The sequence below is a fragment of the Thermostichus sp. OS-CIW-31 genome (assembly GCF_054060305.1).
On sequence record NZ_JBSSDA010000016.1, the window covers coordinates 1 to 55,671 of the forward strand.

The 55,671-nt window shown below is 58.3% G+C and carries 51 protein-coding genes, 1 tRNA gene, 2 pseudogenes and 1 riboswitch (1 of these 55 only partly in view); of the genes and pseudogenes, 27 read left to right on the top strand and 27 right to left on the bottom strand.

What is annotated here, in order from left to right; translation table 11 throughout:
- From ACVWY9_RS10000 to ACVWY9_RS10010, 3 genes and pseudogenes are all read left to right on the top strand, one after another.
- Positions 1 to 173 (top strand): annotated as a pseudogene (locus ACVWY9_RS10000) (RNA-guided endonuclease TnpB family protein); the annotation flags it as partial.
- Positions 174 to 179: 6 nt separating this feature from the next.
- A pseudogene (locus tag ACVWY9_RS10005) lies at positions 180 to 341 on the top strand (XdhC family protein); the annotation flags it as partial.
- A gap of 13 nt (positions 342 to 354) precedes the next feature.
- Positions 355 to 428: transfer RNA gene (locus tag ACVWY9_RS10010), tRNA-Met, on the top strand.
- An 18-nt stretch (positions 429 to 446) separates the two neighbouring features.
- Here ACVWY9_RS10010 and leuC read toward each other — a convergent pair.
- The 3 genes from leuC to ACVWY9_RS10025 form a co-directional block, all read right to left on the bottom strand.
- Positions 447 to 1,850 (bottom strand): 3-isopropylmalate dehydratase large subunit, encoded by a 1,404-nt coding sequence (gene leuC / locus ACVWY9_RS10015; protein WP_011431994.1) that lies wholly within the window; start codon positions 1,848 to 1,850, stop codon positions 447 to 449.
- A gap of 189 nt (positions 1,851 to 2,039) precedes the next feature.
- Positions 2,040 to 3,131 (bottom strand): polysaccharide deacetylase family protein, encoded by a 1,092-nt coding sequence (locus ACVWY9_RS10020; RefSeq protein WP_457388245.1) that lies wholly within the window; start codon positions 3,129 to 3,131, stop codon positions 2,040 to 2,042.
- A 71-nt stretch (positions 3,132 to 3,202) separates the two neighbouring features.
- Positions 3,203 to 4,225 carry an NAD(P)/FAD-dependent oxidoreductase gene (locus ACVWY9_RS10025; RefSeq protein ID WP_414349648.1) on the bottom strand — a complete coding sequence of 341 codons (1,023 nt, stop codon included), beginning with the start codon at positions 4,223 to 4,225 and terminating at the stop codon, positions 3,203 to 3,205.
- A gap of 217 nt (positions 4,226 to 4,442) precedes the next feature.
- Here ACVWY9_RS10025 and ACVWY9_RS10030 point away from each other — a divergent pair, with 217 nt between their 5' ends.
- The 5 genes from ACVWY9_RS10030 (at position 4,443) to ACVWY9_RS10050 (ending at position 9,315) form a co-directional block, all read left to right on the top strand.
- The gene (locus ACVWY9_RS10030; RefSeq protein WP_457388246.1) at positions 4,443 to 5,408 is read left to right on the top strand and encodes an SPFH domain-containing protein; all 966 of its coding nucleotides are present in this window, start codon (positions 4,443 to 4,445) and stop codon (positions 5,406 to 5,408) included.
- A 12-nt stretch (positions 5,409 to 5,420) separates the two neighbouring features.
- Positions 5,421 to 5,960: a ribosome maturation factor RimM gene (gene rimM, locus ACVWY9_RS10035; RefSeq protein WP_011431990.1), complete on the top strand. Its 540-nt coding sequence runs from the start codon at positions 5,421 to 5,423 to the stop codon at positions 5,958 to 5,960.
- Positions 5,961 to 6,161: 201 nt separating this feature from the next.
- Positions 6,162 to 8,090 carry a DNA topoisomerase (ATP-hydrolyzing) subunit B gene (gene gyrB, locus ACVWY9_RS10040; RefSeq protein ID WP_457388247.1) on the top strand — a complete coding sequence of 643 codons (1,929 nt, stop codon included), beginning with the start codon at positions 6,162 to 6,164 and terminating at the stop codon, positions 8,088 to 8,090.
- Between the two features lie 202 nt (positions 8,091 to 8,292).
- The gene (gene plsY, locus ACVWY9_RS10045) at positions 8,293 to 8,904 is read left to right on the top strand and encodes a glycerol-3-phosphate 1-O-acyltransferase PlsY (protein WP_457388248.1); all 612 of its coding nucleotides are present in this window, start codon (positions 8,293 to 8,295) and stop codon (positions 8,902 to 8,904) included.
- A 42-nt stretch (positions 8,905 to 8,946) separates the two neighbouring features.
- Complete coding sequence (locus tag ACVWY9_RS10050; protein WP_414329655.1) at positions 8,947 to 9,315, top strand: gamma-glutamylcyclotransferase family protein; 369 nt, start codon at positions 8,947 to 8,949, stop codon at positions 9,313 to 9,315.
- Here the strand turns inward: ACVWY9_RS10050 and ACVWY9_RS10055 are convergent.
- The 5 genes from ACVWY9_RS10055 to ACVWY9_RS10075 all read right to left on the bottom strand — a co-directional run bounded on the left by ACVWY9_RS10055 (position 9,293) and on the right by ACVWY9_RS10075 (position 14,511).
- Positions 9,293 to 11,641: a cation:proton antiporter domain-containing protein gene (locus ACVWY9_RS10055; RefSeq protein WP_457388249.1), complete on the bottom strand. Its 2,349-nt coding sequence runs from the start codon at positions 11,639 to 11,641 to the stop codon at positions 9,293 to 9,295. The two genes, ACVWY9_RS10050 and ACVWY9_RS10055, sit on opposite strands and share 23 nt — an antisense overlap.
- A gap of 397 nt (positions 11,642 to 12,038) precedes the next feature.
- Entirely contained in the window at positions 12,039 to 12,341 is a 303-nt protein-coding gene (gene minE, locus ACVWY9_RS10060; RefSeq protein WP_011431985.1) for a cell division topological specificity factor MinE, read from the bottom strand.
- 82 nt (positions 12,342 to 12,423) lie between these two features.
- Positions 12,424 to 13,230, bottom strand: a complete 807-nt coding sequence (minD, locus tag ACVWY9_RS10065; RefSeq protein ID WP_457388250.1) for a septum site-determining protein MinD — start codon at positions 13,228 to 13,230, stop codon at positions 12,424 to 12,426.
- On the bottom strand, positions 13,227 to 13,961 hold the full coding sequence (minC, locus tag ACVWY9_RS10070; RefSeq protein WP_457388251.1) for a septum site-determining protein MinC: 735 nt from the start codon (positions 13,959 to 13,961) through the stop codon (positions 13,227 to 13,229). Before minC ends, minD begins: the two co-directional genes overlap by 4 nt.
- Positions 13,962 to 14,364: 403 nt before the next feature.
- The gene (locus ACVWY9_RS10075; RefSeq protein ID WP_414424419.1) at positions 14,365 to 14,511 is read right to left on the bottom strand and encodes a hypothetical protein; all 147 of its coding nucleotides are present in this window, start codon (positions 14,509 to 14,511) and stop codon (positions 14,365 to 14,367) included.
- 299 nt (positions 14,512 to 14,810) lie between these two features.
- On the opposite strand from ACVWY9_RS10075, the gene ACVWY9_RS10080 reads away from it, so the two are divergent.
- From ACVWY9_RS10080 to cobN, 10 genes are all read left to right on the top strand, one after another.
- On the top strand, positions 14,811 to 15,224 hold the full coding sequence (locus ACVWY9_RS10080) for a hypothetical protein (RefSeq protein WP_457388252.1): 414 nt from the start codon (positions 14,811 to 14,813) through the stop codon (positions 15,222 to 15,224).
- A gap of 68 nt (positions 15,225 to 15,292) precedes the next feature.
- Positions 15,293 to 16,120 carry an LmeA family phospholipid-binding protein gene (locus tag ACVWY9_RS10085; protein WP_414416603.1) on the top strand — a complete coding sequence of 276 codons (828 nt, stop codon included), beginning with the start codon at positions 15,293 to 15,295 and terminating at the stop codon, positions 16,118 to 16,120.
- A gap of 103 nt (positions 16,121 to 16,223) precedes the next feature.
- Entirely contained in the window at positions 16,224 to 17,732 is a 1,509-nt protein-coding gene (gene ftsY, locus ACVWY9_RS10090) for a signal recognition particle-docking protein FtsY (RefSeq protein WP_457388253.1), read from the top strand.
- Positions 17,733 to 17,759: 27 nt separating this feature from the next.
- Positions 17,760 to 19,535: a DUF2254 family protein gene (locus ACVWY9_RS10095; protein ID WP_457388254.1), complete on the top strand. Its 1,776-nt coding sequence runs from the start codon at positions 17,760 to 17,762 to the stop codon at positions 19,533 to 19,535.
- Between the two features lie 76 nt (positions 19,536 to 19,611).
- Positions 19,612 to 21,366 carry an ArnT family glycosyltransferase gene (locus ACVWY9_RS10100; protein ID WP_457388255.1) on the top strand — a complete coding sequence of 585 codons (1,755 nt, stop codon included), beginning with the start codon at positions 19,612 to 19,614 and terminating at the stop codon, positions 21,364 to 21,366.
- Between the two features lie 43 nt (positions 21,367 to 21,409).
- Positions 21,410 to 22,474, top strand: coding sequence for an ABC transporter permease (locus tag ACVWY9_RS10105; RefSeq protein WP_011431976.1), 1,065 nt, complete (start codon positions 21,410 to 21,412; stop codon positions 22,472 to 22,474).
- A 167-nt stretch (positions 22,475 to 22,641) separates the two neighbouring features.
- Positions 22,642 to 23,538 carry a gamma-glutamyl-gamma-aminobutyrate hydrolase family protein gene (locus ACVWY9_RS10110; RefSeq protein WP_457388256.1) on the top strand — a complete coding sequence of 299 codons (897 nt, stop codon included), beginning with the start codon at positions 22,642 to 22,644 and terminating at the stop codon, positions 23,536 to 23,538.
- Positions 23,539 to 24,171: 633 nt separating this feature from the next.
- Positions 24,172 to 24,456 (top strand): hypothetical protein, encoded by a 285-nt coding sequence (locus ACVWY9_RS10115; RefSeq protein ID WP_457388257.1) that lies wholly within the window; start codon positions 24,172 to 24,174, stop codon positions 24,454 to 24,456.
- A 33-nt stretch (positions 24,457 to 24,489) separates the two neighbouring features.
- Positions 24,490 to 25,266 carry an RNA-guided endonuclease InsQ/TnpB family protein gene (locus ACVWY9_RS10120; protein ID WP_457388284.1) on the top strand — a complete coding sequence of 259 codons (777 nt, stop codon included), beginning with the start codon at positions 24,490 to 24,492 and terminating at the stop codon, positions 25,264 to 25,266.
- A 578-nt stretch (positions 25,267 to 25,844) separates the two neighbouring features.
- Positions 25,845 to 28,061, top strand: coding sequence for a cobaltochelatase subunit CobN (cobN, locus tag ACVWY9_RS10125; RefSeq protein ID WP_457388258.1), 2,217 nt, complete (start codon positions 25,845 to 25,847; stop codon positions 28,059 to 28,061).
- Positions 28,062 to 28,266: 205 nt separating this feature from the next.
- On the opposite strand, the gene ACVWY9_RS10130 is transcribed toward cobN, so the two are convergent.
- Positions 28,267 to 28,590: an RNA recognition motif domain-containing protein gene (locus ACVWY9_RS10130; RefSeq protein ID WP_011431969.1), complete on the bottom strand. Its 324-nt coding sequence runs from the start codon at positions 28,588 to 28,590 to the stop codon at positions 28,267 to 28,269.
- A gap of 224 nt (positions 28,591 to 28,814) precedes the next feature.
- On the bottom strand, positions 28,815 to 31,553 hold the full coding sequence (locus ACVWY9_RS10135; RefSeq protein WP_457388259.1) for a valine--tRNA ligase: 2,739 nt from the start codon (positions 31,551 to 31,553) through the stop codon (positions 28,815 to 28,817).
- A gap of 166 nt (positions 31,554 to 31,719) precedes the next feature.
- On the opposite strand from ACVWY9_RS10135, the gene ACVWY9_RS10140 reads away from it, so the two are divergent.
- Positions 31,720 to 32,370, top strand: a complete 651-nt coding sequence (locus ACVWY9_RS10140) for a hypothetical protein (RefSeq protein WP_457388260.1) — start codon at positions 31,720 to 31,722, stop codon at positions 32,368 to 32,370.
- Positions 32,371 to 32,431: 61 nt separating this feature from the next.
- Here the strand turns inward: ACVWY9_RS10140 and ACVWY9_RS10145 are convergent, their stop codons facing one another.
- Positions 32,432 to 33,244: a phosphatidate cytidylyltransferase gene (locus ACVWY9_RS10145; RefSeq protein ID WP_457388261.1), complete on the bottom strand. Its 813-nt coding sequence runs from the start codon at positions 33,242 to 33,244 to the stop codon at positions 32,432 to 32,434.
- Positions 33,245 to 33,569: 325 nt separating this feature from the next.
- Between ACVWY9_RS10145 and pdhA the strand changes: the two genes are divergently transcribed.
- Together pdhA and ACVWY9_RS10155 are read left to right on the top strand one after the other, a co-directional pair.
- A complete protein-coding gene (gene pdhA, locus ACVWY9_RS10150) occupies positions 33,570 to 34,571 on the top strand; it encodes a pyruvate dehydrogenase (acetyl-transferring) E1 component subunit alpha (RefSeq protein WP_457388262.1) in 1,002 nt (333 codons plus the stop codon).
- Between the two features lie 256 nt (positions 34,572 to 34,827).
- Positions 34,828 to 36,414, top strand: coding sequence for an NAD(P)H-quinone oxidoreductase subunit 4 (locus ACVWY9_RS10155; protein ID WP_457388263.1), 1,587 nt, complete (start codon positions 34,828 to 34,830; stop codon positions 36,412 to 36,414).
- Between the two features lie 191 nt (positions 36,415 to 36,605).
- On the opposite strand, the gene ACVWY9_RS10160 is transcribed toward ACVWY9_RS10155, so the two are convergent.
- Entirely contained in the window at positions 36,606 to 36,785 is a 180-nt protein-coding gene (locus ACVWY9_RS10160) for a hypothetical protein (protein WP_011431964.1), read from the bottom strand.
- 346 nt (positions 36,786 to 37,131) lie between these two features.
- Here ACVWY9_RS10160 and ACVWY9_RS10165 point away from each other — a divergent pair, with 346 nt between their 5' ends.
- The gene (locus ACVWY9_RS10165) at positions 37,132 to 37,755 is read left to right on the top strand and encodes a hypothetical protein (RefSeq protein ID WP_457388264.1); all 624 of its coding nucleotides are present in this window, start codon (positions 37,132 to 37,134) and stop codon (positions 37,753 to 37,755) included.
- 457 nt (positions 37,756 to 38,212) lie between these two features.
- On the opposite strand, the gene ACVWY9_RS10170 is transcribed toward ACVWY9_RS10165, so the two are convergent.
- The 4 genes from ACVWY9_RS10170 to argC all read right to left on the bottom strand — a co-directional run bounded on the left by ACVWY9_RS10170 (position 38,213) and on the right by argC (position 43,602).
- A complete protein-coding gene (locus ACVWY9_RS10170; protein WP_457388265.1) occupies positions 38,213 to 39,337 on the bottom strand; it encodes an FtsW/RodA/SpoVE family cell cycle protein in 1,125 nt (374 codons plus the stop codon).
- Entirely contained in the window at positions 39,282 to 40,724 is a 1,443-nt protein-coding gene (gene murD / locus ACVWY9_RS10175) for a UDP-N-acetylmuramoyl-L-alanine--D-glutamate ligase (RefSeq protein ID WP_457388266.1), read from the bottom strand. The genes ACVWY9_RS10170 and murD overlap by 56 nt, the downstream gene beginning before the upstream one ends.
- Before the next feature lie 299 nt (positions 40,725 to 41,023).
- Complete coding sequence (locus tag ACVWY9_RS10180) at positions 41,024 to 42,457, bottom strand: hypothetical protein (protein ID WP_457388267.1); 1,434 nt, start codon at positions 42,455 to 42,457, stop codon at positions 41,024 to 41,026.
- A 38-nt stretch (positions 42,458 to 42,495) separates the two neighbouring features.
- A complete protein-coding gene (gene argC, locus ACVWY9_RS10185) occupies positions 42,496 to 43,602 on the bottom strand; it encodes an N-acetyl-gamma-glutamyl-phosphate reductase (protein WP_457388268.1) in 1,107 nt (368 codons plus the stop codon).
- Between the two features lie 228 nt (positions 43,603 to 43,830).
- Here argC and ACVWY9_RS10190 point away from each other — a divergent pair, with 228 nt between their 5' ends.
- A complete protein-coding gene (locus tag ACVWY9_RS10190) occupies positions 43,831 to 44,115 on the top strand; it encodes a hypothetical protein (protein WP_011431955.1) in 285 nt (94 codons plus the stop codon).
- A gap of 136 nt (positions 44,116 to 44,251) precedes the next feature.
- On the opposite strand, the gene ACVWY9_RS10195 is transcribed toward ACVWY9_RS10190, so the two are convergent.
- Both ACVWY9_RS10195 and ACVWY9_RS10200 read right to left on the bottom strand, forming a co-directional pair.
- Positions 44,252 to 44,980, bottom strand: a complete 729-nt coding sequence (locus tag ACVWY9_RS10195; RefSeq protein WP_011431954.1) for a 2-phosphosulfolactate phosphatase family protein — start codon at positions 44,978 to 44,980, stop codon at positions 44,252 to 44,254.
- A gap of 16 nt (positions 44,981 to 44,996) precedes the next feature.
- A complete protein-coding gene (locus ACVWY9_RS10200; protein ID WP_414330211.1) occupies positions 44,997 to 45,770 on the bottom strand; it encodes an ABC transporter permease in 774 nt (257 codons plus the stop codon).
- A gap of 62 nt (positions 45,771 to 45,832) precedes the next feature.
- Between ACVWY9_RS10200 and purS the strand changes: the two genes are divergently transcribed.
- On the top strand, positions 45,833 to 46,090 hold the full coding sequence (gene purS / locus ACVWY9_RS10205) for a phosphoribosylformylglycinamidine synthase subunit PurS (RefSeq protein WP_011431952.1): 258 nt from the start codon (positions 45,833 to 45,835) through the stop codon (positions 46,088 to 46,090).
- A gap of 115 nt (positions 46,091 to 46,205) precedes the next feature.
- Entirely contained in the window at positions 46,206 to 46,883 is a 678-nt protein-coding gene (gene purQ, locus ACVWY9_RS10210) for a phosphoribosylformylglycinamidine synthase subunit PurQ (protein ID WP_457388269.1), read from the top strand.
- Between the two features lie 17 nt (positions 46,884 to 46,900).
- Here the strand turns inward: purQ and ACVWY9_RS10215 are convergent, their stop codons facing one another.
- The 3 genes from ACVWY9_RS10215 to psbB form a co-directional block, all read right to left on the bottom strand.
- Complete coding sequence (locus tag ACVWY9_RS10215) at positions 46,901 to 47,311, bottom strand: response regulator (protein ID WP_457388270.1); 411 nt, start codon at positions 47,309 to 47,311, stop codon at positions 46,901 to 46,903.
- 386 nt (positions 47,312 to 47,697) lie between these two features.
- On the bottom strand, positions 47,698 to 47,796 hold the full coding sequence (locus ACVWY9_RS10220; protein ID WP_011431949.1) for a photosystem II reaction center protein T: 99 nt from the start codon (positions 47,794 to 47,796) through the stop codon (positions 47,698 to 47,700).
- 125 nt (positions 47,797 to 47,921) lie between these two features.
- On the bottom strand, positions 47,922 to 49,454 hold the full coding sequence (psbB, locus tag ACVWY9_RS10225) for a photosystem II chlorophyll-binding protein CP47 (RefSeq protein WP_011431948.1): 1,533 nt from the start codon (positions 49,452 to 49,454) through the stop codon (positions 47,922 to 47,924).
- 362 nt (positions 49,455 to 49,816) lie between these two features.
- On the opposite strand from psbB, the gene ACVWY9_RS10230 reads away from it, so the two are divergent.
- Entirely contained in the window at positions 49,817 to 50,113 is a 297-nt protein-coding gene (locus ACVWY9_RS10230) for a 2Fe-2S iron-sulfur cluster-binding protein (protein WP_011431947.1), read from the top strand.
- 85 nt (positions 50,114 to 50,198) lie between these two features.
- Positions 50,199 to 50,306, top strand: coding sequence for a photosystem II reaction center protein PsbM (gene psbM / locus ACVWY9_RS10235; RefSeq protein ID WP_071818137.1), 108 nt, complete (start codon positions 50,199 to 50,201; stop codon positions 50,304 to 50,306).
- A 139-nt stretch (positions 50,307 to 50,445) separates the two neighbouring features.
- Here the strand turns inward: psbM and ACVWY9_RS10240 are convergent, their stop codons facing one another.
- The 6 genes from ACVWY9_RS10240 to ACVWY9_RS10265 all read right to left on the bottom strand — a co-directional run.
- Positions 50,446 to 50,832: a VOC family protein gene (locus ACVWY9_RS10240; protein ID WP_457388271.1), complete on the bottom strand. Its 387-nt coding sequence runs from the start codon at positions 50,830 to 50,832 to the stop codon at positions 50,446 to 50,448.
- A 210-nt stretch (positions 50,833 to 51,042) separates the two neighbouring features.
- Positions 51,043 to 52,410 (bottom strand): phosphomethylpyrimidine synthase ThiC, encoded by a 1,368-nt coding sequence (thiC, locus tag ACVWY9_RS10245; protein WP_414330011.1) that lies wholly within the window; start codon positions 52,408 to 52,410, stop codon positions 51,043 to 51,045.
- Between the two features lie 5 nt (positions 52,411 to 52,415).
- Positions 52,416 to 52,517: riboswitch (TPP riboswitch) on the bottom strand.
- Between the two features lie 112 nt (positions 52,518 to 52,629).
- On the bottom strand, positions 52,630 to 53,379 hold the full coding sequence (locus ACVWY9_RS10250; RefSeq protein WP_457388272.1) for a DUF1995 family protein: 750 nt from the start codon (positions 53,377 to 53,379) through the stop codon (positions 52,630 to 52,632).
- 28 nt (positions 53,380 to 53,407) lie between these two features.
- Positions 53,408 to 53,872, bottom strand: a complete 465-nt coding sequence (locus ACVWY9_RS10255) for a GUN4 domain-containing protein (protein WP_457388273.1) — start codon at positions 53,870 to 53,872, stop codon at positions 53,408 to 53,410.
- A 51-nt stretch (positions 53,873 to 53,923) separates the two neighbouring features.
- Entirely contained in the window at positions 53,924 to 54,451 is a 528-nt protein-coding gene (locus tag ACVWY9_RS10260; protein ID WP_457388274.1) for a hypothetical protein, read from the bottom strand.
- Positions 54,452 to 54,795: 344 nt separating this feature from the next.
- Positions 54,796 to 55,671, bottom strand: partial view of a bifunctional metallophosphatase/5'-nucleotidase gene (locus ACVWY9_RS10265; RefSeq protein ID WP_457388285.1) — the end only. It continues 1,077 nt past the right edge of the window; only the last 876 of its 1,953 coding nucleotides appear in the window; the start codon falls outside the window, past its right edge; it ends in the stop codon at positions 54,796 to 54,798.

Below are 55,671 nucleotides of genomic sequence, written 5' to 3' on the forward strand. Positions count from 1 at the left end.
AGAAGTTTAAGTGTGGACACTGTGGATGGGAAGGGGATGCGGATTTGAATGGTGCGAATGTGATTGCGCTTTTGGGGGCTGCTGTAAACCAGCCTGGAGGTTCGTGGTTGGCTTGCCAACTGCAGGGCTACCGAAAGCTCGCCCTGTACTGCGAAGCAGTCAGGGTCGGGTAGTTTACTCGGCTCTTTGCCCCCATTGGCCTGGAGATCCACGCCGAAACCCCCGCCGAGATTGCCATCAGCATCACCGCCCAGCTCATCCAGGTGCGACGGGGATCCCCGAAGAGAATGCCCGGCGAAACTCAAGGTGTAGGCTTGCCGGTTAGCCGGAGGACAAGCTAGGCTAGAAAAGCGCCGCGGGGTAGAGCAGCCTGGTAGCTCGTCGGGCTCATAACCCGAAGGTCACTGGTTCAAATCCAGTCCCCGCTATGCCTGAGAGACGGTTGGTTAAAGCAGTGTCCGCACATCCACCACCTTGCCGCTGACTGCCGCCGCTGCCACCATGGCCGGGCTCATGAGCAGAGTGCGCCCGCTGGGGGATCCCTGGCGGCCCTTGAAGTTGCGGTTGGAAGAAGAGGCGCTGATCTGGCGCCCCACCAGCCGATCCGGGTTCATCGCCAAACACATGGAGCAACCGGGATCCCGCCACTCAAACCCTGCCGCCTCGAAGATCTCCCGCAAGCCCTCCTGTTCTGCCTCCTGCTTTACCCGTTCTGAGCCGGGCACCACAAACGCCTTCACCCCTGGGGCCACCCGCCGCCCCTTGGCAATCTTGGCTGCCTCCCGCAGGTCGCTCAAGCGGCCATTGGTGCAACTGCCGATGAAGCAGACATCCACCGGTGTCCCTACAATGGGATCCCCCGGCTGCAAGTCCATGTAGGCATAGGCCTCTTTGGCCAGTTCCCGCTCGCTTTCCGGCAGATCTTCTGGGGCAGGGATCCGCTCATCCACCCCAATCCCTTGGCCGGGGGTGATCCCCCAAGTAACCGTCGGCGCAATGTCTGCGGCTTGGAATACCACCACGTCGTCGTAGCGGGCATTGCCGTCGCTGGCCAGACTTTTCCACCAGGCTACCGCCTCTTCCCAATCGGATCCCTGGGGGGCAAACTCTCGCCCCCGCAAATACTCAAAGGTCACCGCATCGGGGTTGACGTAGCCGCAGCGGGCCCCTCCCTCGATGGACATGTTGCAGAGGGTCATGCGCTCTTCCATGCTCATGGCTTCAATGGCGCTGCCCCCATACTCGTAGGCGTAGCCCACCCCGCCTTTGACCCCCAGCTTGCGGATGATGTGCAGAATTACATCCTTAGCGTAAACTCCCGGCCCCAACTTGCCGTGGATCTCAATGCGGCGCACCTTGAGCTTGGACAAAGCCAAAGTTTGGGTGGCCAATACGTCTCGCACCTGGCTGGTGCCGATCCCAAAAGCAATGGCCCCAAAGGCCCCGTGGGTAGAGGTGTGGCTGTCCCCACAGGCGATGGTCATCCCCGGCAGAGTTAACCCTTGCTCCGGGGCAATCACATGCACGATCCCCTGCCGACCGGAGCCACTGTTGTAGAAACGGATGCCGTATTGCCGACAATTGCGCTCCAGTTCCTGGATCATCTCCTCTGCCAAGGGATCCGCAAAAGGCCGTGCCCGGTTGTCGGTGGGAATGATGTGATCCACGGTGGCCACCGTCCGCTCGGGAAACAGAACCGGCAGATGGCGCTCCCGCAGCATGGCAAAAGCCTGCGGACTGGTCACCTCGTGAATTAGGTGCAGGCCGATGAACAACTGCGTCTGCCCAGAGGGCAAAATCCGCACCGTATGGGCATCCCACACCTTATCGAATAATGTCCTCTCGCTCATCTTCCTCGGCCCGCAGCCAAGTCCTGTAAACTTTCAATGTGCTACTTGGGGAAAAGCTTGTCAAGGCACAGGCCTCCGTTATCTCTGGGCAACGCTGCTGAGCTGAGCGAGATGCAGCCCTTCTTTGAACATCCCCAGCCGGCAAAGGCGGGTCGGAGTCCTCAAGCCAGAAAACCTGTTGCCAGCCCTTCAAACGGGATCCCTGATGGCCGGCCAGGGCAAAAAGCGATAGCCCGCCCCTTCAATGGCGGCGACGATATCCGGCAGGGCCTCTGCAGTGTGGGGCCAGCGATCGTGCAGCAGCAAAACCAGGGGCCGCTCGGAAGCTTGGATCGCCGGCAACTGGGCTCGAATGCGCTCCAAAAGTTGGGCTGCACTTTGGCCGGCGTAGGCATCTTCTGCGCTCATGTTCCAGTAAAGAACGCGATACCCTGCCTGCTCTAAAGAATGGCGCAAAGCAGAGTCTAGGCGAAAACCTCCCGGTGGGCGAACAACCAGTTGGGGATCCAAGTTCAACGCTTTGAGCAGTTGGGTTGTCTGATCCACCTCAGCATAAAACAGCTCATTGCTTCCGTAGAGACGTTGATAATCGTGGGTAAAAGTATGATTGGCTAGGGTGTGGTGATGGGCCTGGATCAATTGAGCCAATTCTGGAAATCGGGAAACGTGGGTGCCGATAACAAAGAAAGTGGCCGGGATCTGAAGATCATCCAAAACCTGTAAAAGTCGGGGGGTGGATTGGGGCCAGGGGCCATCGTCAATGGTCAGAAAGGCAGAACGAGGCGGCACCTCCAGTAAAGGCCCCAGCATTTCTTCCAAGGGCAGTTGCAAAGGTTGGCTGTTTTCCGCCGGATCGAGAAAGTCGGGATCCGGGATCCAGCTATGCTGCAGAAACACCTCCACACGAGGGGGAGCAGGGGTAATCAACAGTCGCCCCGTCTGCTCATTTTGGTTGCCCCAGCTCAGTCGATAGGGCAGATCCGAGGCAATCTCGACGGTTGTTGTACGGGTAATGACTCCGTAGGGGATGTCAATCAAATAGTGCCCGTTCACCTCTTCTTGATGGATCCAGGCTGCAGAAGGAGCTGATAGATAAATGAGCAAATCTTGGGGATTGGCACCGCGCACCACCCGAATGCTTTCAATGGGGAGAATGAGGTTGTATTCCGAGGTGGCCGTCAGGTTCAGCTCAAAAAGAGGCTGGGCCTCTACCGTGCAGTAGTAGATCAGTCCAACCAGTAGGAAAACCAGGCAACATATCAACGCTTTCAGAGAGTGCATAGGAATGGCTTAAGCCTTCGCAACCAATTTTATAGGACAGAAGCTACCTGAGCTCGATAGAGCCCATCAATTTAACCGGAAGGCCCTGCTGGGCTTCTGGGTGGCGAGAGCAGCCGCTCTTCCCATTTACGTGCAGGTGAGGCCCGTCGGATGTCCCGCCAAATGGCTGTGGCAGCTAGGGTGCCATCGGCAACCGCAATCGCCACCTGGTTCAGGCCCTGCTTCAAATCGCCCAGCGCAAACAGCCGCGGATGGGCAGTGCGACACCACTCGTCGGTCAACAGGTTTTCCCCTTGCCATTTCAAGCCGGGGATCCCTTTCAAATAGGCATTGTGGTATCTGGCGCCCATCGCCACCAAGCCGGTAGTTGCTTCGATGTAAGTGCCATCTTCCAGCTCCACACCCTGCAATTGATGGTTTTCTCCAAGAAAGCGGCGAATAGGAGATTCGTAGAGGGGGTAGCCATGATCCGCCAGTTTTTTGCGCATGTCGGGGCCGACCGAGCAGAGGCCGTGGGTCAACACCGAGATATAGGGTGTAAACCAGTTGAGGACAAAAGCTGTATTGATCCGATCTTCCGAATTGACGATCAACACCGCCTTCTGATCCCGCATTTCATAGCCGTCGCAGATCATACAGACATGCAGTGAATAGCCGGCGTAGTCGTAAACATTCTGCATATCCGACAACTGAGGCAGCTCGTCCATAATGCCGGTTGCTGCAATCAGATATTTGCTCCGAAAAATGGGGTAGAGGCTGTTAACTTTTCCCACCTTGACTTTGACCGCAAAGAGGTCTCCCTCATCGGTGGCATCTTCCACGAAGCCGCGCAGGTAATCTACCCCTAAACTGAGGGCGTGCTCTGTTCCCTGTCGCAACAGCTCTCGTCCGGGAGTGGTCGGAGGCAATCCCAGATAATTGCGCAAATCCTGCATCCAAAAAGAGCGGCCTCTGCCCTTCTCCACCACCAGGCAACTCAATCCATAACGAGCCAGATAGATTGCCGCCGATAGTCCCCCTGCTCCTCCTCCGGCCACAATCACGTCATAGATTTTGCCCAAACCAACCTCTAGATTCCTGCTGCTCAGTTTCATAGACGGGATCCCCTCACGAGCTTTTTGCCGGGTGATCTCAGGTCGTTGGCTGCGGCCTGAAAAATCTTAAGAAACTCTATATGTTCCGAGGACTGCTTATCCTGCTGAGTCCACCACATTTCTGTTGAGGCGTGATCCAAGTGAAGGGAGCAGTCCCAACAACCGTCTAGCAACCGTCTAGAATGGGGACTGAACTCCCCCTTAGGAGAAAAGCCCTATGCCAGGTATCTTAGCGGCCATTGCCCTGATCTTTGTCGGCTACCTGTTCAACTCGGTCAAAATCATCAGCCAGGGGTATGAGGCATTGGTGGAGCGTTTGGGCAGGTTTCATCGCAAGCTGACCCCAGGATTGCACTTTATTCTTCCCCCTATCGATAGGATTGTGTTCCAGGAAACCATCCGCGAGAAGGTGTTGGACGTGCCTCCTCAGCAGTGCATCACCAGCGACAACGTCTCTTTGATGGCCGATGCGGTGGTCTACTGGCGCATCACCGACATGATCAAGGCCCGCTATGCGGTCGAGGATGTGCAGCGGGCTTTGATTAACCTGGTGCTGACGGCCTTGCGCGCCGAAATTGGCCGTATGGATTTGGATCAAACCTTTTCCTCCCGCGCCGAGATCAACGCTCGCCTTTTGACAGAGCTGGACGAGGCCACAGATCCCTGGGGGATCAAGATCACGCGCGTGGAAGTCAGGGACATTCAACCCTCTAAGACTGTGCAAGACTCGATGGAAAAGCAGATGGCTGCCGAGCGGGAGAAGCGGGCCGCCATTCTGAAATCAGAAGGGGAGCAGCAGGCCAGCATCAACCAAGCGGCTGGGGCCGCCAAGGCGCAGCTATTGCGGGCAGAAGCGGAGAAACGGGAGCGGCTGCTGTTGGCTGAGGGCACGGCTGAAGCCATCAAGACCATCGCCGCCACTTTGCAACAGAATCCAGAGGCAGCCAATGCGTTGCAATACCTGATGGCGCAAAACTATATCGACATGGGCTTCAAGGTAGGCAGCAGTCCCAGCGCCAAGGTAATCTTCATGGATCCCAATTCGATCCCTGGCACCCTGCAAGGGCTGCTCTCCATGGTGGACGTGGCCAAGGGTGGGGAAGGATCTCGCGCGGCGGCCTCTCAGAAGCTGCGTACCCCGGCTTCTTTCCCAACCGAAGTGGACTTTCCGCGGCTCGACTGAGTTTGACCGACCATGATGGCCCGGGATCCCGATTGGCTGCTAGTGGGACAGGTGGTGGCGGCCCACGGCTTGCGGGGCTGGCTGCGGGTTAGGTGCTGGTCGGATTTTCCAGAGCGCTTCACAGAGCCTGGACCACGCTGGTTGCAGCGGGATACGGATCCCGAGCCCCTGCTGCACCCCTTGATCGAGGGGCAGTTTTTCCCGGCTAAGGGTCTTTATTTGGTGCGACTGGAAGGGATCCCCAATCGAACGGTGGCTGAGACCTGGGTGGGGGCTAGGCTGCTGGTACCGGCTTCCCACCGCTTGCCCTTGCAGCCGGAAGAGTACCACTACCGCGATCTCATCGGCTTGGCCGTCTATCACCAAGGGGAGCTGCTGGGACAGGTTTCGGGGATTTTGGCAGCCGGCCAGGATGTGCTGGAGATAACGACCTCTGATCACCGGCAGGTGTTGATCCCCTTTGTGAAAGCCCTGGTGCCTGTCGTGGACTTGGAAAAAGGCGCGCTTCACGTGCAGCCGCCGCCGGGGCTGGTGGAGAGCTTTCTGGGTTAGAGTTCGGCAAGACGGCCTGACTTCCGTACCTGCATCCCATCCTGAACTTGGCCCTCAGAAGCGTCTGTGTGGCCTTTCTAGCCTTTTGTGCTATTATAGGGGCAGTTTTTTGATGCTAAGCTCATCCTCGGCCTTTAAGGTCAATTTTTCTGGGTTTCTGTTGATCTTGGCCGGGAGCCTTCTTCGGAATTGGAGTTGGGAATGACGGAAAACTACGGTGCAGAGCAGATCCAAGTTTTGGAAGGCTTGGAGGCTGTGCGCAAGCGGCCTGGCATGTATATTGGCTCCACCGGGCCGAAGGGGTTGCACCATTTGGTGTACGAGGTGGTGGACAACTCCGTTGATGAGGCCCTGGCCGGCTATTGCGACGATATTCAGATCAGCCTGCATCCCGACGGCTCGGTAGCCGTCTTGGACAATGGCCGTGGCATTCCGGTGGACATCCACCCCAAAACCGGTCAGTCGGCCCTGGTTACGGTGCTGACGGTGTTGCATGCGGGGGGCAAGTTTGGCGGTGGCGGCTACAAGGTCTCCGGCGGGCTGCACGGCGTGGGCGTGTCGGTGGTGAATGCCCTCTCCGAATGGGTGGAGGTGACGGTTTGGCGAGAGGGCAAGGTTTACTTTCAACGTTTCGAGCGCGGGGCGGTGGTGGGATCCCTGAAATCTGAACCCCAACCCAAGGGATCCAACCGGCGGGGTACAGAGGTGCGCTTCAAGCCGGATGGGCTGATCTTTCCCGAGCGAGAGTTTGACTATGCCCTGCTGGCGGCCCGCTTTCGCGAGTTGGCCTACCTCAATGCCGGCTTGAAAATTACCTTTAGCGATCTGCGGCGGGATCCGCCCCACTGCGAAACCTATCAATATGCAGGCGGCATCAAGGAATATGTGGCCTTCATCAACCACGAAAAAACGCCCATCCACTCCGACATCATCTACATCCGAGGGGAGCGGGATGGCGTGGAGGTGGAAGTGGCCCTGCAGTGGTGCTCGGATGTGTACACCGATACTTTGATTGGCTTTGCCAACAACATTCGCACCAGCGAAGGAGGCACCCACCTAGAGGGCCTGAAAACCTCTCTCACCCTCACCATCAACAGTCAAGCCCGCAAGCTCAACAAGCTGAAAGACTCCGACAGCAACCTGGCTGGAGAAAATGTGCGCGAGGGGTTGACGGCCATCGTCTCGGTCAAGGTGCCCAACCCCGAGTTTGAGGGGCAAACCAAAACCAAGTTGGGCAACACCGAGGTGCGGGGCATTGTGCAAACCCTCGTCTCCGAGGCGCTCACGGAGTACTTGGAATTCAACCCCAACGTGGCCAGGGGGATCGTCGATAAGGCCATCCAGTCCTTCAATGCTGCCGAGGCAGCCCGGCGGGCCAGAGAATTGGTGCGGCGCAAATCTGCCCTGGAATCTTCCACGCTGCCGGGGAAGTTGGCCGATTGCAGTTGCCGCGACCCGGCGGAGTCTGAGGTGTATTTGGTGGAAGGCGACTCTGCAGGGGGCAGCGCCAAACAAGGTCGGGATCGGCAGTTTCAGGCGGTGTTGCCCTTGCGCGGCAAGATCCTCAACATTGAAAAGGCGGATCCCGCCAAGATCTACAAAAACGCCGAAATTCAGGCCATGATCACAGCGCTGGGTTTGGGAGTTAAAGGCGATGAATTTGATCCCAGCCAACTGCGCTACCACCGCATCATCCTCATGACCGATGCCGATGTGGACGGTAGCCACATTCGCACCCTGTTGCTGACCTTTTTCTACCGCTATCAAAAGGCGCTTCTGGAACAGGGCTATGTCTATATCGCCTGTCCGCCGCTCTACAAAATCGAGTGGGGCCGCAACAATGTTCGCTATTGCTACAGCGACGCCGAGAAAGACCAGATCCTGCGGGGGCTGCCTGCCAACACCAAGTACACCATCCAACGGTTCAAGGGTCTGGGGGAAATGATGCCCGAACAACTTTGGGAGACCACCATGAACCCGGCAACGCGCACCCTCAAACAAATCACCATCGAAGATGCGGTGGAGGCGGATCGCATTTTCACCATCTTGATGGGAGATGCTGTTGGTCCCCGACGGGAGTTTATTGAGGCCCACAGTGCCCATTTGGATCTGGCGGCTCTCGATATTTAGCGACTCTCGATATTGGGTGGAGAGAACTCTGTCCCGCCTCTTCGGGGCCCACGGCAGGGGGAAAGTGCTCCGCACCGCTGGCGCGAACGTAACGGTGCTGCAGACGAGGCCGCGAGCAGCCAAAAGCTCCCGGACGGGGCAAGATCCCGGCTGCAGCCCAGACCCTGTGGCAAAGTGAGGGAGGAGCGCTTAAGATCCTGCCATGCCTGCATTGCTTACGGCTCTTCTTGCGGTGCTGGGGGGCTATCTCCTGGGATCCATTCCAACCGGCTACTGGGTAGGTCGTTGGTGGGGAGGCATCGATATTCGCCAACAGGGATCCGGCTCTACCGGAGCAACCAATGTGTTGCGGACGTTGGGCAAGGGGCCCGCCCTGCTGGTGTTGCTGGTGGATGCTGCCAAGGGGGCAGCAGCAGTGGCTCTGGGATCGGCCTTGGGATCCGCGTGGTGGGTGGTTTTGGCGGCATTGTTCGCGGTGATCGGCCATAGCCGTTCCTGCTGGCTGGGCTTCAGGGGGGGCAAATCGGTGGCCACCAGCCTGGGGATCTTGTTGGCCATGGCTTGGCCGGTAGCCCTGGCAACTTTCGGGGTCTGGCTGCTGGGGATCGCCCTCACCCGCATCGTTTCCTTCAGCTCCCTTTTGGCGGCAGTTGCGGCTCCGGTGGTGATGTGGGCAACAGCTCAACCTTTGCCCTATTTGTTGTTTGCGTTGGCGGGCGGGGTGTATGTGATCGGTGCTCATCGGCGCAACATCGAGCGCCTACTGGCCGGGTCGGAGCCGCGCATTGGCCAAAAATGGACGCAATCTCCCTAATTTTCAAGGCACTGTGAAGCAGCTGTATTACTCCGCAACGCTATGCAACCGACCACAGTGGTTTTTGTCTACGGATCCCTGCTGCGGGGCGGCCAATACCACAGCTTGCTGCAGGGGGCAGAATTTTTGGGGACAGACAGCCTCAACCACATTGATCTTTACAGTCTCGGCCCCTACCCGATGGCAGTTCGTGGCCGAAACCGGCTCTACGGCGAGTGCTACCGCATCCCCTTGAGTCTATTGCCCCGATTGGACGAACTGGAAGACCACCCGCGGGTGTACGAACGGCAGTGGGTGCAACTGGATAGCGGCACCTTTGCCTGGGTTTATCTGGGTCGGCCTGAGCAGGTGCAAGGGTGCTCGCTCATCCCCAGTGGCCGCTGGCTGGCTAGAGATCAAAGTGGAGCTTGACGCCCTCAACATACTGGGGCAACACCAAAGACTCTATCCCACTGTTGTGCTCCGCACCGCTGTCGCGAACGCGAACGGCTGCCGACGGATCCCATTCTTGGGAATCAGACTCTTTGGCGGAGAGAACACCGGCATCCACAGGGCTGGAAACGCGCTCCAGGTAGTAGATGCGATCCCCGCGTCGCCAAATGTCTGGCTCAGGCAGGTAGAAGAGCCGACCCGGTCGAGATGAGCCGCTCCTCAGCCGCTGCGGGCGCACCAACAACAAGGGCAGGCATAGATCGGCTTTGATCCGATAGGCAAACTGATCCCGCAGCCGTTCAAGGGTGGGATCCTCCAGTCCCATCTGGGCCAGGAAGGGATTGGGCAGCGCTGGTGCTGAAAAAGCGCTCCGCACCGCTGTCGGGAACGACTCTTGAGCCGTCAAGACATCAGCTTTATTGCTCCGCACTGCCTCCGGCAGGGTTGAGGCCGCATTCGCAGAAGTGTCACGTAGCGATAAAGGGAGAGGCAGGCCCAGGTCTGCCAACGTGGGTAGGGTGATCGAGCGCAGCTCAGCCCGGTTGGCCTCCAGATAGCCGGCCCAGCGCTGCAGTTGGGGGAAGGAAGGCTGCAAGGTGCGGATCCCTTCTGAGATGGGCATATCCGGCAGCAACACCGTCCAGATGGTGGCCGAAACCGAGAGTTTCACCATCAACTCGGCAATGGCCCAGTTCACCTGCGGATCCAGAGTCAGGATCAACAGAGTTTCCGCATGGTCGATATCGGCCTTCAACAAAGCAGACTCGTTCAGTACAGCTTCCTGCAGGGATCCGGGGATGGCTTCTGGCTTGCCGACTTCCTGGCTTGGGGCAGACTTGTGGGTGCCGTTGCCGTCAGAGGAATGAAGTTGTGGGGGCAAGCCATCTGCTGGACGACGCTTCGGTGTTCCTGACAGGGATGTGGAGGACTTACGGGATGGCGGGATGGAGTCCTTACCGTCTGTTGGGTGGGGAGCTTTGTAGCTGCCGTGCCCATTTTTGGAAGACCCAGAAACCAACGGGATCACCTCGACCGTCTGGTTGAGCGAGCGCATCAACTGGGCCAATTGGTTGGTGAGGGGATGATCGCCGATGATTATGGTGGAACTGCCCTGATCCAGACCCAGCCAACGGGCCACCCAAGCCGCGGTCAGCCCCTGTACCGTCACCGTCACCGAGATGGTCAAAAACACCAGCGCCTTGAGGGCATCTCCCCCGGTAATGCCCCGTTCTGTCAGCAAAATGGCAAACAAGGAGGCCACCGAAGCCGCCACAATGCCCCGAGGAGCCAGCCAAGCCACAAACAGCTTCTGCCGCCAATTCAGGTCGCTGCGCCAGGTACACAGCCACACGCTCAAGGGGCGGATGACCAGCATCAAACACAGCACTGTGGCCAGGGATCCCCAGCCCAGGGCAAACACCGCCTTGAGGGAGAGCGTGGCAGTCAGCAGGATAAAGATCACAGAGATGGCCAACACCACCAACTGGCCGTGAAACTGCCGCACACCCCGCTCGGCAATGGCCGCCTTCTGCCGCACCACCAGGCCCGCCATCACCACCGCCATCAGCCCCGCCTCCGATCGCAGCGACTGGGCCAAGGCAAACACCCCCAGCGCCCCTGCCAGCACCACCGAGTTGCGCAACTCCTCGGTTAAAAACTGCCGCGACCAAAGCAGGAAGGATCCCATCAGCCAGCCCCCCAGCGCTCCCACCGCCGACCCGATGGCCAGACGGCTGGACAACTGTTCCAAGGCCATGAGAAAACTGGGATGGCCAGAGAGCACCACCTGCAGCACCACCACCGCCAAAATGGCCCCGATGGGATCGATGAGCACCCCTTCTCCTTCCAGGAGGGTGCTGACTGCCGGATCGACCCGTACCCGCTTCAAGATGGGGTTGATCACCGTCGGCCCTGTTACCACCACCAGGGATCCAAACAAAAAAGCCAGCCGCCAGGGAAACTCCCCCAGATAGTGAGCTGCTGCCGCTCCCCCCACCAAGGTCAGCAGGGATCCCAACAAAACCAAATTGCGCAGGCTATCGGATACCTGATTGAGACGTTGCAGCCGCAGGTTCAGTCCCCCCTCAAACAAGATCAGAGCCACCGCCAACGACACCAGCGCTTCCAGCCCGGATCCCATGACTTGGGGATGAACCCAGCCCAAACCATCTGGCCCCAGCAACAGGCCAAACAGCAGCAGGAATACAATGCTGGGCACTTTGACAAAATTGGCCAGCACCTGAGCAGCGATCCCAGCCACCAGGGCTAGCGTAAACAGGATCGTCAGCTCAAATGAATCTTGCATATTGAGGCTTAACCGAACGCAATAGCGGGACGGAGCCCTTACCTTTCCAGCTACTGAACGCCAACCCTCTCATTGTTTCCATCGTTTTGTTTCCATCGTTAACGTCGTTATTACTCCGCAACGCTAACGCCAATACAGACTGCTGGAAAGTCTCCAATCGTCAAGGTGGCTCTGCCCATCACGTCAGCAGTTCATGAGCTCGAACATGCAGAGTTAACATTTAGTTAACCTCTGTGTGCTGGCTCCATAAAGTTGCAAAAGCTACACCCAGCTCCACTCTTTCTACAGTACACACGACTTACCTCAACCTATCACAGAGCGAGCTTGACGACCACTCTGGCATTGGGAGCCCTGTTGGAATGAAGGCCAATTAACATGCTGCCAGAAATCTCCCCTTCTAGGCTTTCTCGCCTTCTGAGCGGCTGAGACCGGTCTCTAAGGGCTTAACGCGACGGATAGGCAGATTGGCAATAAGAGCAGTCGTTCCCCCTTCCGTGGCCAAGTGAAACTGCATCCCTTCTGAATCCAGCTCCACATAGCGGGACACCACCCCCAAAATCTCCAGGCGCATTGATTCCAGCGCCGCCGGGGTGAGGTCAGCGCGGTCATGGGCCAAGATCAGCTTCAACCGTTGCTTGGCTTGCTGGCGGCTGTTGCCGGAGTGCCGAGAAAAAAGCTGATCCAAAAAATCGAGGAGCATAGGTTTTGTTGGCTTTGTTACTCAGTTGTAAACAGGTCAAAATTGCCATTGCAACCTGGATGAATTAGAGATGGAACAGTCGTCAGAGCACCTTTTGGTTTAAAAACCGTTTGGCCCGCTCCCAAAAGGACTCGCCCAAACTGGCCATCTTGGGGAAGTCCACTGTTTCCCCTTCCAGCCGTCGGGCAATGCGCTGGATGGCCTGAGCAGCCAGAGTTGGATTGGCGGAGAGAACCAGGGGCTCCCCTTTGTTGGTGGAGACGATCACCTCGCGGTCTTCTGGAATAATACCCACCAACGGGATGGCCAGCACCTCCACCACATCTTCCACCGACATCATCTGGCCGGCTGCCACCATGTCCGGGCGCAGGCGGTTGACAATCAGCTGAGTCGATGAAATCTGGGCGGCTTCCAACAAGCCCACCACGCGATCTGCATCCCGCACCGCTGCCACTTCTGGGGTGGTGATGATGATGGCCTCGTTGGCCCCGGCAATGGCATTGCGAAACCCTTGTTCGATCCCTGCCGGACAATCGATCAGCACGTAGTCATGGCTGCTGGCCAGCTTCTCGATCAACTGGCGCATCTGATCCGGATTCACCGCCGTTTTGTTGCGGGTTTGGGCTGCCGGCAACAGCGAGAGATGGGGGGTGCGCTTGTCTTTCACCAAAGCCTGCTCGAGGCGGCACTCCCCGGCAATCACCTCTAGGGCCGTGTACACCACCCGATTCTCCAGCCCCAGCAGCAAGTCCAGGTTGCGCAGGCCAAAGTCTGCATCCACCACCACCACCGAGCGACCCAAGCGCGCCAAGGCAGTGCCCAGGTTGGCCGTCACGGTGGTTTTGCCGACTCCACCTTTACCAGAGGTCATGACGATGACTCGGCTCATACTCCTCTCCGCAGAAAATCTTGAAGGCTGGCGATGCAGATGACATCTTCCTGTAGGTAAACCACTTCAGGGGTGTTGGGCAGGGATCCACCTTCTGGCGGACGGGCCACTTGATCGGCAATGCGCAACTGAGTGGGCTCCAACTGCAAAGCCAAAATTACAGCTCCCTTGTCGCCGTTGGCCCCCGCGTGAACCAGGCCCCGCAAGCGTCCCCAAACCCAAATATCTCCTCCAGCAATGATCTCGCCGCCGGGGTTGAGATCCCCCAACAGGAATACGGATCCTCTGTGACGCACGGACATGCCAGAGCGCACTGTCGAACGTAGGTACAGAGGTGTGGTGTCTGGGGGAGCAGGGGGAACTGCCTCCAAAAGGGAAGATTGCTCCACAGAATACCCCAACGTCGCTGCTGCAATCGCTGTCGAGCGGGATCGAGTTTGAACGCGCCACAGTTGCAGTCCATGCTGAGACAATAGGGCAGCAAGAAGTTGTAGGGTGGGCATGTCCAGCTCTCGCTGCTGGCTCCAGAGGGTGAGGGGAGCGACTCCGGCCCAGTAGGGTTTGCGGCTGCGCAACTGCCAAACCAGGTTTTCCCAAAGCTCCTCCCAAGGCAAGGTGCTGGGCAAGTGCAGATGGATCCCCTGGGCATCCGACCGAAAGTAAACGCTGCCCGTGGCCCAGGAGTCTGGAGATGGGGAGATTTCAGGGTTCCATGTAGGGGATCCCGTCATGACCACCCTTAAACGTCTGCCTGAATATAGAGCCCTATCCTATTCCATTCCCCCAAGCCAGGGGAAACTCTCTCGGCGGTTGCCCTTGATAGCAAAGCGGTTTCGCTTGGGTGGCAGGACAATCTTACTTCGGGATCGCTAACTTGAGGGTACTTGATGGAGCCAATTCCTGATGTTGAAACCTCGCCACACCCTCAGGCTGCTCGCGCCAGCAGGACAGGATCCTCTCCTCTCCAAGGGGTGGAGTTCTCGCGCGGTGAGACCGGTCGCCATTGCCCTACTCAGCATTCTTGCGGCATCTGGGATGGGATCCCCTGCCCATGCCCAAGATCTGGGCCGTTTGCTGATTCATGGCCTTCAGTGGCTGCAGGTGAGCCAGTTGAACGATGCCCAAGAGGTGAGCTTAGGCCGCCAGATCGATATTCAGGTCAAATGGGGGCGCGTCCAGGGTAGAAGCTCGAGCTGCAGGAGCAAACCAAAGCAGCAACGCCCACAGAGCCGGTGCCGGCCACCTTGCCCAGCGCCAATAGGAATAGGGGATCCCTGCCATAGACCTTGCTAGCTCACTCCAGCTTTAGTGTACCGTCCGTTTTGGGTTTTGCCAGGGAGTGGCTGAAGTGAAGAGTTGGTTTAGAATATCTTTAGATTTGGGCCCATTTGAACTGGGGGAGGCCGACCTTTAGCCTTGCCAACGGTATGCCTCTTCCGCAGCGCTCCACTGGATCTAGCTTCCTGCCCTTTCCCGTCCTGTTTTGTTCATTATCTCTATTATCTCTACCAACTCAGGAGTTTCTTATGGCCGTTCCAAATGGTCATTCCGGCACGCTTCCAGAGCAAGAGGCTTCTTCTATGGGAAAGGACGCCCTCCCGCTAACGCAAACGGGTAACGCTCTAAACCTGGCTCCCCTGCCTGCTGATGGGGCCTCTGCGGCTGCTCAGATGCCGGTACTGCTGGGGGAGAAATCCGGCCCGCCCGTGTTTCCCAGCCCTGTCAAGTTCAGCGAAATTGAGATTGACCACCGTCCGGTTGGGGCTTCAACCCTGAAAGTGGTGGATTACTATGCCGACGGACGTCCAGTTGCTGCTGCAACTCTCAAAGTCGTGGACACTTGGGGGGAGGGACGCCCAACGGTTGCCTCTGGCGCCAAATTCATCCATGACCCCGCGCTCAATCGGCCGATAATGGCCGATGGCCTGAAAATTGCCAAAACCTTTATGGGCAACCGACCCATTGAGGCCAGCCCTCTCAAGGTGCTGCGCTAGCCCAGATCCCCAAGGGGGGCCAGGGATCCCCTTGCTAACCTAGGTTAGGGCACATCCGGTTAGTGATTATGGAGATCCTGGCGGTTCTCTTGGGGCTGTTGGCGAGCTTGGGAGGAGGAGCGGGCTATCTGGCGGATCAGACGGCGCGGCAGCTTCTGTTGGATCAGTTGGATCGGGCAGAGGTTTTGGAGGTGCGTATTCAAAGCCAGCCCAATTACCGACTGCTGAATGGCCAAGCGGATCGCCTGCTGATTGCCGGTCGCGGGCTCTATCGAGCGCCCTTTCCCCGCATCGAGCTTCTGGAGCTGGAAACTGATCCGGTGGCAATTGACCCTTCTTTTTTCCAGGGGGCTCCCTTGCGCCTAGCGCGACCTCTGCAAGCTGCGGTGCGGGTGTTGGTGCGGGAAGAGGACTTGAATGCTGCCCTCAACAAGCCAGAGGTGCTCCGCCAGTTTCAGGATATCCGGGCCGATCTGCCTTTTGGGGGAGCGGGAAGGGAAGCTCGCCGTTTCGATCTGCGTCAGCCCCGCGTCGAGTTTTTGGATCCCAGCCGCATTCAGCTCTCTGCCCTCTTGGTGGAGAAAGACGGCGGTACTGAGCAAAAGGACTCCGTCCCGCTAACGCGAGCGGTGGAGGTGGTGTTTAACACCGGGATCCGCGTGGAAGAAGGGCGCAGCCTAAAGCTGGAGAATCCGGAGTTTGTGATCGGTTCTGTGCGGGTTCCCGATGAGATCTCAGCAGCGTTTTTGGGCGGGCTCAATGAGGTGCTTGACCTGCAAGAGCTGGAAGAGATTGGGATCCTGATGCGGGTGCTCAGCCTAGAGATAGAGCCTGACCAGTTGCAGGTGATTGGGTTTGTGCGGGTGGAAGGGTTGGAAAGGACCTCGTCCCGCTAACGGGGATCCCCATTGAGCAGGGATGAGCTCCCCAGGGCTGCGCTCTAGCAGGAGAGCTGCTCTGTCAAACTGGATAAAGATCAGCCAGGCTGGAGATGGGATTATGGCCTTCGATTGGTTTCGCCGCCGCTATACCGACTCTACCGACTCTCCTGGTGAAGCGGAGTCTTCGCCACCAGCCCCCGCGCCAGCCACAGAACCGGCGGAGATCTCCCCTGAAGACTATTTGGCTTTTGCCAAAGCCGCCTATGCCAACCTGAAGGCCCGTGCTGCTGCCCAAGCCCCACCGGCAACCCAGGACTCTGTCCCACCTGCGCCAGCGGAAGGGATCCCTGCAGAATCCGTCCAGCTGCAGCCACCGGCCTCGACTGAGGACTCCGGCCCACTTGCCCAAGCAGAACCCCGTGAACCCGTCCAGTCCTCCACTCCAACACAAGAACCAGCATCTCCAGAATCGCCCCCTGTGCAGCCGGCGGCAGCTCCCTCGTTTTTCGATCTGGCTCCCCGTGCTGCTGAGCGTCTCCAAGCCCTGCAAGCCAGCGCCGTGGATGAGCCCAAACCCGAGCCGGTGACTCCAGCCGTTGCTCCCTCTCCAGAGACGGGGCCGGAAGAGCTGGTCTTCGATGAGGGCTTCCGCTGGTCAGCCGAGATCTTGGCGGCTCAAGGGCGCAAACCGGAAGAGATTTCCGTTGAGGAAATCTCCTGGCTGCAAAAGCTGCGGCGAGGCTTGGGCAAAACCCGCCTTAACCTGATCAACCAGTTGAAAGCCCTGGTAGGCCGCGGCCCTCTGGATCAGAAGGCTGTGGAAGAAATTGAGGCCCTGTTGCTGCAGGCCGATGTGGGGATCGACGCCACCGAGCAGATCATCCAAGCCCTACAAAAGCGCATGCGAGAGGAGGTGGTGCCCCCAGAGGAGGCCGTCAAATACCTCAAGCAGCAGATGCGGCAGATGTTGACGGTGGGGAATCCCACCTTTGCCCCACAACGGGACACGCTCAACATTTGGCTGATTGTCGGGGTGAATGGGGCGGGCAAAACCACCACCATTGGCAAAATTGCCCATGTCGCCCGCAAGTCTGGATACCGCTGTCTGATTGCTGCTGCTGATACTTTCCGGGCTGCTGCTGTGGAGCAGCTCAAGGTTTGGGCAGAGCGAGCAGGGGTAGAGGTGATCGCCAATCCCTCTCCCAATGCCGATCCGGCAGCGGTGGTTTTTGACGCCATCACAGCCGCCAAGGCCAGGGGCACCGAGTTGCTGTTGGTGGACACGGCAGGCCGTCTGCAAAACAAGAAAAACCTGATGGACGAGCTAGCCAAGATCCGCCGCATCGTTGACAAAAAAGCTCCCGAAGCCAAAGTAGAAAGCCTTCTGGTGCTGGATGCCACCCAAGGGCAAAACGGGTTGCGCCAAGCCGAGGTGTTTGCCGAGGCTGCCAAGTTGAGCGGTGTGATCCTGACTAAGCTGGATAGCACCGCCAAGGGGGGGATTGCCCTGGCCATTACGCAGCAGATGAACCTGCCCATCCGCTTTATCGGCGCCGGCGAGGGGCTAGAAGATCTGCGGCCTTTTTCCAGCTACGAGTTTGTGGAAGCTCTTCTAAGCGAGTATTGAGGCACCCCCTCTCTGAGAAGGGCCATTGTGAAAGAGAGACACACAGATCCAGGCTTTGTTGGGCGTCGCCCCCGCTTTCTGCCCTGGAGTGCTGCAGTGGTGGGGGCAGGTTTGCTTTGGGCTTGGGGTGGGCACCGCTGGATCCAGAGCGGGTTGAACCTGGTTCGGGCGGGATCCACGCAGGATACAGAAGCTTTGCAGGAATTTGTAACCACCTTGGCTCAGGTGTTGTCGGGGGTGCTGGGCTTTACCCTCTCGGTGGTGGCCATTGTGGTGCAGTTGAGCGCGGATCGCTTCACGCCAAAGGTCACGGAGCTGTTTTTGCGCGAGAAAGTCAATTTCTACCTCTTCTTTTTCCTGATTTTGGCCAATGTGGTCAGTTTGTGGAGTTCGGCAGCCCTGGGCTTTTACGTTCGTGTTGGCGTTGCGGAGCAACACCCTCCAGGGTTGCTCGTCGGGCTGAATCTGCTGCTGGGCACAGCTTCGTTTTTGATGCTGATCCCCTACTTTCGCTTCGTGTTTCACTTCTTGCAACCGGCCTCGATTATCCATCGCATTGAGCAGCAGGTGCGGCAGGCCGTTTTGGGATCCCTTGCTTCCAGGAGATCAGGATCGGACTCCGGATCCAAGAGGGGCTATTTCTCCCGTTGTTCACTGCAACTGCGGCCTCGTCACGACAACGTTGTGCAGCAACAGCGATGCGCAGGAATACAGGGTGCCGTAGGCATAGCAACAGAGCAGCACTCTCCAATGGGCGAATGCTCGCCAGCTCATCAGCGCTGCCTCTCGGCTCTGGATGAAATCAAAAGCATCGCCACCAGTGCTCTCCGTCAGCAGGAGGGGAGCATTCTCCTGGAAGCCTTGGACAGCTTGAAGTCTCTGTGGGTCTTCTATGCTGCTCACAAAGCACAACTGCCCCCTGCCTGGTTTCTCTTTACCCCGGCTCTGCGGCGGGATCCAGACTTTGCTTCGGTGGATAAGGGACTCTTGAGCCAGATTGAGGCAGAAGGATCCTGGCTGGAGCTGAAGATCCTGCGGCAGTATCAAGCCTTATTTGCCGAAGGGCTAAACGGCATGCGCCAGGCGAGCACCCTGGTGGCCATTCACAGCCGGGAGCTGGGGATCCGCGCCCTGGAAACCCAACAACTCACGGTAGCGGGGTGGGTGATCAAGTTTTTCAATACCTATCTGCGGGCCGTCATCAACGCGCGAGACATCCGCAGCGGCTACAACCTGCTCAAGCAATACCGTTTGTTGGCCGAGGCAGCCCTACAACACCGCCAGTCGGCTCTGGTCTTGCAGATTGTTGGCTACTTTCGCTACTACAGCTTAATTGCCTACAAAGCTGGCCTCTTTTTCCTATCTGAAACCTTTGGCTTTGATCTGGGAATGTTGGCCCAGTCGAGCTGTGCTCTGGGCTCTGAAACAACGGAAGCCATTGTGCAAGCCTTGTTACGTCTGGATCAGGATCCCGAAAGCGAGCAACAGGAAACCACCCTGCGTGGGATCCGCAAAACCCAAGTCCGCTTGGCAGCCTATTTCCTCAGTCGTGGCCGGGAGGACTGGGCCAGGCTGATCTATCAGGATATGCAGCACGAGCCCCTGGCGCGCCTACAGAGCATCCACCAAGAGCTGCTCTCTACGGCTGCAGAGTTTTGGGAGTTTACCGACCGGGGGGAGAACTTCTACTACTTGGAGCCCGCTCTTTGGCCCTATGCCGAGCAGTTTTTTAGCTGGTTTCAGGGCTTAACCTTGCCGGCAGATAAGCTGAAAAGCTCCTCTGGATCTCTGGAGCTTCCCTAAAAAATTCTGCCGCTCGCGTAAGCGGGACGGAGTCCTTGTCTAGTCTGGTTAGAGCCGCCCCTTGCTGACTTGTCCCATGCGTCCTTTCGGCAACCCCAACCGTCTGGGCAGTTCTCCTAGCCGCAGATCCCTGCCGGGATCCAGCTCCTTCGTTCAGTTTCGCCGCGACCCGCACCTAGTGCCCTTTTGGGGCCTAAGCCTACTAGTCATGGGCCTGGCAGTGCCTCTGTTTGTGCTTTCGGGGGCGGATCCCAGTTTGGCCGGCTGCGACGAGAGCTTTTATGCCCAAATGGCCCGCGAGCTGCTGCGGGGAGGGCATTGGCTGGGGCCCACTTTTTTGGGGGAGCCTTTTTTCGAGAAACCCCCTCTGCTCACCTGGAGCGTGGCCCTCAGTTTTGCCCTGTACGGGGTAAACGAGTGGGCAGCGCGGCTGCCAGGGATCCTCGCTGCTTTGCTCTCCATTCCCCTGGTGGGTTGGATTGGGTGGTTTTTTTTGCCGATGCGGGCGGCCTTTTTGGGGATGGCGGTTTTGCCCCTGTGCTACCTCTGGGTGCAGCAGGGGCGGCTGGTGGGGCAGGATGTGCCCTTGACCTTTCTGGAGCTGCTGGGGATCCTGGGGCTGGTCAACGGTATCCGCGGCCACAGGGTTTGGTTTTGGCTAACCGGAGTGGCCTTCGGGCTGGGCCTGCTGATGAAAAGTGCCATGATCCTGCTGCCGGGGGCGGCTTTGATCCCCTATCTCGTGCAGCAACGGCGCCGCTGGATGGGATCCGCCCCATTTTGGCTGGCGCTTGGGCTGGGCTTGGGGATTTTTGGCCTCTGGCTAGGTCCAGCCATGCAGGTGTATGGCCCACAGGTGCTGACCACCCTGGTGGGGAAGGTGTGGGATCTGGGGCAAGAGCCCTTCCATGCGGATGCCACCGGCTGGTACTACTTTTGGCACATTCCCGTTCATGGCTTCCCGTGGACGGTTTTGGCTTTGGTGGGTGGCTTTCTCCTGGTGCGCCAGCAGCCGGGATCCACGCTGCTAATCTGGTCTTTCCCCCTGCTGCTGCTGTTGTTGTTGCAGCTTTATCCCACCAAAACCCCCTACTACACCGTGCAGCTTTACCCTTGGCTGGCTCTCTTGGCCGGGGTAGCCTTGGATCAAGCGTTGGCTATGCGGGGTCGCGTCAGCGGTGCGGAGCACTTAAAGCCCCGTCTGGCTCAGGTGATCTCTTGGGGCCTGGCAGCGGTGGGGCTGCTGCTGTTGGGTTTGGGGGTGGCCGTCCGGCTGGGCGTAGACGGTCTGGAGCTTCTGCAATCCCACGCTTGGCCGCTGGTGGCGATGGGTCTTTTGTACCTCTTGCTGCCGGGGATCTGGAGTTGGTGGCGGGTGTTGCGCTGCGCCGGCGAGCTGTGGGTGGGAATCCTCTTGTTGGCCGGGATCCTCGCCATGATCACCATCGTCTTGCGGCCTGATTTCGGCAACTTCAGCCCTGCTTTTGCCCAAATGGATTGGAACCAAATGCTGCCCCCGTCCGTTCGCGCTATTCGGACGGAGTCCTCGACAGAGTCTGGGGAGACGGTGGTGGATATTGGCCGCAGCGGCTTGCCGGATGTCTGTCAGGCCCAGGCCATCGCTTTTTATACCCCTAATCCGGGGAGATGGGTGGATGATCAGGCTCTGCGACGAGGGGAGCATGGAGACTACCTTTGGGTATCTCCGGTGCAGGCAGAACAGGTGGAGATCCGGGATTTGGGGTTACAACCTCTGGCGGAGGTGGAGGGCTGGCAACTGGTGCGCCGTTTGGATCCCCTCTTGGAGCAGGGCAGCGGGGAGCCTCTTTGAGTTTAAAAATCTTAAGTTTAAGAATCCTAGGAAGTGTTAAAGCATGGCGGGAATAGCGGAATCGGGCCGGTCGTGGGTGTCTCTAGAGCGTACCTGGGTAATCCAGGGATTGGCTTGGCTGGCAGCGCTGCTATTTGTGGCGGGGGTGATCCTGCTGGCGGGGGCTTCACCTCTCCAGGTGGCGGCCAGCATGTGGCAGGGGGCCTTCGGCACTGAAGCTCAGTTTGGCCGGGTTTTGGCAACGCTGGCTCCCCTTGTCCTCTGCTGCTGTGGGCTGGTGTTTACGTTTGTTGCCGGTCTCTACAACTTGGGCATCGAAGGGCAAATGGTGGTCGGGGCAATTGCGGCCACGTTTCTGGTGCGTCTGGAAGCGGGATGGTTGCCGCCGCCACTGGCCATTACCTTGGCGCTTTTGGCCGGGATCCTGGGGGGGGCGGGCTGGGGCCTGTTGGCCGGGATCCTGAATGTGTGGGGGCGGGTCAACGAGATCTTCGCTGGGCTGGGGCTGAATTTTGTTGCCCAAGGTTGGGTGCTCTACCTGATCTTCGGCCCTTGGAAAAGGCCGGGGGTGGCTTCCATGAGCGGGACGGAAGTGTTGGATCCCCGTCTGTGGTTGCCCACCTGGGGGCGGTCAGAGGCCAGTCCGGTGGCGTTGCTGCTGGCCCTGTTGGCTTTGGCCCTGACGGTGCTGGTGGTGGGCAACACTCGCTTCGGCCTGCAGTTGCGGGCGGTGGGGAAAAACCCTGTAGCTGCTTTCCGGTTGGGGATCCCGGCTACCCGCAGGTTGCTCATGGCATTTGCCTGCTGTGGGGGCTTAGCAGGGCTGGCGGGCGCCTTGCAGGTGTTGGCTCTGTTCCATCGCCTCATCCCCAATATCTCCAGCAATTTGGGCTTTCTGGCCTTGTTGGTGGTGATGCTGGCAGGCTTTAACCCCCTGCTGATTTTGCCGATTGCCTTTTTCTTCAGCAGTCTTAACATCGGCAGCTTGCAACTGCCTCTCTCTTTGCAATTGGAGTCTTCTTTGGCCGGTGTGATTCAGGGATCCCTGGTGTTGTTCGTCTTGCTGGCCCAAGGGATCAGCCGCCGCTACTTCCTTGGGAAAGGTTAATGGCTTCGGCGATTTCTGGGATCCCTTTGCGTTAGCGTTGCGCAACAACGAGATTTAACTCCTATCGCGGGGGAAAACTTTGGATTTTTCTGCTCAGGACAGTGGTGCGGTTCCTCTGCCGTAGGCATAGCACCATCAACATCGGGAAATAAGGTTATCGTAGAAGGATGAATCGGACATCCCCTTTTTCAAATCGACCGCTCATCGGCGTTACCACCCGCAACCGCAATGACGAGGGAGACTTTGTAGCGCCAGGCCGTTATGTGGATGCCATTCGTGCTGCCGGAGGGATCCCTGTTCTTTTTCCCCCAGGCGAAAGCGAACCCCAGGTTTTGCTGTCTTGGGTGGATGGCCTGGTGTTGACCGGTGGCGGCGACCTCTGCCCCAGCACCTTTCGCGGTAGCGGGACGGAGTCCTTTGGAGAGGATCCGCAACATCCCCAGGTGCGCTATGTGAACGCGGAGCGGGATCGATTTGAGGTGGCCTTGGCTCAGGCCGTGCTGGCCCAGGGGATCCCTGTTTTAGGCATTTGCCGGGGGATGCAATTGTTAAATGTGGTCAGTGGCGGCAAGCTGTTCGCGGTAGCGGGACGGAGTCCTTTCCCCCATGTGCCTGATGTGTACGACGAGCTGGATCACTTCAACCCCGCTGATCGCGGTAGCGGGACGGAGTCCTTTCGCAAGCCCATTCGCCACAATGTCAGCCTGATCCGCTCCACACGGCTACACCAAATCGTCGGCGCAGAAGAAATCTCTGTGGTCTCTTGGCACCATCAGGCCATCCGCGATGTGCCCTCAGGTTGGCGTTTGGCTGCCCGTTCTCGAGATGAGCTGTTCGCGGTAGCGGGACGGAGTCCTTTCGAGGCCATTGAACACGAAACCCACCCCTGGGCTGTTGCCGTGCAGTGGCACCCCGAGTTCACCTTTGAAGAAGCCGTTCGCGGTAGCGGGACGGAGTCCTTGCACTTCCGTCTGTTTCAAGCCTTTGTGCAGGCAGCACTGCGTTTTTCCCCGCGCCTAGCTGGCCTGCTGCCCAACCCTGAGCCCGTACCCCAAGTCGCCTGAGGAAGGTTCCCGGCCAGAGGACAGTCCTGCCGTTGGAGAATCATCCAACAGTTATCCCGTCAGTTATCCCGTGCTAACTGCTAGGCGGTGCCCCCTTGTCAAGAAGCGCCGTTGTCGCTACGCGACGCTAACGCGAACGCGGTAGCGGGACGGAGTCCTTTCCCGTCAGGGTGCCGTGGGCATATGAACAGGGAGCGACCGCTGGAGAGGGTTGTCTCTCTAGGGCTGGCTTTTGCCAGCTCAGCTCTTTTGGGTGCCTGCGGCGAGTGGAACTCTTCCCGAGCAGACCGGGTCAGTTGCCTAGCGATGCCTTTGTGCGCCTTTACGATGCCATCGGCAATGAACTCTGGAGCCACCAGTTTAGAACCCCTGACCAAGAAAACTGGGTTGCAAGCCCTGCCCTTAAGGGCGGCTTTTACTTCATCGCTACGTGACGCTTTCGCGGACGCCTGCGGCGGCGCAGAGCGCTATAGTCTGTCTTAGTTGGGGCACCGGTGAAAGTAAGTGTATCGCGTCCGCAGGCTCAAGTTAGGAACTTCCCCACAGTTGCACCAGTTGGCTTTGGCAGCAGGCCAGCTGTATTCCCAAACCCTCGTTTCCTTTTGGCGGGTAGTCCGTAAAAAAGGTTTGTGGTTGAAACCCGCAAGCTTAATGCGCTGGTTCCCCAACAGCCCAGAAAATGAGCTCCATGCCCACAGTGCTGACGCCGTAGTGCAGAGCTTCTGTGCTGCCCTGAAATCCTGGCGCAGCCGCCGCAACAGCGACCCCACCGCCAAGCCCCCCAAAAGACGGCGGCGCTACTTCAAGGTCATCTGGAAGTCCTCTGCCATTAGGGTTCGGGGTGGGAAGTTAGTTCTTTCCAACGGCAAGACCAACCCGCCTGTGGTCATTTCTTGGGCGTGGGAGACTCCAGTCTAAGTAGAAATCGGCTGGGACGGCAAGCAGTACGAGCTGCGGGCCTGCTACGACCCCAGCAAACGGCAGGCGGAGAGGAAAGAAGAGGAAACACCAAAGGCCGGGGAAGTGGCAGGGGTGGATTTGGGAGAAGTGCATCTGGCCGTTGCCCACGATGGGAAGGAAACTTTCATAGCCAACGGGCGGTTGCTGCGTTCCCAAAGGCGTTACCAGAACAAGCTGAAGGGCAAGCTCTCCAGGCTAATGGCTCGCAAGAAGAGAGACTCACGGCGGTGGAAGCGGTTAGTTCGTTCTAAGCAGCGTCAGTTAGCTAGGCTGGCAAAGCAGATGGCGGACATTCTCCACAAGCAGACGACCAGGTTGGTCTCCACGCTCCAAGCAAGAGGCGTGCAGACGGTTGTGATTGGGGACATCCGGGATATCCGGCGGTCGGCCCAGTACAACAAGGTAGCCAACCAGAAAATCCACCAAATGCTGTCGGGACAGGTGCGGCGGATGCTCACCTACAAGGCAGAGCAGTTGGGGATGCGGGTGGTGTTGCAAGAGGAGCGGTACACCTCGCAGAAGTGCCCGCGCTGCAACATGCTCCACAAGCCCAGTGGTAGGGAGTATCATTGCCGAGCCTGTGGCTTTAGGTTTCACCGCGACGGTGTGGGTGCAGTGAATTTGAGACGGAAGTATCTGGGGCAGTTCGATGTCCCAGTAGTTGGGGTGATGGCATCCCCCATTGGGTTGAGGTATTGGCCTCACGCCCAATGTAGCCCGGCAAGTGAAAGTCGTTTCACAAACCGGGAAAGAATCCCTCGCCTTTAGGCGGGAGAGAATGTCAATGGATCGGTTCTCTTGCTTCGGATAGAAGGGGAAATCTTTGGGTGGCGGGGGTAACTTGGGGAGCCTTTCCTGACCAACCCCGAGCGGGCATGAAAGATGTCTTGGTACTCAAATACGCTCGTTAGGCTGAGGCTTTGCCAGGGCGGGATCCCTCTGCGGCAGCTCAACACCCCAGTAGCCAGCAGAAAGCTGCCCCATGCTAGGCTCTAGGCGGTGCTGCCCTAGTCGGCAAGGGGGGACTTGAAGGATATGAAAAAAAGGGTGGGCAGGGTAGTTTTCGCAAGTGCTTTAACTTTTTTTGCCAGTTCAATTCTTCTGAGAGCCTACGGTTCGCATTCAATCGAGTGGGCTCGCCAGTTCGGAACTCCTGCGAATGAGGTGGCTGACTCTATTGCTGTCGATCGCGCCAGCGGTGCGGAGCACTTTGGACAGGGCAATGCTTGGGTAGCGGGAACCACTACGGGAGCCCTTCCTGACCAGTTGAGCGCTGGGAGCTGGGGTGCTTCTGTGCTTCAAGTACAGTCGCTAAGCCTGAGCTTCCTTCTCTTGGGAGAGCGGCCATGCACCGAATAGCTGCTTTGCCAGGGGGATGGGATCCCACCCAGTCCGGGGTCATTTTCCTGGAGCAGGATCCTGCTCCCATTGTTGTTCTCTCGGCAGCCGATACGGACCTGACGGCTTTGAGCGCGGCCATCCGTCTTTTGCCCCAAGACTTTCCGGCCATACGGGCAGCTAATCTGCTGCAGTTGCAACAGCCCCTCAGCCTGGATGACTACGCCGAGAAGGTGCTGCGGCAGGCCCGGCTAATCTTGATCCGCCTGTTGGGGGGGAGATCCTACTGGAGCTATGGCCTGGAGGTGGCCAAGCAGGTGGCAGCCGAGGAGGGATCCACCCTGATCGTCATTCCTGGGGACGATCGCCCCGACTGGGATTTGGTGAGCCATTCCACTGTGCCCCTGGCGGTGGCGGATCGGGTGTGGCGGTACTGGCTGGAGGGGGGAGCGGAGAATGTGGCTGCCTGTCTGCTGTTTCTGGCTAGGGAGTTTCTGGGGGGCCAATATTCGGCGCCGGATCCACAAGGGTTGCCTCGTCTTGGGATCTACCAACCTCCCGTAGCCTCGCCGACGGATCCCCAAGCTCCCAAGGTGGGGATTTTACTCTACCGGGCCCATGTTCTGGCGGGGAATACAGAGCCGGTGGATCAATTGGCAAAAGCCTTGGTGGAGCGGGGGCTACAACCCCTTTGCCTGTATACCTATAGCCTTCAAGACCCAGACTTGCCCCAGGCCATTCGGGATCACTTCGGCGGCCAGATTGACCTGTTGCTCAACACCACCAGTTTTTCGCTGGCGCGGTTGGACAGCCACCAGCCCGATGTAAGCCTGTGGCAGGAATTGGATGTGCCCGTTTTGCAGGTAATCCTCAGCGGTGGATCCCGGCAGAGCTGGGAGAACTCCACGCGGGGATTGGGGGCGCGGGATCTGGCCATGAATGTGGCTTTGCCGGAGGTGGATGGGCGCATCATCAGCCGCACCGTTTCCTTCAAGGCGGTTCAACAGCGGGATCCCCGGTTGCAAACGGAGGTGGTGGCCTATGCGGCTGTGCCGGATCGGGTGGAGTTTGTAGCCGATTTGGCGGCCAACTGGGTGAAACTGCGGCGTACCCCCCCTTCCCAGCGGCGACTGGCTTTGATCCTGGCCAACTACCCCAGTCGGGACGGGCGACTGGCCAATGGGGTGGGTCTGGATACCCCTGCCAGTTGTGTGGAAATTCTCAAAGCTTTGGCGGGAGCTGGCTACTCAGTAGATCCCCTGCCCCAGACTGGAGATGAACTCATCCATTGGCTAACCGAAGGCCAGACCTACGACCCCTTGGGATCCCTGCGCCCGGCTCGGCAATGCCTTTCTGCTGCCCTTTATCGAGAGTGGTTTGCCCGCTTGCCTGAGCCCATCCAGACCGACCTCGTCCGGCAGTGGGGGGATCCGCCCTCTCGAGATATTCCCGTGGTGGGACTGCAGTTAGGGCAGGTGTTTGTAGGCATTCAGCCCCCGCGAGGCTATGACCGGGATCCGTCCTTGAACTACCATGCCCCGGATCTGGTGCCCCCCCATGAGTACCTGGCTTTTTACCTGTGGCTGCGGCAGGTCTTCGCCGTTCAAGCGGTGGTGCATGTGGGCAAGCACGGCAACTTGGAATGGCTGCCCGGCAAGGGATCCGCTCTTTCCGCCACCTGCTACCCGGAGGTTGCTCTGGGGCCAATGCCCCACTTCTACCCCTTCATCGTCAACGACCCAGGAGAGGGATCCCAGGCCAAGCGGCGAGCCCAGGCAGTGATTATCGACCACCTCACCCCGCCCCTTACCCGCGCCGAGCTGTACGGCCCCCTGGCGGATTTGGAACGGCTGATGGATGAGTACGTGCAGGCCCAACAGTTGGATCCCAGTCGTTGTCCCCTGATTCGCGCCCAGATTCAGGAGCTGGTTCGAGCAGAGCATCTAGACCAACAGTTCAACCTGGAAAAAGAAGAAGATTGGAATCGCCTGGATGGCTATCTTTGCGAGCTAAAAGAATCCCAGATTCGCGATGGGCTGCACATCTTTGGCCGGATCCCTGCCGGCGAGCAGCTTATCGATCTGGTGGTAGCGCTGGCCCGCTACCCCGGCCACGGACAACTGGGGATTACTCAGGCCATTGCCCGCGATTGGGGATGGGACTGGGATCCCTTGACCGCCGACCTGACAGATCCTTGGCCAGAGGGATCCCCGAACTCGCCGTAACCCAAGCCAAGCGTTTTATTTTCCTCTCTCAGGGAGCAAGGAAGAATCTTAAGAGTAAGAGGAGTTGATCGGGATCCCTCATCAACTCCTCTGTTGGAACAATGGAAGCAGGCTAGAGAAACAGCTGGATCCCGGAATCGTAGCCCAAGACCGGCTCGCGCCTAGGTGCCCCCTGGCCAGCTACCGGGAAGCCCTAGCGGGCGTTTCAATAGCGAGATTGAAAACTCCGCCGCCGCTCACCGCCACTGTTCGCGTTACCAGAGCGGAAACCTGAGGTGGGGCGTTCTTCTCGCGGGCGAGCTTTGTTCACCTTGAGGTCGCGCCCCATCCATTCCGCCCCATCCAGCGCAGCAATGGCGGCTTGCTCCTCTGCTTCAGAGCTCATTTCCACAAACCCGAAGCCCCGAATGCGGCCTGTCTCGCGGTCAGTGGGGATTTGCACCCGCTTGACAGAACCGTACTCAGCAAAAACAGCGGTCAAATCCGCTTCTGTCACCTTAAAGGAAAGGTTGCCAACATAAATCGACATAGACGATCTCCGAAAGAGAGAGTAACAAAGGGTGAGATGTTCGGAGAGCCGTCTGCCAATACAAAACGTGAAAATCCGTCAAGACCAGAAGAAACGAGCACTACAACCGACAACGATCTCAGCTTCTATCCTAACACAGAAGTAGGGGCTCGCCACTCCGATTTTTCCAAATCCTGGGAAGATTGCCTTCATCACCCCGCCGCTCTGCCTGCGCTGATGCCATCTCAGCCCAGCTTCTCCAGCCTGGATCCCAGTAACCTCATCTGGGCTTCCAGCTCTGCCAGTTGTTCCTGACTGGCTTGCACCACTTCAGGGTTGGCCCGGTTGAGAAAATTGGGGTTCTCCAAGCGGGCGCGGATCCCTTGGGCCTCTTTTTCCAGTTTGGCCAGGTCTTTTTGCAGTTTGGCCCGCAGCGCTTCCACATCCACCAGTCCTGCCAAGGGCATCAGCACCTGCACCGTGCCCACCACTGCAGCCGCCACCTGTTTGGGCTCCGTGGCCAGGGATCCCGTAATCTCCAAAGCCTCAGCCTTAGCTAGATCCCGGATGTAGGCTTGGGCAGCCCTGAGAATTTGCTGCTGGGTGGGATCGTCGGTAACCAGGAGGGCGGTGACGGCCTGCTGGGGCTTGAGGCCGGCTTCTGCCCGCAGGTTGCGCAGGCTGGTAATGGTTTGGATCACCAAGCCAAACTCCCGCTCCAGTTGAGGGTCGATCCAACTGGGATCCGGGGTGGGATAGGGCTGCACGGAGATAGAGGTGGTTTGGTTGGCCTGGGTGAGCAGCTGCCAGATCTCCTCGGTGATGTGGGGCATCCAGGGGTGCAGCAGCTTGAGAATGGTTTCCAAAACGGTGGCCAGCACCTGCTGCGCTGCGCGCTTGGAAGCCAAGTTTTCTCCCCGCAGCCGGGGCTTGACCAGCTCGATGTACCAGTCACAAAAGTCATCCCAAATGAGAGAGTAGAGCAGGCGCGCCCCCTCGCCCAGGCCATAGGCTTCCAGCTCGGCGATGACTTGGGTGGCTGTGGAGTGCAGCCGCGACAGGATCCAGCGATCGGCCAGCTCCAGCGCTTCGGGGGCAGGGGATCCCAGCTGGGCGGGGGTCTGTCCCTCCAAGTTGATGAGCACAAAGCGGGAGGCGTTCCAGATCTTGTTGGCAAAGTTGCGGGCGGCCTCTACGCTGGCGCTCTCGCCGGTCTTGCGGTCATAGGCCAGGCGGATATCCTGCCCTGCCCCCACCACCTCTTTGACCAGGGCATAGCGCAGGGCGTCGGTGCCGTATTTGTCCAGCAGCTCCAGGGGATCGATGCCATTTCCCTTGGTTTTGGACATTTTCGCCCCGTGCTCATCCCGCACCAGGCCATTGATGTACACATCTTTGAAGGGGATCTGGCCGGTAAATTGGGATCCCATCATGGCCATGCGGGCCACCCAGAAGAAAATGATGTCAAAGCCCGTGGACATCAGGGAGTTGGGATAGTAGCGTTTGAAGTCCTCGGTCTCTTCCGGCCAGCCCAGGGTTGAAAAGGGCCACAGAGCAGAGCTAAACCAGGTATCCAGCACATCGGGATCCTGTTCCACCCGCTCAACTTCTGGGCCAAACTTTTCCCGTGCCTTGAGCAGCGCTTCCTCGCCGTTGCGGGCCACCACAAAAGCTTGGGGATCCTCGAGAAGCTGGCCATTGAGGACTGGATACCAAGCTGGGATCTGATGGCCCCACCACAGTTGCCGAGAAATGCACCAGGGGCGCAGCTTTTCCAGCCAGCCCGTGTAGACTTTGGTCCAGCGCTCAGGGATAAAGCGGGGGCTATTTCGTTGGTATTCCTCTTCCAAACAGCGAGCCCCCATCCCCGAGACATCGCAAAACCACTGAATGGAAAGCAAAGGCTCGATGGGCACGCCGCCGCGGTCGCTGTGGGGAACGGTGTGGGTGTAGTCCTCCACCTTCTCCAGCAGGCCATGTTCGGCAAACCACTGCACCACCTTTTCTCGGGCCACAAAGCGATCTAGGCCGGTGAAAGGATCCCCGTTTTCGTTGAGGGTGCCGTCTTTATTGAGGATGTTGATGAAGGGCAATTGGTGCCGTTTGCCGATTTCAAAGTCGTTGGGGTCGTGGGCCGGGGTAATTTTCACACACCCGGAGCCAAAGGAGGGATCCACATACTCATCCGCAATGATGGGGATGAGGCGATTTTTAATGGGCAGGCGAATGAACTGGCCGATGAGATGGCAATAGCGCTCGTCTTGGGGGTTCACCGCCACCGCCGTATCCCCCAGCATGGTCTCGGGCCGAGTGGTGGCCACCACCAGATACTGGCTGGGATCCTCGGCCAAGGGATAGCGAAAATGCCACAAATGGCCCTTGACCTCTTTATCATCCAGCTCGATATCCGACACCGCCGACTGGGTGGCCGGGCACCAGTTCACCAAATACTCGCCCCGGTAAATCAACCCCGCCTCGTATAGCCGCACAAACGCCTCGGTTACCGCCCGGCTCAGCCCCTCGTCGAGGGTAAAGCGATCCCGCGTCCAGTCCAGCGAGAGACCCAGCCGCCGCAATTGGCTCTTGATAGCTCCCTGCGACTGCTCCTTCCAAGCCCAAGCTCGCTCCAGAAAAGCCTCGCGGCCCAGATCGAAGCGGGTCTTGCCCTCTTGGCGCAGTTGGTTTTCCAGGATGGTGTGCACGGCGATGCTGGCATGGTCTGTGCCGGGCAGCCAGAGCACGTTGTAGCCGCGCATCCGCTTGTAGCGCGTCACCACATCCGGCAGGGTAAAGGCAAAAGCATGGCCCATGTGCAGGTTGCCCGTCACATTGGGCGGGGGCAGCACCATGCTAAAAGCCTCTCCTGGTGCCTTGGGATCCGCCACATAAAAGCCCTTCTCTTCCCAAAAGCGCTGCCACTTCGGCTCGGTCTCGAAGGGGTTGTACTGGCTGGGCAGGTTGGCGGAGGAAATTGCAGCAGTCATGGGGAGAACAGGCCAACGGCTGAGAAGGATAAATCACTTTATAGAGTAGCAGTCTAACCCCTTGCCCTTCGGGGTAGAGTGGCCCGTTGGTCTTGACCCCGATCACACAGCCAGAGAGGGATTTCGAGCTAGGGTACTGCTGTCCTCAGCGTTTGGGTACTGCGTTATGTCCAGATCATTGACGGCAACGGTACTGATGGCCCTGATGGCTCTATCCCCTGGGATCCCTGCCTTGGCGCAACAGGACCAGGAGAGCTTAGATGGTGACGTCCTGATTTGTCAGGGGGTACCTCATCTAGACTCTTTGGCAGGTTTTGAGGCTTGCTTGAGTTTGGGTTCCTACACCTACTCTCAGTCTGATAACCAATCCGCGACCCAGTTGTTAGCAGATTTGTTGCTTTCGCACCTCCTCGAGCGAACCCCCTCTCAGTCTAATAGCCAATCCCAGTTGGTAGGCCTGTATTTCATCCCATACACCACCTATAGCTTTTGCTTTGTGGGTACAGAGAAGTTCGATGACTCAGAGAAGATTTATGTGTATGTGGGTCGAAGTGGACGGCTATTCTTCGGTTTGGATCGCCCCCTGACCCCTTCTGAACTGGAGGTAGAGACCCCCCAAGTTATCCAGCGGAAGGCCCGTATTCTCGAGGTGGCGGCAGATCCCATTTTCGGTATCAGCCAACTGGTGGTTTACGACGAGACTGAGTTTCGCCTGAAGCAGCCAATAATAGTGACCACACCTCTAGGATACTTTGGAGACTCCATTTCGCGAGAGGTGTTTTTAGAGAGTCCCGACTGCCAAGCCATTTTGAATTGAGGATCCCCTGCACCTGTAACTGGTGTGCGTTCTTGGGTTTTGGCAGGCTTACGAAACGGCCCTAGAGGCCAGAGTAAGCGTTGAGCCATTCCATGAAGTAAAACACCAGTGGCGCGGTGAACACATAGCTGTCTCCCCGATCCAAGATGCCACCGTGGCCCGGGATCAGATCCCCGGAATCTTTGACGCCGGCATCTCGCTTCATCAGCGATTCGGTCAGGTCGCCCAGCAGGCTGGTCAACCCGATCAAAAACCCCAACACGCTGCCGCTCAGCCAGCTCCAGGGCCAGCTCAGGGCGTGGGCTCCGGCCACGGCCAGGGCCATGCTGGCGGCAATGCCGGCTACTGCCCCTTCCACCGTTTTCTTCGGGCTGAGGATGGAGAGCTTGGTGCGCCCAAAGGCCCGACCACACAGGTAGGCCCCTACATCTGCGGCGATCACGCAGCCAATGGCCAACAGCGTAATCCATAGCCCTTCGCCAATGCCCTTGGATAAAGACAAAGCCCTGACCCGAATCCAAAAACTGGGCAGCAGAGCACAGTAAAACAGTCCCAAAATTGAGGTGGCAATATCGGCAATGGTGGCCACCTTGGGCTTAAAGAGCAAATAAAAACAGATGATCGATCCCGCCACGATAAAAGCAGGGCTGGTCCACTCGGGCTTGACTTGCTGCAAAATCACCAGCACCTGGCTGGAAAACATGGTGGTGCGCATGGCCGGCGCATTGCCTTTGGCTTGCACCAAGCGAAAAAACTCCAACTGGGCCAAAAAAATGATTAGCCCAATGGCTGCAGTAAAATACCAGCCCCCTAGCAGGGTGACCGCCAACGCAAACAACACCGCCGCAAAACCGCTAACCCAACGGGCTCCCATGGGCGCACCCCGTCACGTTGGCTGGCCAAATACCTCTTGCCCCCGGCTCCAGCAGATCGACGTCCAAGCCGAGAGCAGAAGAAACCCCCCCTCTGGTGTTCAAGATTCGCGTTTGCGGGACGGAGTCCTGATGCGGCTGCTGCAATGGAAACGCCTCTTGCCCTAGCCTTTCAGTTTAACTCCCTTGGCCTCGAAACAACCGCTTTCGGCCCTGCAGGATGGGATTTCCGAGAAGGTGGCAGGCAGACTGGAGCATGAGATAATGGGCAAACCGCAAAGCTCACTGCTGACCGCCTAAGATACCTCTGATTCGTTGCACCGCAGCATGGTTCAAGAACTTACTTCGCGCTCCACAACTGCTCGCATTTCTGCCGAAGAGGCTCGTCTTCTCTATGAAGACATGGTGCTGGGCCGCCTGTTTGAAGACAAGTGCGCCGAAATGTACTACAAGGGCAAGATGTTCGGCTTTGTGCATCTGTACAACGGCCAAGAGGCCGTCTCTACGGGGGTGATCAAGGCGCTCAAGCCCACCGACTACGTGTGCAGCACCTACCGCGATCATGTGCATGCCCTCAGCACCGGGATCCCGCCGCGGGCGGTCATGGCAGAGTTGTTCGGCAAGGCCACCGGCTGCAGCAAGGGTCGGGGTGGTTCCATGCACCTCTTCTCGGCGGAGCACAATTTCTTGGGGGGCTATGCCTTTGTGGCCGAAGGGATCCCAGTGGCGACGGGGGCTGCTTTTTCTGCCAAATACCGGGGCACTGACCAGGTAACCGCCTGCTTCTTTGGGGATGGAGCCTGCAACAACGGCCAGTTTTACGAGTGCCTCAACATGGCCGCCCTCTGGAAGTTGCCCATCGTCTATGTGGTGGAAAATAACTTCTGGGCTATTGGCATGGCCCATGAGCGCTCCACTTCCGACACCGATATCTACCGCAAGGGCCCGGCTTTTGGCATGCCCGGCTACCAGGTGGATGGGATGGATGTGCTAGCAGTGCGAGAGGCCGCCCAACAGGCCATTGCCCGCGCCCGTGCCGGAGAAGGCCCCACCTTGCTAGAGTGCATCACCTATCGTTTTCGGGGCCATTCCCTTGCCGACCCTGACGAGCTGCGCAGTCCTGAGGAAAAAGAGTTCTGGCGGCAGCGGGATCCCATCAAGCAACTGGAACGCTATGCCCTGGAGCACAACCTAATGACCGAGGCAGACTTCCAAGCCATCCACGCGGAGGTCAGCGCCGTGATTGAGGACGCGGTTCTTTTTGCTCTGGAAAGCCCAGAGCCAACCCTGGACGAGCTGCACCGTTTTGTCTTTGCCGAAGACGAGTAGATCCTGGCCACTTCCCCGGTAGCGGGGGAGTCGCTTGCCGGGGGATCCCCACAAGGTTCTCTGGCCAACTCGGGTGGCCCATCCACCCGACGGAGCGCTATCGCGCCGGATCCCTTGAGGATCCTCGATGATTGGCATTGGAGAAACCTTCTCGAGATCTGCGCTATTGCGCAGATTTTTTTGTAAATATCGCTTCCCATTTGTTTACACAGCTTCATATCATTGAGGTATCGAGCATGAGTATTTATTCCCGGTCATGAGCAATCCTCTTGAGTTTCCCTGGCTGTCGGTGCTGGTGCTCTTGCCTCTGCTGGCAGCCTTCGGGATCCCCTTGATCCCCCAGAGCCGTTGGGTGCGTTGGTATGCCCTCGCTGTGGGGGCTTTTGATTTGGGCCTGATGGTCTATGTCTTTGCGCGGCACTATGACCTGCAGGACTTTTCTCTGCAACTGGCGGAGCGCTACGCCTGGGTGCCCCAAATTGGATTCCACTGGTCGCTGGCGGTGGACGGCCTCTCCTTCCCGCTGGTGTTGCTGTCGGGTTTGATCACGACCCTGTCGATTGTGGCGGCTTGGAATCTCTCCCACAAGCCGCGTTTGTTTTTCTTCCTGCTGCTGCTGATGTACGGCGCCCAGGTGGGCGTATTTCTGGCGCAGGACATGCTTCTATTCTTCCTGATGTGGGAGATCGAGCTGGTGCCGGTCTATCTGCTCATCTCCATCTGGGGTGGGCCGAAGCGCCAGTACGCCGCCACCAAGTTCATCCTCTACACCGCTGCCGCCTCCATTTTTATCCTGGTGGGATCCCTGGCAATGGCCTTCTATGGCGAGGGCTTCAGCCTGGAGATGGCAGAGCTGAGCGCTAAGTCTTACCCGGTGGCCTTGGAGCTGTTGGCCTATGCGGCTTTGCTGATCGCCTTTGGGGTGAAGCTGCCGATTTTCCCGCTGCACACCTGGCTGCCGGATGCCCACAGCGAAGCCTCTGCTCCCATTTCCATGATCTTGGCGGGGGTTCTGCTCAAGATGGGGGGCTATGGCCTGATCCGCATGAATGTGGGCATGTTGTCGGAAGCCCACGTGTACTTCGCCCCGGTGCTGGCGGTGTTGGGTGTGGTGAACATCATCTACGGGGCGTTGGCCGCCTTTGGTCAGAACCATCTCAAGCGGCGCTTGGCCTATTCATCCATCGCCCACATGGGCTTTGTGTTGATCGGGATCTCCGCCTTCACGGAGCTGGGCATCAATGGGGCAGTGCTGCAGATGATCTCCCACGGTCTGATTGCCGCGGTTCTGTTCTTCCTGACGGGGATCACCTACGAGCGCACCCACACCCTTGCCCTCGACAAGTTGGGAGGGTTGGCCAAGCAGATGCCGAAGGCTTTTGCCCTGTTTACGGCGGGATCCCTGGCCTCTCTGGCGCTGCCGGGGATGAGCGGATTTGTGGGTGAGCTGACGGTGTTCTTGGGCTTGACCACCAGCGATGCCTATGCGCCGACCTTCAAAGCTGGAATTGCCCTGCTGGCGGCAGTGGGCATCATTCTGACGCCCATTTACTTGCTCTCCATGCTGCGGCAGGTGTTCTACGGGGCTCAGGATCCCGGCTTGGTTTTGGAAGATTACCTGGGGGATGTGCGCCCGCGGGAAATGGCGGTGGCCCTCTGTCTGCTGTTGCCGATCCTCGGCATTGGCTTCTACCCACGCCTGGCTACCCAAACCTACGATGTCACGACGGTGGCGGTAGCTGCCCAGTTGCGCAGTGTGTTGGCAACTGAGATTGTGCAGCGGCCTTTCTTCCCCTTGCCAGTGCAATCGGCTCAGGTGGCGGCTTTGCCCCTGGAGGATTAAAAGGGGGTCGAGACTCGGTTCTTCTTTATCTCTATTCCTTACTCTGTCCAGAAGAGCTGGTGTTCGAGGTGCAACCCGACTCAACTTTCAGCTCTTCTTTTGTTTTTTTTAAGTTTTAAGATTGGATTTAGGATCCGGGATGTTCCTGGGCTGGGATTTTCGTGCAGCCGATTGTTCTTGTGCCGTCCATCCTATCGGTGATCGGTGTGGATAGAGTTTTGTTCCATCAGGTTTAGCTGCACCACCAACCACCAGAGGGTTACATCGGAGTAGGTCGCCCGACGCTTGAGCCGAGAAATGGAGTGTACTGGGTTTTGGCTGTCGATCATCCACTCAGAAGCGATGATTTGGCCGCGTTGCTGAGCATTCATTGTTTCTCCCTCCGCTCGCCAACTGCTCAATACTTAGAATGGCTAATATTTAGGATGGCGAATTTGCGCGGGAGCGTGTGAAAAAATATATTACGCAGGGATCCCCAAAATCGGCTAACTTTCTTAGCAATGAGGATCTCATAAGCCGTTGAGTTGCTGAGTTGCCGTCCGGGGATGGGAAAAATGTTGCAGAAGGGGTAAAAGGTTGGGCGAGGGGATTGCCCCTATCTTCACAAGTCTTAAAACCTAGAAAGATTCTATTTTCTCTTGACTTGTCTGTGGGTCTGAATTCCACCTCCCTTCGCCGGCCTCTGCAGCAGCAACCCTTGAGGAGCCTGAGATCGCGATGAGAGCCAAGGCCATCTCTCCCCAGCCAGCCTCTGCTTTTGGAGAAGTGGTGGAAGCCAACACCACAACCTTTGTGGCCCAGTGCTTCGAGCCGGAACGTCTGACCTTCCCACCCATGCCTGCTCTCGGCAGTTGGACGCGCTCCCAAGACGAAGAGACCGGCAACCTAATCTACGGGGTGGTTTGCTATGCCGCCATCGCCCCCATCGACACCGTCCACCGCGCCAGGGCTTTGGGCCTCTCCCCTCAGGAGCTGCGGGAGCAACAGCCCCAAATTTTTGCCATGTTGCGCACCGATTTCCGCGCGGCCATTGTCGGCTTTGTCAGCGGGGGACGAGTCTACCAGTACTTGCCGCCACGGCCTCCCCAGATTCACCAGCCGGTTTATCTCTGCTCCGATACGGAAGTGAGGGAATTTTGCCGCTCTTTCGAGTTTTTGCGCGCCCTGCTACGGGTCAACGGGATCCCAACCGATGAGCTGGTGGCTGCCGTGATTCGCCAAACTTACCGAATCCTGAACCGAGATCGCAACTGGCTTTTACAGGCAGGTCGGCAGTTGAGCTGTCTGTTGCGGGATGATTATGAGCATCTCAGCGCAATTTTACGAAAGATTGAAGCCTAAGCGAAGAAATATTGAGAATGGCCTTGGATCCCTCTGGAATCGAGTCGGGGGGTGATAACCTGAGGCCGTTTCCTATGGAATTGATTCCCTTTGAATCCTCTTTCTGCTGTAAAAATGTTTAACAAATTCAATCCTTCTGACAAACCCTCCAAAGGCAATTGGGCAGGTCGTACCTTTTCTGCAGCTGCGGGCGCTTCGGTGGCAGCCGGTGTTTGCATTGCCCACGGTCAGCCGGCTTATGTGTCGCTGTTGGTGGCCTGTTGCGCGACGGTGTTTACCCTCGTTTTGGATGAAATGGGCTGGATCTAGGCTCGGTTTCAACTTCAGCTTTGGTTTTGCTGCATAAGAAGCCGCTCTAAAGCAGAGACTAACCAATCCGATAGGGATCCCTGGCCCTCTGGGTTTGCTGCTTGGGTGAAAGGATCCCTTTGCTGGGTTGGCAACATGCAGCCTTACTTTACCCTGCTTCGCGGGCTGCCCGCACCAACAATCCTGCTGTGATCAGCCCTGCCAGAATGGAGCTGCCGCCATGACTGAACAAAGGCAGGGGCACGCCTGTGGTGGGCAGAACCCCGGTGACCACGCCGATGTTCATCAGTGACTGACCCACCAAAAACATCAGGCAGCCGCAGGCTACTAAGCGAATGGTCAACTCCCGACAGCGCCCCATCACCCGCCAGCCCAGCAGAGTGTAGAAGGTCAGCAACCCCAGAAAGAACAGGGATCCGGCCAAGCCAAACTCCTCTGCGTACACCGAGAAGATAAAGTCGGTGTATTGGATGGGCAGGTAGAACAGCTTTTGCTGGGAGAGGCCATATCCCTTGCCCCACAGGCCGCCAGAGCCAATGGCCAACAGACTTTGCACCAACTGATAGCCATCCCCTTGGGCATTGCCCCAGGGATCCAAAAAAGCCAAGATGCGCCGTCGTTGGTAATCTTTGCTGAGAATGCTCACCACAGCCGCCAGAATCCCCAGCCCCGCTGTGGCCAAAAGGGTGAAAGCTGGGATCCCGGCAGTCCAAGCCATGACCCAGAGGGTAAGGCCGCAGATGGCCGTGGTGCCCAGGTTGGGCTGGGCGAGGATCCCCAAGAGCGCAAAGGCGAAGATGCCCGCCCAGAGGACGCGGAACCAGAGGGGATGGTGAAACCAGCGGCCAAAGATCCAGGATCCCTGCAAGACCAACAGGGGCTTGAGCAATTCCGAGGGCTGGATAACAGGGATCACCTTCAAATCCAGCCAGCGGCTGGCCTCCAGGCGGGAAACCCCCAATCCCGGCACCTGGGTGGCCCACACCAAGCCAACTCCCAGCAAGCAGAGGATCCCGGCCCAGGGGAACCAGCGCCGCAATGGGATCCGCACCAGAACCCAGAAACAACCCAGACCCAACCCGGCCCAGAGCAATTGCCGCTTGAAAAAGTAGAGGCCATCGCCAGTGATCCGCTGAGCCACCGGGTAGGAAGCGGAAAACAGCATCAGCAGCCCCAGCACCAGCCAGATCAAGGTGAGCCAGCGCAGCCAGCGAGCTTCAGCATTCCAGGGATCCCTGGAGGGCTTGGCAGCAGGCTCGGAAATGGTTGCCACGGTGTTCAAAGCTGGAGTACTGGTCAAAACTGGCACAGGCGGGGGACAGCAAAATGGTGATGGGTTGAGCGGGCTTCCCCAAGCTCTGAGCTTGACGCGAAAGGGAACAAGCCGCTGCAAAGGCTCTTTCCACCGCTACATCTAGGGTTGGCACGAGCTCAACGTCAGTATAGTGGATCCCCTGGAGGGCCTCTGCCAGCACTGGGGCAGACTCCCCCATCAGCAACACGCGGGCCACCTTGGCCCGAATCAACCGCAACCAGGCGCCGGGATCCCCCTGCTTAGCCCTTCCTCCGGCAATCAGAATAATGGGTGGGGAAAGGGCGTTGAGCGCCACCCAGCCGGCCTCGTAGTTGGTGGCCTTGCTGTCGTTGACAAAGCGGATGGGGGTGGCTCCCACCTGGATTTGCGCCACCCGCTCCAGCCGATGGGGCATGCCGGCAAAAGATCGGATGGCTTTTTGAATGGCAGCGTTGGGGAGCCCAGCTAGACGTGCTGCTGCCGCCGCCAAGAGCAGGTTTTGCAGATTGTGTTGGCCAGGGCAGCGTTCTGCAAAGTCCTCCAGCTCCGCCACCATCTCCCCCTGGATGTAGAGGCGGTTTTCCCGCAGGTCAACGGTTGCGGTGGGATCCTGATCGCAACAGAGTTGCGGGGCAGCAAGGGAAGTCCAATAGGTCTTTTCCCAGTCCTGCCGGCGGCAGCACAGGTAGGGATCCTCGCCGTTGAGCACCCGCCACTGGGCCCGATCCAAAAGGCGAGCCTTAAAGCTGGCATAGCGCTCCAGCGTCCCATGCCGTTCTAAGTGATCGGGAGTGAAGGTGGTCCACACCCCAATGCGCGGCGGCCCTCCAGGAGTGCTGCTCATGAGGCGGCTACTGGCCTCCAACTGGTAGCTGCTCAGCTCCGCCACGATCCAGTCCGGCTCTAGCGTTCCCTGGAGCGTTTCCAAAGCCACCTGCGACAGGGGCAGGCCAATGTTGCCGCAGGGGATCCCTTGCAGCCCCGCCGCCTTGAACATCTCCGCCACCAGAGCTGTGGTGGTGCTTTTGCCGTTGGTGCCGGTGATCCCCACCCAGGGTAGGTGGTCAAGATAGATCCAGGCCAGCTCCGCCTCCCCCACCACCGGGATTCCCTGTTGACGCACCGCCTGCAGCAGCGGGTGATCCCAGGCAATGCCCGGACTGACCACCACCTGCTTCACCCCTTCGGCCAGTTGAAAAGGCTGCCCCAGCCGAACCGGGATCCCTTCTTGATTGAGCTCAGCCTGCCGCTGTCTGAGAAGAGGGGAATCTTGCTCATCCCAAACCAGCACTTCATAGCCCTGGGCCCGCAACAGTCGCGCTGCCGCCAGCCCCGCAATGCCTAACCCCAAAACTTGATGTTGCACGTCGGTTTCTACTTCGTTTCTTTATTTGGGGATCCCTGCTTGGATCTTACCGGTCACGTCCTTGACCCGCATGTTTTTGTTCGACACTCCCCTTGCTTATGGGGGTAACCAGTTGGTGGAGTGGATGGAGTTTTCCTAGCCGCCTGGATGGCTAACTTGGGAATAGACTGGAGACCAGTCCGCCGGCCACCCTCTACAACCCGTGCAGATTTGTCTTTGGCGTAGAAAAGATTCCACCTAGCCTGCCAGCCTCACTTTGTGGATGCTGTAGGAAATTTTCTTCCCTATGCATCATCTACTCAATCTTCCAAGGGATCCAACTTGGGATCCAGACTCTTGGCCGTTAGACGCAGAGCCTCCGCCTGATCCATCACCCGTGGAGCTTGCACTGCCGTTTCAAGGCCCTGGCGATAGCTCTCCCACAGGGGCATTTCTGGGTAGGTCTGCTGCAACTCGCTGATCTGATCCAGAAGGGCCTCCAGCCAGCCGGCCGTGCTCCAGGTGAGCAAAAACTGGAAGGGGTTCCAGAGGTTGAGCTGCCGCCCCAATTCATTTAGGCTCTCGTTGCGAATGGGCGGATCGAAGATGTCCGCCACCGTCATTAACTGGCGCGCCAGCAGAGGTCTGAGGAGTTTCTCGGCAGCTTCCACCACAGCAGGGATGGCAGCCTGGATCTGGTTGGGTCTGGGAATGTTCCGCGCCTGGGGCAAGGCTTGCAGCACCAACTCCAGTCGCCGCTCTGCCTCTGCCGATTCCAAAGCCGATTCCAGGGTGGTGCCCACGCTGAGAAACACTTCTCCCGTCAGTAGCCGCACTGCATCGATGACCAGGTGATACAAGGGGGGGATCACGAGCTTAATCCACTCACTCTGGAAAAACTCCCGCAGCCGCCGTGCCGCATAGTCCCCCACTTGGGTGGTCTGGATCCCCACTTGAGTGAGATTGAGATACCAGTCGGGAGGAGATCCCTTGGGATCCAGCCAACGGCGCAGCGTTTGCCATTCTTCTTCTGTGAGGGCAGTTCGTCCCTGTTTTAAGCCAGTTCGCCGCAGCTTGCCCTCGGCATTCAAGAGCTTGCGCAGCTCCGGTGTGCCCAGCAAGGACAAGGCACCTGCCGAACCCACACTGCCGATCTCGATGGCGATCAAGGCGGCCAACAAGGCGGCTGAGGCCTTTACTTGAATCTGGCCGCTTTTGTCCATCACCAAAGGCAGGCGGCTGTTGCCATAGGCACGGGCACTCATCGCCTCCAGAGCAGAGCGTTGGTCAGAGGTCAGCGTCCGAGCCCAAGAAGGAATCCCGTGGCTTTCCGCCTCTGGATAGGCCGCTTCCTGCAAGCCGTGATACAGCAAGCTGGCCACCCAGGCGCGATCCGCAGCCTGCCGCAAAGAGCCAATGACCACTTCCCATTGGCAGGGGTTGAGCAGGGGCAAGAGCGCTTGCAGCTCTCGGTGGACGGGCTCTGGGGATCCCGCCGTTCTCGACTGTTCCAGAGCGCTTTGCAGCCGATCCCGCGCCTCTCGGCACAGCCCGCCCCACTCCAGTTGCAGGCGAGCCAGGGTCTGTTGCACCGTCTCTTCGGAGCGACGGGGCAGATCCTGCCAGCCCGCTTCCAGCTGCCGCCACAGCCCCTCCCAGTTCAGGCCCTCAGCAGCACCATTCACGGGATCCGAGGCAACCTTTGCGCTGGGCGAGGCATTTTGGGGCAAAGCGGGATCCAGAGGTTCAGACATGGACAGAACCGGCCTCAAGGGGATTACCGGCATTATAGCTAGGGGTAAAACGCCAGCCGAGGCAAACCCAACGTTTCCGGCCATCCCATCATCAAGTTGAGACACTGCACTGCCTGCCCGGCTTGCCCTTTCATCAGGTTGTCGATCACCGACAGGACAATAACGCGGTTGGTGCGGCTGTCCACCTCCACCCCGATCATGCAGGTGTTGGTGCCGGAGACCCATTTGGTTTGCGGGTAAACCCCCCGCGGCAGCACCTTCACCCAAGGAGATTGGCGATAGAAAGCATTGTAAATGGTGAGCAAATCTTCCCCCACAAAGCCGGGATCCCGCAGAGTGGCATACAAGGTGACGTGGATCCCCCGCACCATGGGCACCAGATGAGGCGTAAATTGCACGGTGATGGGGGTGTGGGTCAGGTCGGTGCAAGCTTGCTCGATCTCGGGCGTATGCCGGTGCTGGGCCACTCCATAGGCTGCCAGAGAGCCGTCCACTTCGGCAAACAGGGATCCCACCTTGGGGGTACGGCCTGCCCCCGAAACGCCGGATTTGGCATCGAAAATGAGGCTGTCCAGCTCCACCAACCCCTGCCGCAGCAGAGGGGCAACCGCCAACAACGAGGCAGTGGGATAGCAGCCGGGACAGCCTACCAGTTGGGCTTGGGCAATCGCCTCGCGGTAAAGTTCCGGCAACCCATAGACCGCCTGCTCATTGGCCTGGCGATAGGCAGGGCTGGGCCAGTTGGGATCCGTCTGACCCATGCGGTACCAAGATTGGTAGGTGGCCAGGTTGCGAAAGCGGTAATCCGCCGACAGATCTAAGACTCTGCACCCTTTGGCCAGCAAGGGCGGGGCCAGCTCAGCAGCCAGCCCATTGGGGAGAGACAAAAACACCACATCGCTGTTGGCGGCAATGCGATCCACCTCTACCGGCTGAACGGTCAGATCCACGGCCTGGGCCAACTGGGGATAGAGATCCCCGTAGCGCTTGCCGGCACTGTCTTGCCCAGCCAGGTAGGTGATCTGCACGCCAGGGTGCTCGCTCAGCAGCCGCACCAACTGCACCCCTCCGTAGCCGGAAGCGCCGACGATGCCAATGCGGACAGGCTCTGTGGGGTGGGGTGGGCGGGGCGCCATGTTGGCCATGGGGGGTTGCCTGTGCAAGAGGGTTACATGAGGGTCTGCCCTAAGTTCTATCGCATTTTCTTACCCCATTTGACGCTGCATCTTGTCCATTCGCGTTTTCATTCGCGTTAGCGTTGCGTGGCCATCCAGGGGGATTTGTTATGCTGGGTTCACCTGAGCCGCTCGGGCCTTGGCAGCGGCTTCCGTAATATCTGTCTATGTTCTGTGTAGCTTTCTAATCTGCGGTCTATGCACTATGAGCGATTGATCAACATGGTCTTGCGGGCCTATGGCCAAAGCAGCCGCCACGGTCTGGATCAAGAAACGCTGACCCTCTACTCAGAAGGCCCCTACACCCTCTACAAACTCACTTCCCATTTCGATCGCCGCTCCATTTTTGTGTTGGCCCAGAATCAGCGGGATATGTTTGTTTCTGGCGATGCGTTTAACAACAAGCTGATCCCAGGGGAATGGCAGGCGTGGCTGCACCAGAAAGCGCTGGGCATCGCTCCCGACACGGCCCAAGCGGGTTAGCTGCAGACCAGCTCTGCCGGGGAAGGATCCCCAAGCCTACGCCCGGCCTGTTGAGATCCAGCCCATGCTGACAATGGCCGCCTACTTCCAGCTCAGAGGGTGGTGGGATCCACAGGTCGCTCTACCTGTCCAGAATCTACCCGCCACTGGCCAAAACCCCAGGCTGAACCTGTCGGGGCACCACTGAGAGACGATCCAGATCGGCACAGTAGGCCAGATCCTGATCGTTTTCCGGCCCCAGACCCAACAACCGTTGCCCGTGGCTAGAGCGTCTCAACAAACCCAGCAGATCGTCCTGCCAAGTTTGGTAGAGGGCCAAGGCCGCCAAGGTCTCGTCGTTGCCCAACTGGTTCAAAGAGCAGCCCAAGCGATGCAGGATAGCCCCGGCACAGGCAGTATCTTCCAGTGAAAAGGCCCCTTCCCACCCGGATCCCACCAGCCACACCTCGGCAAAGGAGCCCCGTCTGAGAAAGTCCACCACGGCCCCCAAGTTCACCAGGGCTGCTGTAATCACCACTGGGATCCCTTCCAGGCGCTGTAGGCTGCGCGTGCCGTTGGTGGTGCTCAGGAAGATGCGCTTGTCCCGCACGCGGTCGGGAGTGTAGTCGAGGGGGGAGTTGCCCAGATCAAACCCCGCCACCGCTTTGCCCCCCCGTTCCCCGGCCAAAAGCCGCTGGGAAGCCGGCCAGTTTTGGCTTGCCTCTTGGAGCTGCTGCAGGTGGGCAAACACCTGTACCGCTTCTGCTCCTGCTGCCAGCGCTGTGGCAATGGTGGTGGTGGCCCGCAGCACATCAATGGCCACCGCACACTCCGGGATCCCAGATGAAGGCACCTGTTCGGGCGTATAGAAGTGGAAAAAACGCATGGGGGAAGAGGTAACGTCAGAACTCACGCCGGGCGAACACCAACACTGCCAGAATCAGCAGCAAAAGGGTGTAAACCAAGCCGTACAGTGCATCTCCGAGAAGTTCTGCTGGGGGCGGAACTTGGCCGTAAACCGCAGCATCTCTCAAATTGAGGCGCTCCAAATCCGGCAGGATCAAATAAATCACCTCAAACAGTTTGCCAAATCCGGCATCTTTCACCAGCTTGCTCAGTTGCAGCAGGGCGCGGCTGGCATGGCCCATCAGGAACAGGGCAATGGTGTAGAGGGTGGCCAGAATCGAGGAAGTGAAAACCCCGAACAGCAGGGCTGCGGCAACAATCAGCACCAGCTCTAAGAAAGTGAAGACTGTTGCCCAGAGAATGGCCAAAAGGGGGATCGGGGCCTGCACCAGCAGCAAGCTCAGCAGAAACACAACCGTCATCAGCAGCACCAGCACCGACAGCAGCGCCGATAGGCCCAGATGCTTGCCGACAATGAACTCTGCCCGGCTCATGGGTTTGGCGATCAGCACATACACCGTGCGTTTTTCAATCTCCTTATTCACCAGCCCTGTGCCCACGAAAATGGCCACGATCAGGCCGAAGAAGTGAATGGCTGCCAACCCCAGGTCGGCAATGATTTTGTTGTGGGCCTGGTTGGCCACCTGCGGGATCAAAACAGTGGCTCCCAGCATGGCCACCGCAAATACCATCACCAGGTAGAGAATCCGATCCCGAATCGTTTCCCGGAAAACGTTGTGGGCAATGGCCACCACGCGCGACGCATCCATGACTGAACCCAAAGCTGTGATGATCCGACTGATACACTGGTAACAAATCCAGCCTTTATTCTATGCAGTTCCAGGCCCAGATTCAGATTCACCTACGCCCCTCTGTTCTCGATCCTGCCGGGGCTGCGGTTCAGTCCAGCTTGCATCAGCTGGGGCATACCCAGGTACAGCAGGTGCGCATTGGCAAGCATATCCAACTGCAGCTAGAGGCCCCCGACGCCGAGACCGCCCACCGCCAGGTGGATGAGCTGTGCCATCAACTGCTGGCCAACCCGGTGATTGAGACTTATCAAATCCAAGTGGCTGCCATCGGTGGTTAATTTGATGGGTTCACGCGATTTGGGGTTGATCTGATGGCCATTCCAAAAATACCCCCAACCCCTCTTCCATCCCTCTAATTTGACCATCTTCTTTCCTCTCACTTAAGGGATCCCAATGGCTGGCGTGAGGTTTGGCGTTGTTGTTTTTCCGGGTTCCAACTGCGACCGAGATGTAGCCTGGGTAACCCGCGGCCTCTTGGGCTGCCCAACGCGGCTGATCTGGCACCGAGAGACGGATTTGTCGGAGCTGGATGTGGTGGTGCTGCCGGGGGGCTTCAGCTATGGGGATTATTTGCGTTGTGGGGCCATCGCTCGTTTTGCTCCGGTGATGGGATCCCTGAAGGAGCACGCGGCGCGAGGGGGCTATGTGCTGGGCATTTGCAATGGCTTTCAGATCTTGACAGAGGCAGGACTGCTGCGGGGGGCACTGGTGCGCAATGCCAACCTGCACTTTATCTGCGACCGAGTGGGGATCCGTATAGAACGGCAGGATCTTCCCTGGACAAGCGCGTATCCCCAGGGATCCACCCTAACCCTGCCCATCGCCCATGGGGAAGGCCGCTACACCTGCGACCCGGATACCCTCAAGCAATTGCAGGATCAAGGGCAGATCGTCCTTCGCTATGCTCCGGTTGCGCCCAACGGCTCTGTGGATAATATTGCCGGCATTTGCGATCCCAGCGGTCGGATCTTGGGTTTGATGCCCCACCCTGAGCGGGCAGCAGATCCCGATTTGCCAGGGCAAGATGGGATCCCCTTCTGGCAGTCGATTTTGCGCAGCTTCGCCGCCTAACTCTTCTCCAGGAGAACTCACCCCTGCCCCGGCCCTCGAGACAACACCTGGCGAACTTGATTCACCATCTCCTCGTGATCCACCACCGGCTTGGCAATGTAGCCATCTGCCCCGCTCTGGGCCAAGAATGCCTCGCGGTCGCCCCGCATGGCGTGGGCCGTCACCAAAATAATGGGGATGGAGCGGCTTTTTGGATCCCCCTTCAGCAGTTGGGCAATGCGGATCCCGTCCACCGCCTCGCCGCGAAAGGTGCTCTGGGACAGGGAAACATCCAACAAAATGACATCCACCTCGTGCCCCTGGGCCAGCTTCAAAATCTGCTCCACATCCTGGCTGTGAAAGACCTCAAAACCTCCCCGCCGTCGCAACACCTTCTCAAAAACACGGGCGTTGATCGGATCATCTTCCACCAGCAGCACTGTTGCCATCGTTAACCCAATCTTGAATCTGAACCCAAGCTAAGCTGTCTCTGGGATCCCAAAAGCCATCCTAAGGCATCCTTAGCGAGTTCAATTTGAGCAGTAGGACAAGCGTTCTCCTACAGAGTACTGAAGAGTACCGAAAAGGGTCTCAGTAGCTCTGAGAACTCCCCCCTCCTCTCCCAAAAGGAAGGATCCTCAGGTTGCCGCTACTTGACTATTTATTTTGGAATCACTCCATTCCGAGTTGCCGCTACCCAACCGCAAATAGGAAAGCCGGAGAGAGCTCCGGCCCCATCCAGAAGTAAACCTAAACCACAGGTATCAAAGGAGATTGACTTTCCTTCTGCCTTGCTTGAGCCCGACGCGGCAGGAACGGCAGCCATTACCCTAGGTTACTTCTTGGTAATTCTCGGAGTTTCCCGAAAGGCGACCGCGAAAAACAGAAGGCCCAACGTCAAAAACAGGATAAAGGTGTAGGTGATGGCTTCCATACGAAACCTCCAAGTCAGAATTGCTAAGGATTGCTAAGGGGGGCTTGATTCCAGATTAACTCAGAGCCGCCAGCACCCCATCTCCAAAGTGAAGCAGAGTGCCGACGGCATCGCCGAAAAGGGCTCTAGGCTTCCTGCACCTTGCGGGTAGTGGGATCCCCCACTTTCTGGAAGACGCCGAACTCCACCATTTCCTCGCTCATATTGGGGTCAATACCGGCGAACACATCGCGGAAGAGAGTGCGAGCGCCGTGCCAGATGTGGCCAAAGAAGAACAGCAGGGCAAAGACGGCGTGAGCAAAGGTAAACCAACCGCGGGGGCTGGTGTGGAAGGTGCCGTCCGCCTTGGGGGTTTCTCGGTCGAACTCAAACAACTGACCCAACTGGGCCTGGCGGGCATATTTCTTGACGGTTGCCGGGTCGGTAAACACCTGACCGTCCAGCTTGCCGCCGTAAAACTCCACCGTCACGCCCACCTGCTCAAAGCTATAGCGAGACTCTGCCCGACGGAAGGGAATGTCTGCCCGCACCACCCCATCGGCATCCCGCAGGATAACCGGGAAGGTCTCGAAGAAGTTGGGCATCCGCTGCACCGTCAGCTCCCGCCCTTCGCGGTCACGGAACACCGGGTAGCCCAGCCACTCGATGGCAATGCCATCCCCTTTGTTCATGGGGCCAGCTCGGAACAGACCCCCCTTGGCCGGGCTGTTGCCCACGTAGTCGTAGAAGAGCAAAGATTTGGGCAGGGAGTTGTAGGCCTCGCTGCGGGTCATCCCGGCTTCCATAGCCGCATTTACCCGGCGGTTAATCTCCTGGTTGAAATAGCCAGAATCCCATTGGTAGCGGGTGGGACCAAACAGCTCCACAGGGGTAGTGGCGCTGCCGTACCACATGGTTCCGGCCACCACAAAACCGGCAAAAAACACCGCCGCAATCGAGCTGGAAAGCACCGTCTCGATGTTCCCCATTCGCAGAGCGCGATAGAGGCGCTGGGGTGGGCGTACCGTGATGTGAAATAGACCTGCAATGATGCCCACGATGCCTGCAGCAATGTGGTGGGCCACCACCCCTCCGGCGTTGTAGGGGTTAAAACCGGCTGGCCCCCATTCCGGTGCTACCGGCTGGACGTGCCCCGTCGTCGCATAGGGATCGCTCACCCACATCCCCGGGCCAAACACCCCCGTCAGGTGAAAGGCGCCAAACCCAAAGCAGAGGATCCCGGCCAACAGCAGGTGGATCCCAAATATTTTCGGCAGATCCAAAGCCGGCTCGCCGGTGCGGGGATCCCGGAACAGCTCCAGATCCCAGTACACCCAGTGCCAGCAGGCCGCCAAGAAGAGCAATCCGGACAAAACGATATGAGCAGTAGCTACCCCTTCAAACGTCCAGAAGCCCGCATTGGCTACGCTCTCGCCGTAGATATTCCAACCGCCCCAGGAGTTGACCACCCCCAGGCGAACCATAAATGGCATGACAAACATGCCCTGACGCCACATCGGATTTAGGACAGGATCCGACGGATCGAAAATGGCCGTCTCATAAAGCGCCATCGACCCGGCCCAACCTGCTACCAGAGCGGTATGCATCAGGTGAACCGCGATCAGGCGACCTGGGTCATTCAGTACAACCGTATGGACCCGATACCACGGTAGTCCCATAAAGCTCGGTCCTCCACGTTCTCCAACACTTACGCGATATCCAGTCAAACAATTAAGCCGACATCTTACCTGGGATCCTGACCTGAGCAGTTTCTTCAGAGTCGGGGGGTACCGCACCCGCTTGAACCCCTGAGCGCACCCAAGAGGATATCGCTCTCAGAATTTCCATCACGGGCATCAAACAGTATAACGAAACGCTACCGACCTGAGTGGCTTCAGGCAGGATGCCGTCTCACTTTAGGCATCATCTTCCCAGATCTCTCGCCGGAGATTAAAAATATGACTTAAAATGTTACAATACTTAGCAACTGTGAGCGCTCTCCTGGCTCAGGCTGAAAGGTGTCGTGGTTTCTGGCAGGGGTATGGCAACGATCCGCTTCGTCAACGAGAACCGAGAGATCTTCGTCGCTGAAGGCGCTAACCTGCGCCTGAAGGCTCTGGAAAACCAGATCGATCTCTACAAAATGATGGCCAAGCTGCTCAACTGCGGCGGCAACGGCCAGTGTGGCACCTGTGTGGTGGAGATTGTTGAGGGATCCGAGAACCTCTCCCCTCGCACCGAGGCGGAAAACCGCAAGCTCAAGCGCAAGCCCGACAGCTACCGCCTTGCCTGCCAGACCAAGGTGTTGGGGGATGTTTCGGTCAAAACCAAGCCCTAGCCTTGGCCCGCCCGTTTTCCCTTTGGGCAAGTCGCACCTCAGAGTGGTATGCTGACTGCCAGTTGGGCTTGTGGCATTTGGAGTTATGGAGACGAACTACCTGGGCATCTTGGCCACTCTCTTAGTCGTTCTGGTGCCCGCCATCTTCCTGGTGATTTTGTACGTGCAAACCTCCAGCAGATCTGGTGACTGAGTGGGCAGCTCCTGCCGATTCAAATTGGGCAAGGGGTATTCCTAAAGCCGGTCAAAAGGGGGGATCCCCTGTGTAGGAGGGGATCCCTTTGCGTTGGACAAACTGAGAGTACTTGGGGGAGCGCCCTCAAGGTGCTAAGTCAAGCTGTGGCTTGGGCTGCCTTGGCTTGGTCGAAGGTTCCCGCAGGTTCATACAAAAACTCAAACAGGTTGCCGTCGGGATCCTTGCCATAGAAAGAGGCAGTGCCATCCCGGTGGCTGTGGATTTCCCCCACCAGGATCCCTTGGGATTTCAGGCGCTGGTGTTCTTGCTGGAGCTCCTCCAGGTTGTCGAAGACAAAGCCAAAGTGGGGCCCTGCTGCGCGATAGCCCGGCCCCAATAGCGCCAGCCCATCCTCTCCCGCCTTCATGTAGGCCCAGTCGGGATCCTGCCAGACGTTGACCATGCCCAGCTTTTGGTAGAACTCCACCGCCTTGGGGATGTCTTCTACCCGGATGGCGACATGCCCGAGTTGTCTAAGTGCCATGTCATCCTCTGTGCTCAAGTGAGCCAACTGCAACGGTTCTCCTCCAGATCAGCTTGACACACTCCCCACCCCGAAGGGTAGGGATCCCCGCAGCAAGACAGGGCTCTAGACCTGACTTCTTGAGAACTTGAGACAGGGATCCCAACCCAGTCCATAGGCAAGACAGACGATGGCCTTTTTCAAGCCTTCAGGGCAGGGATGGGCCAAGGCTTACCCTGTTGGCTGCGCGGCCAAGAACTGCTCCAGCTCACTCAAAGCCTCTGCATCCATTTTGGTTTGCATGGGGCAAAACTTTGGCCCACACATGGAGCAGAACTCTGCCGTTTTGTAGATATCTGCCGGCAAGGTCTCGTCGTGATATTCTCTGGCGCGTTCTGGATCCAAAGACAGTTCAAATTGTCGGTTCCAGTCGAAGTTATAGCGAGCTCTGGACATCTCATCATCGCGATCCCTGGCCCCAGGCCGGTGACGGGCAATGTCGGCAGCATGGGCGGCAATTTTGTAGGCAATGAGGCCGTTGCGCACGTCCTCTGCATTGGGCAAACCCAGGTGCTCTTTGGGGGTGACATAGCAAAGCATGGCTGCCCCGTACCAACCGGCTAAGGCTGCTCCAATGGCGGAGCTGATGTGGTCATAGCCTGCCGCAATATCGGTTACCAGAGGTCCCAAAACATAGAAGGGAGCCTCATCGCACTCTTCCATTTGCTTGCGCACGTTGAATTCAATTTGATCCATCGGCACGTGCCCCGGCCCTTCCACCATGACCTGCACATCGTGCTCCCAAGCCATACGGGTCAACTGGCCCAGGGTTTTCAACTCCGCCAGTTGTGCTTCATCAGAAGCATCGTGCAAGCATCCCGGTCGCAAAGAATCTCCCAGACTAAAAGAAACATCGTATTTCTTGAAAATCTCGATAATGTCGCGGAAGTGGGTATAAAGCGGGTTTTGTTTGTGGTGGGCCAACATCCAACGGGCCAGGATCCCACCCCCACGAGAAACAATTCCCGTCAGGCGGTGGCGTACCAACGGCAGATATTCGATCAGGATCCCGGCATGGATGGTCATGTAGTCCACCCCTTGCTGGGCCTGCTTTTCGATAATATGCAAGATATCTTCTGCCGAGAGTTTTTCGACATTGCCATGCACGCTTTCTAGGGCCTGGTAGATGGGCACCGTGCCAATGGGCACTGGAGAAGCTTGGATAATGGCTGTGCGAATTTCATCCAAATCGCCCCCGCCAGTGGACAGATCCATAACGGTATCGGCGCCGTATTTGATGGCCAATTTCAGCTTTTCCAGCTCTTCGGCCAAGCCGGAAGAAGTAGGGGAAGCGCCAATGTTGGCATTGACTTTGCACCGGGAAGCGATCCCAATGCACATCGGCTCGAGGTTGGTGTGATTGATGTTGGCAGGGATGATCATGCGACCCCGGGCCACTTCCGAGCGGATCAGTTCCGGCGGCAGGTTTTCCCGCTGGGCCACATACTCCATCTCTTCGGTAATCACGCCCTGACGGGCAAAGTGCATCTGCGTTACATTTGCTTGCCCACGGCGACGGGCAACCCATTCGCTGCGCATGTTGTCAACTCCAGTGCTCGCTTTCCTACGCTGGTATGAACCAGATCAGGTTCTGAGGATGTAATCTCAGCCTGGGGGGGGATCCCCAGACACTCCTAGCGTGGTGTGATCATATCACCGAAATAGAGATGAGGCGGGGAGCTTTATAGTCTTTATTAAAAGAGTTTGAGATAGTACTAACCCTCACCCCTGGCCTCTCTCCCCATGAGATCCTGACCCTCACAGGGATCCCAGCCAGCGCCGCCAGCTCCACCAGGGATCCTTTCCCTTGCTGGCCCTGAACAGTTCGGCCACTTCCTCGCCGGTGGGCTGGGCAATAAAAGTCTTCAAGACGCTGTAGAGGCCGGGCTCTTCCTGCTGCCACACGCTCCAGGGATCCGGATAGGCCCGAAACAGGGCCCCCTCCACCAGGGAGCGCAGGTAGTAGCTGGTCTCAAAGGTGCTCAGGAACCGCTGCCGCAGTCGGCGACCGGCCAGACCCACCCCCACGGTGGCGGCATCCTGCAATTGGGGGTTGAGGAGAACGACGGGTTTGGGATCCCGTCCTTTGGAAGTCAGTCCAGAGGGATCCCCGCCGCTGACCGCTTGGCAAACCCGCTCCACCTGATCCAAGCTGTAAACCGCTGGCATCACCAGCAGGAGGCTCTGTTCTGGGGTAGGTTGAGTCCGGGAAGTCAAGCTCTGTAATTCAATCCCTTCTGGCAGGGATCCCCACTCCCGCTGGGCCAGGGCTGCTCCGCCGGCATCGCTGAATAGCACCAAAGCAGGCGGTTGCAGCAGCTCCAAGAACGGGCGGGACAATACTTCTGGCTTGATGTCGGGGGCCAGGATCTCGATGAGCAGGCGGCGATATCCTGCTTGCATAGCCAGCCGTGTAGCCTGGATGGCCTGCTCACAGGCCTGGGCCAGGTCGATGGGCAAGTTGGGAAATTGGGTTAGTTGCAGTTGCTCGGCCACAGTCCAGTCCAATTATGATTCAGCCAGTAACCAGGGATGCTCAGCCAGAAGCTTCTTCCCAAGCCTTGTGGGTGAGCAACTCCTCCAGAACCCGCACCCCCCGCAGTTGGTTGGAAAGGGGTAGGTGGCCTTTGGGGGCAGACAGATCCCAGGTAAACTCGTCAGGGTAGCGAGTCCAGTGGTAGCCCTGTTTCCAGCCGATGAGGGGCCAAAGGCGCTCCCAGTTGCGGTTCACCCCCAGCCACAGTTGCCGCTGCACCGAGTAGCCAAAGCGATCCCCGGAGGCCGCCCGCCACAGGCGATCGATCGTGCGCAGATCCTCGACCGGGATCCGGCTCACCTCGGAAAAATACAGCCAGCCCCGCCGCGCCGCCCCCTCTCCTGCCGCCCGACATAGCAGTTGTAGGCTCAGCCGATCCGCCTCCAGCCAGGCTCCCGCCGATAACAGCTCCTGCAGAGGACGATAGTCGATATTCAGGGCTGAAGTCAGAGGGACGGTCACCATTGCCAAGTTGCAAAAGGTCTCCCTTGATTTTAGTCCCTGCTGTCCGTCCCCTCAGGTTTCAGGCGGGTACTTGGGCGGATCCCCGAAGAGGATGCGATAGCCGATGTACGCCACCCCCAACAGCCCTGCCAGGATCCACAAGAAAGCCGAAAAGGGCATGTAGGAAAAAAAGACAAGATAAACCCGGCGACTGAGCCAAGAAAAAATAAGATAGACTGCCGCCAAAATGCCGATCCCTTGCAAGGTGCGAAAAGCCGGCACCCGCGAGAGAGGCATGCGCTGCCGCGCCACCCAGATGGAGCTAAGAAAAGTCCAGGGAGGCACCAGCAGCAAGAACATATCCGCCTGCTTCACCACCGCCTGCCAGCCGGCGGTGTTGGTGGCATAGGCCAAGTAGCCCGCCCAGAGGACAAGAGTTACCGCTCCCAAGCCGATACTTAAGCTGAGCAAAAAAGGCTCCTCCCATTGGCCTGGGATCCAGTCGCAGAGAACCCAAACCACCCAAGGGGTGGCAAAGAGCAAAAGCGCAATGGCTAAGCCATTGGCGTTGAGCTGGGTAAAAAACGTCTCCAGAGTCATGAACAGCAAAAGGAGCGAACGTCACCTTGATGGTAATGATTCCTCCTTGAGGAAGCAATTCAATCCGCATACAAATCCACCTATTGTGGGCAATGCCCGCAAGGTTCACGGCCCGCCTGGGCACCCCGGTAAACGTTGCCAAGTAACACCAGCAGGGATAGGAGTAGGAAAAAGAAAAGGGATCCTTGACGCTGGCCAGGGATCCCTTCCTAAAAAGCTCAAGACATTTCTCCGGCACGCTGCTGAGGCAACTCATCCAAGCCAATCTCCCCTTTGGCAAGAAGGAAGCCCGGCACCGGATTACCACTCCTCTGGACCAATCTGCCCCAGTCTGTTAACCCAATCTACAGACCTTGCAGCACCGTATCTGGGCGGGCCGACAGGTTCTGGATGCGGGTATCCTGGGCAGGCGGGGTGTCTGCTTGGGTGAACACGCCGATCTGCCGCAAATACCGAGCCAAGGCATCTTGCTCGCTGCCGGGGGTGTCGAAGGTAATGCCAGAGCTGGGGGCCAAGTTGACCCGGTTGGGGTTAGACAGGCGAGGGAAGGGATAGTCATCCCCACCATTGGCCAAGAAGTCCAGGGTCACCAGGCGGAAGGTGCGTCTGGGATCCCCTTGCACTTGGCCGTTGCGCACCACCACATCCCGACCTGTGGGCGTATCCACCCGCAAGGAGAGGACGCGGGATCCCGGTGGCCGCGAGGGATCAAAGCTAAAGGCAAAGCCGCCAATTTGGGGGAAGCGGCCCGGCGTAGCTCCCGGCTGGGTTTGCGCCACCCCGTGTTCCACTATCTGCTTCAGTTCCTCAGCGGTGACGGTCAACAGAGAGAGGCCGTTGTTAAAAGCAAGGGCCGTTTCGATGTCCAGCTGAGAGATTTGACCGGACTGCTTGCCGGCTTCAGGGTTAGCCACCGGTGGGATGCGCCGCACCGGCTCACCGCCGCCGCCGCCGGTGGTAGCCCCAATGGGAGCGCGAATGCCACCGCCATTTTTCAGGGAGATAACCGTAGAAGGATCGACCGTTCTGGCGTAGGCCAAGTTGGCATCGGCAGTGAGGTTGCCCAGGTTGGTTTCCTCGGTGCGCACCTCTGCCCGCAGGCCGTTGAGAAATTGAGTGGTGGAGCCAAAGGTGCGGCCATCCTTGGTGCGGATGATGTTGCCGATCTCATTGGCCACCCGAACCACGTCAGGATTGGGGGTGCCCCTGACAGCTGCTAC

What these genes read in the sequence shown, in the direction of transcription:
- leuC (WP_011431994.1), bottom strand. Translation starts at nt 1,850, where the DNA reads ATGAGCGAGAGGACATTATTCGATAAGGTGTGGGATGCCCATACGGTG.
- ACVWY9_RS10020 (WP_457388245.1), bottom strand. Translation starts at nt 3,131, where the DNA reads ATGCACTCTCTGAAAGCGTTGATATGTTGCCTGGTTTTCCTACTGGTT.
- ACVWY9_RS10025 (WP_414349648.1), bottom strand. Translation starts at nt 4,225, where the DNA reads ATGAAACTGAGCAGCAGGAATCTAGAGGTTGGTTTGGGCAAAATCTAT.
- ACVWY9_RS10030 (WP_457388246.1), top strand. Translation starts at nt 4,443, where the DNA reads ATGCCAGGTATCTTAGCGGCCATTGCCCTGATCTTTGTCGGCTACCTG.
- rimM (WP_011431990.1), top strand. Translation starts at nt 5,421, where the DNA reads ATGATGGCCCGGGATCCCGATTGGCTGCTAGTGGGACAGGTGGTGGCG.
- gyrB (WP_457388247.1), top strand. Translation starts at nt 6,162, where the DNA reads ATGACGGAAAACTACGGTGCAGAGCAGATCCAAGTTTTGGAAGGCTTG.
- plsY (WP_457388248.1), top strand. Translation starts at nt 8,293, where the DNA reads ATGCCTGCATTGCTTACGGCTCTTCTTGCGGTGCTGGGGGGCTATCTC.
- ACVWY9_RS10050 (WP_414329655.1), top strand. Translation starts at nt 8,947, where the DNA reads ATGCAACCGACCACAGTGGTTTTTGTCTACGGATCCCTGCTGCGGGGC.
- ACVWY9_RS10055 (WP_457388249.1), bottom strand. Translation starts at nt 11,641, where the DNA reads ATGCAAGATTCATTTGAGCTGACGATCCTGTTTACGCTAGCCCTGGTG.
- minE (WP_011431985.1), bottom strand. Translation starts at nt 12,341, where the DNA reads ATGCTCCTCGATTTTTTGGATCAGCTTTTTTCTCGGCACTCCGGCAAC.
- minD (WP_457388250.1), bottom strand. Translation starts at nt 13,230, where the DNA reads ATGAGCCGAGTCATCGTCATGACCTCTGGTAAAGGTGGAGTCGGCAAA.
- minC (WP_457388251.1), bottom strand. Translation starts at nt 13,961, where the DNA reads ATGACGGGATCCCCTACATGGAACCCTGAAATCTCCCCATCTCCAGAC.
- ACVWY9_RS10075 (WP_414424419.1), bottom strand. Translation starts at nt 14,511, where the DNA reads ATGGCAGGGATCCCCTATTCCTATTGGCGCTGGGCAAGGTGGCCGGCA.
- ACVWY9_RS10080 (WP_457388252.1), top strand. Translation starts at nt 14,811, where the DNA reads ATGGGAAAGGACGCCCTCCCGCTAACGCAAACGGGTAACGCTCTAAAC.
- ACVWY9_RS10085 (WP_414416603.1), top strand. Translation starts at nt 15,293, where the DNA reads ATGGAGATCCTGGCGGTTCTCTTGGGGCTGTTGGCGAGCTTGGGAGGA.
- ftsY (WP_457388253.1), top strand. Translation starts at nt 16,224, where the DNA reads ATGGCCTTCGATTGGTTTCGCCGCCGCTATACCGACTCTACCGACTCT.
- ACVWY9_RS10100 (WP_457388255.1), top strand. Translation starts at nt 19,612, where the DNA reads ATGCGTCCTTTCGGCAACCCCAACCGTCTGGGCAGTTCTCCTAGCCGC.
- ACVWY9_RS10105 (WP_011431976.1), top strand. Translation starts at nt 21,410, where the DNA reads ATGGCGGGAATAGCGGAATCGGGCCGGTCGTGGGTGTCTCTAGAGCGT.
- ACVWY9_RS10110 (WP_457388256.1), top strand. Translation starts at nt 22,642, where the DNA reads ATGAATCGGACATCCCCTTTTTCAAATCGACCGCTCATCGGCGTTACC.
- cobN (WP_457388258.1), top strand. Translation starts at nt 25,845, where the DNA reads ATGCACCGAATAGCTGCTTTGCCAGGGGGATGGGATCCCACCCAGTCC.
- ACVWY9_RS10130 (WP_011431969.1), bottom strand. Translation starts at nt 28,590, where the DNA reads ATGTCGATTTATGTTGGCAACCTTTCCTTTAAGGTGACAGAAGCGGAT.
- ACVWY9_RS10135 (WP_457388259.1), bottom strand. Translation starts at nt 31,553, where the DNA reads ATGACTGCTGCAATTTCCTCCGCCAACCTGCCCAGCCAGTACAACCCC.
- ACVWY9_RS10140 (WP_457388260.1), top strand. Translation starts at nt 31,720, where the DNA reads ATGTCCAGATCATTGACGGCAACGGTACTGATGGCCCTGATGGCTCTA.
- ACVWY9_RS10145 (WP_457388261.1), bottom strand. Translation starts at nt 33,244, where the DNA reads ATGGGAGCCCGTTGGGTTAGCGGTTTTGCGGCGGTGTTGTTTGCGTTG.
- pdhA (WP_457388262.1), top strand. Translation starts at nt 33,570, where the DNA reads ATGGTTCAAGAACTTACTTCGCGCTCCACAACTGCTCGCATTTCTGCC.
- ACVWY9_RS10155 (WP_457388263.1), top strand. Translation starts at nt 34,828, where the DNA reads ATGAGCAATCCTCTTGAGTTTCCCTGGCTGTCGGTGCTGGTGCTCTTG.
- ACVWY9_RS10160 (WP_011431964.1), bottom strand. Translation starts at nt 36,785, where the DNA reads ATGAATGCTCAGCAACGCGGCCAAATCATCGCTTCTGAGTGGATGATC.
- ACVWY9_RS10165 (WP_457388264.1), top strand. Translation starts at nt 37,132, where the DNA reads ATGAGAGCCAAGGCCATCTCTCCCCAGCCAGCCTCTGCTTTTGGAGAA.
- ACVWY9_RS10180 (WP_457388267.1), bottom strand. Translation starts at nt 42,457, where the DNA reads ATGTCTGAACCTCTGGATCCCGCTTTGCCCCAAAATGCCTCGCCCAGC.
- argC (WP_457388268.1), bottom strand. Translation starts at nt 43,602, where the DNA reads ATGGCCAACATGGCGCCCCGCCCACCCCACCCCACAGAGCCTGTCCGC.
- ACVWY9_RS10190 (WP_011431955.1), top strand. Translation starts at nt 43,831, where the DNA reads ATGCACTATGAGCGATTGATCAACATGGTCTTGCGGGCCTATGGCCAA.
- ACVWY9_RS10195 (WP_011431954.1), bottom strand. Translation starts at nt 44,980, where the DNA reads ATGCGTTTTTTCCACTTCTATACGCCCGAACAGGTGCCTTCATCTGGG.
- ACVWY9_RS10200 (WP_414330211.1), bottom strand. Translation starts at nt 45,770, where the DNA reads ATGGATGCGTCGCGCGTGGTGGCCATTGCCCACAACGTTTTCCGGGAA.
- purS (WP_011431952.1), top strand. Translation starts at nt 45,833, where the DNA reads ATGCAGTTCCAGGCCCAGATTCAGATTCACCTACGCCCCTCTGTTCTC.
- purQ (WP_457388269.1), top strand. Translation starts at nt 46,206, where the DNA reads ATGGCTGGCGTGAGGTTTGGCGTTGTTGTTTTTCCGGGTTCCAACTGC.
- ACVWY9_RS10215 (WP_457388270.1), bottom strand. Translation starts at nt 47,311, where the DNA reads ATGGCAACAGTGCTGCTGGTGGAAGATGATCCGATCAACGCCCGTGTT.
- ACVWY9_RS10220 (WP_011431949.1), bottom strand. Translation starts at nt 47,796, where the DNA reads ATGGAAGCCATCACCTACACCTTTATCCTGTTTTTGACGTTGGGCCTT.
- psbB (WP_011431948.1), bottom strand. Translation starts at nt 49,454, where the DNA reads ATGGGACTACCGTGGTATCGGGTCCATACGGTTGTACTGAATGACCCA.
- ACVWY9_RS10230 (WP_011431947.1), top strand. Translation starts at nt 49,817, where the DNA reads ATGGCAACGATCCGCTTCGTCAACGAGAACCGAGAGATCTTCGTCGCT.
- psbM (WP_071818137.1), top strand. Translation starts at nt 50,199, where the DNA reads ATGGAGACGAACTACCTGGGCATCTTGGCCACTCTCTTAGTCGTTCTG.
- ACVWY9_RS10240 (WP_457388271.1), bottom strand. Translation starts at nt 50,832, where the DNA reads ATGGCACTTAGACAACTCGGGCATGTCGCCATCCGGGTAGAAGACATC.
- thiC (WP_414330011.1), bottom strand. Translation starts at nt 52,410, where the DNA reads ATGCGCAGCGAATGGGTTGCCCGTCGCCGTGGGCAAGCAAATGTAACG.
- ACVWY9_RS10255 (WP_457388273.1), bottom strand. Translation starts at nt 53,872, where the DNA reads ATGGTGACCGTCCCTCTGACTTCAGCCCTGAATATCGACTATCGTCCT.
- ACVWY9_RS10260 (WP_457388274.1), bottom strand. Translation starts at nt 54,451, where the DNA reads ATGACTCTGGAGACGTTTTTTACCCAGCTCAACGCCAATGGCTTAGCC.